At 68.7% G+C, this 56,202-nt stretch carries 52 protein-coding genes, 1 tRNA gene, 1 other RNA gene and 3 pseudogenes (1 of these 57 cut by a window edge); 32 read left to right on the plus strand and 25 right to left on the minus strand.

All coding sequences use genetic code 11. The features are described 5' to 3' along the window. The first annotated feature begins 224 nt into the window (after positions 1–224). From EIZ45_RS12645 to EIZ45_RS12675, 7 genes are all read left to right on the plus strand, one after another. Positions 225–298: transfer RNA gene (locus tag EIZ45_RS12645), tRNA-Met, on the plus strand. A 240-nt stretch (positions 299–538) separates the two neighbouring features. Further along, positions 539–1,039 carry a PadR family transcriptional regulator gene (locus EIZ45_RS12650; protein ID WP_043832318.1) on the plus strand — a complete coding sequence of 167 codons (501 nt, stop codon included), beginning with the start codon at positions 539–541 and terminating at the stop codon, positions 1,037–1,039. A gap of 64 nt (positions 1,040–1,103) precedes the next feature. Further along, entirely contained in the window at positions 1,104–2,207 is a 1,104-nt protein-coding gene (prfB, locus tag EIZ45_RS12655; protein ID WP_037818293.1) for a peptide chain release factor 2, read from the plus strand. A 98-nt stretch (positions 2,208–2,305) separates the two neighbouring features. After that, positions 2,306–2,995, plus strand: a complete 690-nt coding sequence (gene ftsE / locus EIZ45_RS12660; protein ID WP_009073292.1) for a cell division ATP-binding protein FtsE — start codon at positions 2,306–2,308, stop codon at positions 2,993–2,995. A 45-nt stretch (positions 2,996–3,040) separates the two neighbouring features. Then, positions 3,041–3,934 (plus strand): permease-like cell division protein FtsX, encoded by an 894-nt coding sequence (gene ftsX, locus EIZ45_RS12665; protein ID WP_037818294.1) that lies wholly within the window; start codon positions 3,041–3,043, stop codon positions 3,932–3,934. 51 nt (positions 3,935–3,985) lie between these two features. Then, positions 3,986–4,468, plus strand: coding sequence for an SsrA-binding protein SmpB (gene smpB, locus EIZ45_RS12670; protein WP_037818295.1), 483 nt, complete (start codon positions 3,986–3,988; stop codon positions 4,466–4,468). After that, complete coding sequence (locus tag EIZ45_RS12675) at positions 4,465–5,361, plus strand: amidohydrolase family protein (RefSeq protein WP_134663401.1); 897 nt, start codon at positions 4,465–4,467, stop codon at positions 5,359–5,361. The genes smpB and EIZ45_RS12675 overlap by 4 nt, the downstream gene beginning before the upstream one ends. On the opposite strand, the gene EIZ45_RS12680 is transcribed toward EIZ45_RS12675, so the two are convergent. The 5 genes from EIZ45_RS12680 to EIZ45_RS12700 form a co-directional block, all read right to left on the minus strand. After that, positions 5,351–6,652: an acyltransferase gene (locus EIZ45_RS12680; protein WP_134663400.1), complete on the minus strand. Its 1,302-nt coding sequence runs from the start codon at positions 6,650–6,652 to the stop codon at positions 5,351–5,353. The genes EIZ45_RS12675 and EIZ45_RS12680 overlap by 11 nt on opposite strands. A 102-nt stretch (positions 6,653–6,754) precedes the next feature. Next, the gene (locus EIZ45_RS12685) at positions 6,755–6,973 is read right to left on the minus strand and encodes a hypothetical protein (protein ID WP_037818298.1); all 219 of its coding nucleotides are present in this window, start codon (positions 6,971–6,973) and stop codon (positions 6,755–6,757) included. A 79-nt stretch (positions 6,974–7,052) separates the two neighbouring features. Continuing rightward, positions 7,053–7,694, minus strand: a complete 642-nt coding sequence (locus EIZ45_RS12690; RefSeq protein WP_037818299.1) for a response regulator transcription factor — start codon at positions 7,692–7,694, stop codon at positions 7,053–7,055. 57 nt (positions 7,695–7,751) lie between these two features. After that, on the minus strand, positions 7,752–8,885 hold the full coding sequence (locus tag EIZ45_RS12695; protein WP_134663399.1) for a sensor histidine kinase: 1,134 nt from the start codon (positions 8,883–8,885) through the stop codon (positions 7,752–7,754). Then, a complete protein-coding gene (locus EIZ45_RS12700) occupies positions 8,882–9,574 on the minus strand; it encodes a sensor domain-containing protein (RefSeq protein ID WP_037818301.1) in 693 nt (230 codons plus the stop codon). Before EIZ45_RS12700 ends, EIZ45_RS12695 begins: the two co-directional genes overlap by 4 nt. Before the next feature lie 165 nt (positions 9,575–9,739). Between EIZ45_RS12700 and ssrA the strand changes: the two genes are divergently transcribed. The 3 genes from ssrA (at position 9,740) to EIZ45_RS12715 (ending at position 12,193) form a co-directional block, all read left to right on the plus strand. Further along, positions 9,740–10,114: a transfer-messenger RNA gene (gene ssrA, locus EIZ45_RS12705) on the plus strand. A gap of 233 nt (positions 10,115–10,347) precedes the next feature. After that, a complete protein-coding gene (locus EIZ45_RS12710) occupies positions 10,348–11,427 on the plus strand; it encodes a type IV toxin-antitoxin system AbiEi family antitoxin (RefSeq protein ID WP_167756428.1) in 1,080 nt (359 codons plus the stop codon). Continuing rightward, positions 11,396–12,193, plus strand: coding sequence for a hypothetical protein (locus EIZ45_RS12715; protein WP_134663397.1), 798 nt, complete (start codon positions 11,396–11,398; stop codon positions 12,191–12,193). The genes EIZ45_RS12710 and EIZ45_RS12715 overlap by 32 nt, the downstream gene beginning before the upstream one ends. 76 nt (positions 12,194–12,269) lie before the next feature. Here EIZ45_RS12715 and EIZ45_RS12720 read toward each other — a convergent pair whose 3' ends face one another. Further along, on the minus strand, positions 12,270–13,055 hold the full coding sequence (locus EIZ45_RS12720; RefSeq protein WP_134663396.1) for an IclR family transcriptional regulator: 786 nt from the start codon (positions 13,053–13,055) through the stop codon (positions 12,270–12,272). Between the two features lie 170 nt (positions 13,056–13,225). Here EIZ45_RS12720 and hutH point away from each other — a divergent pair, with 170 nt between their 5' ends. The 8 genes from hutH (at position 13,226) to EIZ45_RS12760 (ending at position 23,025) form a co-directional block, all read left to right on the plus strand. Further along, complete coding sequence (gene hutH, locus EIZ45_RS12725; protein WP_037818304.1) at positions 13,226–14,752, plus strand: histidine ammonia-lyase; 1,527 nt, start codon at positions 13,226–13,228, stop codon at positions 14,750–14,752. A gap of 2 nt (positions 14,753–14,754) precedes the next feature. Then, entirely contained in the window at positions 14,755–16,416 is a 1,662-nt protein-coding gene (hutU, locus tag EIZ45_RS12730; protein WP_037818305.1) for a urocanate hydratase, read from the plus strand. Then, positions 16,413–17,609 (plus strand): allantoate amidohydrolase, encoded by a 1,197-nt coding sequence (locus EIZ45_RS12735; RefSeq protein ID WP_134663395.1) that lies wholly within the window; start codon positions 16,413–16,415, stop codon positions 17,607–17,609. The genes hutU and EIZ45_RS12735 overlap by 4 nt, the downstream gene beginning before the upstream one ends. After that, positions 17,606–18,910, plus strand: coding sequence for a formimidoylglutamate deiminase (locus EIZ45_RS12740; RefSeq protein ID WP_134663394.1), 1,305 nt, complete (start codon positions 17,606–17,608; stop codon positions 18,908–18,910). Before EIZ45_RS12735 ends, EIZ45_RS12740 begins: the two co-directional genes overlap by 4 nt. Beyond that, a complete protein-coding gene (gene hutI / locus EIZ45_RS12745) occupies positions 18,898–20,043 on the plus strand; it encodes an imidazolonepropionase (protein WP_134663393.1) in 1,146 nt (381 codons plus the stop codon). Before EIZ45_RS12740 ends, hutI begins: the two co-directional genes overlap by 13 nt. Positions 20,044–20,226: 183 nt before the next feature. Further along, positions 20,227–21,432 carry an NAD(P)/FAD-dependent oxidoreductase gene (locus EIZ45_RS12750; RefSeq protein WP_134663392.1) on the plus strand — a complete coding sequence of 402 codons (1,206 nt, stop codon included), beginning with the start codon at positions 20,227–20,229 and terminating at the stop codon, positions 21,430–21,432. Between the two features lie 229 nt (positions 21,433–21,661). After that, positions 21,662–22,792, plus strand: coding sequence for an inorganic phosphate transporter (locus EIZ45_RS12755; protein WP_134663391.1), 1,131 nt, complete (start codon positions 21,662–21,664; stop codon positions 22,790–22,792). An 11-nt stretch (positions 22,793–22,803) separates the two neighbouring features. Further along, the gene (locus EIZ45_RS12760; RefSeq protein ID WP_134663390.1) at positions 22,804–23,025 is read left to right on the plus strand and encodes a hypothetical protein; all 222 of its coding nucleotides are present in this window, start codon (positions 22,804–22,806) and stop codon (positions 23,023–23,025) included. Here the strand turns inward: EIZ45_RS12760 and EIZ45_RS12765 are convergent. Both EIZ45_RS12765 and EIZ45_RS46105 read right to left on the minus strand, forming a co-directional pair. Then, the gene (locus EIZ45_RS12765; protein WP_134663389.1) at positions 23,022–23,750 is read right to left on the minus strand and encodes a hypothetical protein; all 729 of its coding nucleotides are present in this window, start codon (positions 23,748–23,750) and stop codon (positions 23,022–23,024) included. The two genes, EIZ45_RS12760 and EIZ45_RS12765, sit on opposite strands and share 4 nt — an antisense overlap. Beyond that, entirely contained in the window at positions 23,747–23,956 is a 210-nt protein-coding gene (locus tag EIZ45_RS46105; protein ID WP_037818312.1) for a hypothetical protein, read from the minus strand. The genes EIZ45_RS12765 and EIZ45_RS46105 overlap by 4 nt, the downstream gene beginning before the upstream one ends. A gap of 81 nt (positions 23,957–24,037) precedes the next feature. On the opposite strand from EIZ45_RS46105, the gene EIZ45_RS12770 reads away from it, so the two are divergent. Both EIZ45_RS12770 and EIZ45_RS12775 read left to right on the plus strand, forming a co-directional pair. Continuing rightward, positions 24,038–25,585 carry a sensor histidine kinase gene (locus EIZ45_RS12770; RefSeq protein WP_167754334.1) on the plus strand — a complete coding sequence of 516 codons (1,548 nt, stop codon included), beginning with the start codon at positions 24,038–24,040 and terminating at the stop codon, positions 25,583–25,585. Continuing rightward, the gene (locus EIZ45_RS12775; protein ID WP_037818314.1) at positions 25,582–26,229 is read left to right on the plus strand and encodes a response regulator transcription factor; all 648 of its coding nucleotides are present in this window, start codon (positions 25,582–25,584) and stop codon (positions 26,227–26,229) included. The genes EIZ45_RS12770 and EIZ45_RS12775 overlap by 4 nt, the downstream gene beginning before the upstream one ends. Here EIZ45_RS12775 and EIZ45_RS12780 read toward each other — a convergent pair. Beyond that, positions 26,201–27,340 carry an FAD-dependent monooxygenase gene (locus tag EIZ45_RS12780; RefSeq protein WP_134663387.1) on the minus strand — a complete coding sequence of 380 codons (1,140 nt, stop codon included), beginning with the start codon at positions 27,338–27,340 and terminating at the stop codon, positions 26,201–26,203. The genes EIZ45_RS12775 and EIZ45_RS12780 overlap by 29 nt on opposite strands. A gap of 108 nt (positions 27,341–27,448) precedes the next feature. Here EIZ45_RS12780 and EIZ45_RS12785 point away from each other — a divergent pair, with 108 nt between their 5' ends. Beyond that, positions 27,449–27,943, plus strand: a complete 495-nt coding sequence (locus EIZ45_RS12785) for a TetR/AcrR family transcriptional regulator (protein ID WP_167754338.1) — start codon at positions 27,449–27,451, stop codon at positions 27,941–27,943. Here EIZ45_RS12785 and EIZ45_RS12790 read toward each other — a convergent pair whose 3' ends face one another. The 4 genes from EIZ45_RS12790 to EIZ45_RS12805 all read right to left on the minus strand — a co-directional run bounded on the left by EIZ45_RS12790 (position 27,944) and on the right by EIZ45_RS12805 (position 32,939). After that, the gene (locus EIZ45_RS12790) at positions 27,944–28,702 is read right to left on the minus strand and encodes an ABC transporter permease (RefSeq protein WP_037818317.1); all 759 of its coding nucleotides are present in this window, start codon (positions 28,700–28,702) and stop codon (positions 27,944–27,946) included. Then, complete coding sequence (locus tag EIZ45_RS12795) at positions 28,699–29,613, minus strand: ATP-binding cassette domain-containing protein (protein ID WP_134663385.1); 915 nt, start codon at positions 29,611–29,613, stop codon at positions 28,699–28,701. The genes EIZ45_RS12790 and EIZ45_RS12795 overlap by 4 nt, the downstream gene beginning before the upstream one ends. 78 nt (positions 29,614–29,691) lie before the next feature. Beyond that, complete coding sequence (gene hrpB / locus EIZ45_RS12800; RefSeq protein WP_167754333.1) at positions 29,692–32,112, minus strand: ATP-dependent helicase HrpB; 2,421 nt, start codon at positions 32,110–32,112, stop codon at positions 29,692–29,694. Continuing rightward, the gene (locus EIZ45_RS12805; RefSeq protein WP_134663384.1) at positions 32,109–32,939 is read right to left on the minus strand and encodes a glutamate ABC transporter substrate-binding protein; all 831 of its coding nucleotides are present in this window, start codon (positions 32,937–32,939) and stop codon (positions 32,109–32,111) included. Before EIZ45_RS12805 ends, hrpB begins: the two co-directional genes overlap by 4 nt. Before the next feature lie 98 nt (positions 32,940–33,037). On the opposite strand from EIZ45_RS12805, the gene EIZ45_RS12810 reads away from it, so the two are divergent. The 6 genes from EIZ45_RS12810 to EIZ45_RS12835 all read left to right on the plus strand — a co-directional run bounded on the left by EIZ45_RS12810 (position 33,038) and on the right by EIZ45_RS12835 (position 36,736). Continuing rightward, the gene (locus tag EIZ45_RS12810; RefSeq protein WP_167754337.1) at positions 33,038–33,547 is read left to right on the plus strand and encodes a MauE/DoxX family redox-associated membrane protein; all 510 of its coding nucleotides are present in this window, start codon (positions 33,038–33,040) and stop codon (positions 33,545–33,547) included. Between the two features lie 5 nt (positions 33,548–33,552). Further along, positions 33,553–34,353: a thioredoxin domain-containing protein gene (locus EIZ45_RS12815; protein ID WP_037818321.1), complete on the plus strand. Its 801-nt coding sequence runs from the start codon at positions 33,553–33,555 to the stop codon at positions 34,351–34,353. Positions 34,354–34,431: 78 nt separating this feature from the next. Next, positions 34,432–34,746: a hypothetical protein gene (locus EIZ45_RS12820; RefSeq protein WP_134663383.1), complete on the plus strand. Its 315-nt coding sequence runs from the start codon at positions 34,432–34,434 to the stop codon at positions 34,744–34,746. After that, the gene (locus EIZ45_RS12825) at positions 34,743–35,852 is read left to right on the plus strand and encodes a C40 family peptidase (RefSeq protein WP_134663382.1); all 1,110 of its coding nucleotides are present in this window, start codon (positions 34,743–34,745) and stop codon (positions 35,850–35,852) included. Before EIZ45_RS12820 ends, EIZ45_RS12825 begins: the two co-directional genes overlap by 4 nt. Further along, the gene (locus EIZ45_RS12830; protein WP_107051186.1) at positions 35,853–36,233 is read left to right on the plus strand and encodes a hypothetical protein; all 381 of its coding nucleotides are present in this window, start codon (positions 35,853–35,855) and stop codon (positions 36,231–36,233) included. It begins immediately after the preceding gene. After that, positions 36,230–36,736, plus strand: coding sequence for a YbaB/EbfC family nucleoid-associated protein (locus EIZ45_RS12835; RefSeq protein WP_134663381.1), 507 nt, complete (start codon positions 36,230–36,232; stop codon positions 36,734–36,736). Before EIZ45_RS12830 ends, EIZ45_RS12835 begins: the two co-directional genes overlap by 4 nt. Before the next feature lie 451 nt (positions 36,737–37,187). Here the strand turns inward: EIZ45_RS12835 and EIZ45_RS47600 are convergent. The 4 genes and pseudogenes from EIZ45_RS47600 to EIZ45_RS12845 form a co-directional block, all read right to left on the minus strand. Further along, positions 37,188–39,269: pseudogene (locus tag EIZ45_RS47600) on the minus strand (DNA gyrase subunit A); the annotation flags it as partial. A 390-nt stretch (positions 39,270–39,659) separates the two neighbouring features. After that, positions 39,660–40,307 (minus strand): annotated as a pseudogene (locus EIZ45_RS47605) (LAGLIDADG family homing endonuclease); the annotation flags it as partial. A 27-nt stretch (positions 40,308–40,334) separates the two neighbouring features. Next, a pseudogene (locus EIZ45_RS47610) lies at positions 40,335–40,964 on the minus strand (DNA gyrase subunit A); the annotation flags it as partial. A gap of 32 nt (positions 40,965–40,996) precedes the next feature. Then, the gene (locus tag EIZ45_RS12845) at positions 40,997–43,048 is read right to left on the minus strand and encodes a type IIA DNA topoisomerase subunit B (RefSeq protein WP_134663379.1); all 2,052 of its coding nucleotides are present in this window, start codon (positions 43,046–43,048) and stop codon (positions 40,997–40,999) included. Positions 43,049–43,289: 241 nt separating this feature from the next. Here EIZ45_RS12845 and EIZ45_RS12850 point away from each other — a divergent pair, with 241 nt between their 5' ends. Then, positions 43,290–44,375 (plus strand): LLM class flavin-dependent oxidoreductase, encoded by a 1,086-nt coding sequence (locus tag EIZ45_RS12850; RefSeq protein WP_134663378.1) that lies wholly within the window; start codon positions 43,290–43,292, stop codon positions 44,373–44,375. A 30-nt stretch (positions 44,376–44,405) separates the two neighbouring features. Continuing rightward, positions 44,406–45,011, plus strand: coding sequence for an FMN reductase (locus tag EIZ45_RS12855; protein ID WP_134663377.1), 606 nt, complete (start codon positions 44,406–44,408; stop codon positions 45,009–45,011). Here EIZ45_RS12855 and EIZ45_RS12860 read toward each other — a convergent pair. Both EIZ45_RS12860 and EIZ45_RS12865 read right to left on the minus strand, forming a co-directional pair. Next, complete coding sequence (locus EIZ45_RS12860) at positions 45,008–45,628, minus strand: class I SAM-dependent methyltransferase (RefSeq protein WP_134663376.1); 621 nt, start codon at positions 45,626–45,628, stop codon at positions 45,008–45,010. The two genes, EIZ45_RS12855 and EIZ45_RS12860, sit on opposite strands and share 4 nt — an antisense overlap. A gap of 1 nt (position 45,629) precedes the next feature. Beyond that, positions 45,630–46,286, minus strand: a complete 657-nt coding sequence (locus EIZ45_RS12865) for a GNAT family N-acetyltransferase (protein ID WP_240690650.1) — start codon at positions 46,284–46,286, stop codon at positions 45,630–45,632. Between the two features lie 108 nt (positions 46,287–46,394). Between EIZ45_RS12865 and EIZ45_RS12870 the strand changes: the two genes are divergently transcribed. Continuing rightward, positions 46,395–46,802, plus strand: a complete 408-nt coding sequence (locus EIZ45_RS12870; RefSeq protein WP_037818330.1) for a PGPGW domain-containing protein — start codon at positions 46,395–46,397, stop codon at positions 46,800–46,802. Between the two features lie 48 nt (positions 46,803–46,850). Here the strand turns inward: EIZ45_RS12870 and EIZ45_RS12875 are convergent, their stop codons facing one another. Genes EIZ45_RS12875 through EIZ45_RS12895 form a run of 5 tightly spaced genes read right to left on the minus strand, consistent with a single transcriptional unit; the run spans position 46,851 to position 53,957 of the window. Beyond that, positions 46,851–49,340 carry a LamG-like jellyroll fold domain-containing protein gene (locus EIZ45_RS12875; RefSeq protein WP_134663374.1) on the minus strand — a complete coding sequence of 830 codons (2,490 nt, stop codon included), beginning with the start codon at positions 49,338–49,340 and terminating at the stop codon, positions 46,851–46,853. Positions 49,341–49,392: 52 nt separating this feature from the next. Next, complete coding sequence (locus tag EIZ45_RS12880) at positions 49,393–50,376, minus strand: ABC transporter permease (protein WP_134663373.1); 984 nt, start codon at positions 50,374–50,376, stop codon at positions 49,393–49,395. Continuing rightward, positions 50,373–51,332, minus strand: a complete 960-nt coding sequence (locus tag EIZ45_RS12885; RefSeq protein WP_134663372.1) for an ABC transporter permease — start codon at positions 51,330–51,332, stop codon at positions 50,373–50,375. The genes EIZ45_RS12880 and EIZ45_RS12885 overlap by 4 nt, the downstream gene beginning before the upstream one ends. Next, a complete protein-coding gene (locus EIZ45_RS12890) occupies positions 51,304–52,881 on the minus strand; it encodes a sugar ABC transporter ATP-binding protein (protein ID WP_134663371.1) in 1,578 nt (525 codons plus the stop codon). Before EIZ45_RS12890 ends, EIZ45_RS12885 begins: the two co-directional genes overlap by 29 nt. Then, a complete protein-coding gene (locus EIZ45_RS12895) occupies positions 52,881–53,957 on the minus strand; it encodes an ABC transporter substrate-binding protein (protein ID WP_043839564.1) in 1,077 nt (358 codons plus the stop codon). Before EIZ45_RS12895 ends, EIZ45_RS12890 begins: the two co-directional genes overlap by 1 nt. Before the next feature lie 203 nt (positions 53,958–54,160). Between EIZ45_RS12895 and EIZ45_RS12900 the strand changes: the two genes are divergently transcribed. Beyond that, a complete protein-coding gene (locus tag EIZ45_RS12900; protein WP_037818336.1) occupies positions 54,161–55,165 on the plus strand; it encodes a LacI family DNA-binding transcriptional regulator in 1,005 nt (334 codons plus the stop codon). Here the strand turns inward: EIZ45_RS12900 and EIZ45_RS12905 are convergent. Continuing rightward, on the minus strand, positions 55,162–55,758 hold the full coding sequence (locus EIZ45_RS12905) for a LysE family transporter (protein WP_134663370.1): 597 nt from the start codon (positions 55,756–55,758) through the stop codon (positions 55,162–55,164). The genes EIZ45_RS12900 and EIZ45_RS12905 overlap by 4 nt on opposite strands. A gap of 161 nt (positions 55,759–55,919) precedes the next feature. On the opposite strand from EIZ45_RS12905, the gene EIZ45_RS12910 reads away from it, so the two are divergent. After that, positions 55,920–56,202 carry the 5' portion of a ParB N-terminal domain-containing protein gene (locus EIZ45_RS12910; RefSeq protein WP_134663369.1) on the plus strand. 47 nt of this gene lie beyond the right edge of the window, so the window shows 283 of its 330 coding nt (coding positions 1–283); the start codon lies at positions 55,920–55,922; the stop codon falls past the right edge of the window.

Below are 56,202 nucleotides of genomic sequence, written 5' to 3' on the forward strand. Positions count from 1 at the left end.
ATATTCCAATGCTCCCAACGGTTTTTGACTCTCTACACCGGACGCGAGTAGAGGTCTAAACCTGTGGAGTTCTGGGCGGCTGGCTTGCGGGTCTGGGGTTTGGTCTTTGGGCGAGGTTGATCTGCCTGGGGGGGGGTGGGGTGGGGTGTTTTTGCTGGTGAGGGGGTTTTGTGGGGGTGGTGTCGGAGGGGTTTTTCGGGGGTGTAGAGTTGTTTTTACAACGACGCGGGGTGGAGCAGCTCGGTAGCTCGCTGGGCTCATAACCCAGAGGTCGCAGGTTCAAATCCTGTCCCCGCTACGTGGAACGAAAGCCGGGGCTCGTGCGGATGCACGGGCCCCGGCTTTTTTGTGCGCCATTTGGCCGTCGCTCGGGTGGTGGTTGCGGCGCGGTGATCGTTTCGGCGGTGGTTGCTCAGAGTGGCAGAGTCTATTGTGGACATACCTGCGGACTGGGCTGTTAGAGGGGTTGCCGCTGGCCACAATGGACTGATTGGTGACCACTGTGGACACAGCGGCGGATAAGTGGGACCGTAGAGGGGTGTCCGAATTGAATGCAACCGCCGCCGCTCTGCTCGGTCTGCTCCACGACGGTCCCGCCACCGGCGGGCAGCTCGTGTCGGGCGCCGACGAGCGCTTCGGCGCCTTCTTCAGTGTCACCCGCAGCCAGGTCTACCGCGAGCTCCCGGCGCTCTCGAAAGAGGGTCTCGTCCGGCTCGGCAAGCAAGGGCCCCGTTCGAGCCAGCAGTACGTGCTCACCGCGGCGGGCAAGAAGGCCTTCAAGACGTGGCTCACGTCCGAGGCCGGACCCGACCACCTGCGCAGCCCGCTCATCCTGCGGCTCGTGCACGCCGGCTCCCTGACGGCCAAGCAGCGCGGCGCCCTGCTCGACAGCGCCCGCACCACCTACCAGGCCCAGCTCGAAGAGGCCAAGAACGCCGCCAAGACCGCCGACGGCCCCTACGCCAAGGCAGTCGCCGAGTTCGCCCAGGCGCAGGCCAAGGCCGCCCTGAAGCTGCTCGACTCGATCCCGCAGGCCTGAGCGCCGCCCCGGCCCCACGACCGGTTCGCGACCGGTCGTGGGTTTTGCCGTAACCTTGTCCGACGTGAGCGATGAGTTCGATGCGGCACTGAAGGACCTGACCGGCAAGCTGACGCAGATCGAGTCGGTGATGGACCTCGAAGCGCTGCGCGCGCAGGTCGCCGAGCTCGAGGAACAGGCGTCCAGCCCGACCCTCTGGGACAACGTCGAGGAAGCCCAGCAGGTCACCAGCCAGCTGTCCCACCGGCAGGCCGAGCTGCGCCGCGTCTCCGAACTGCGGCAGCGCCTCGACGACCTCGGCGTCCTCTACGAGCTCGCCGCCGACGAAGGCGACACCGGCAGCATGACCGAGGCCGAGGGCGACCTCGCCGACCTCGCCAAGGACATCGACGCGCTCGAGGTCCGCACCCTGCTGTCCGGCGAATACGACGCCCGCAACGCCGTCGTCAACATCCGCTCCGAAGCGGGCGGCGTCGACGCGGCGGACTTCGCCGAGATGCTGCTCCGGATGTACTTGCGCTGGGCCGAGCGGCACGGCTACCCCACGGACGTCTTCGACATCTCCTACGCCGAAGAAGCGGGCATCAAGTCCGCCACCTTCAAGGTGAGCGCCCCGTACGTCTACGGCACCCTCTCGGTCGAACAGGGCACCCACCGCCTCGTGCGGATCTCGCCGTTCGACAACCAGAGCCGCCGGCAGACGTCCTTCGCGCACGTCGAGGTCCTGCCCGAGGTCGAGGAAGTCGACCACGTCGACATCCCGGAAAAGGACATCCGCGTCGACGTGTACCGCTCGTCCGGCCCCGGCGGGCAGAGCGTCAACACGACCGACTCCGCGGTCCGCCTCACCCACATCCCGACCGGCATCGTCGTCTCCTGCCAGAACGAGAAATCGCAGCTGCAGAACAAGGCGGCCGCGATGAAGGTCCTCCAGGCGCGCCTGCTGCAGCGCAAAAAGGAGGAGGAACGGGCCGAAATGGACGCGCTCAAGGACGGCGGCTCCAGCTGGGGCAACCAGATGCGCTCCTACGTGCTGCACCCGTACCAGATGGTGAAGGACCTGCGCACCGAATTCGAGGTCGGCAACCCCACCGCGGTCCTCGACGGCGACATCGACGGCTTCCTCGAGGCCGGGATCCGCTGGCGCAAGCAGGCGAACGCGGCCTGATCCGCGTCGCCGCGGCGACCCGCGCCGGGACGAGGCGCGGGTCACCCAAGGCACCGGCAACCCGGGCTTAACGGGGCCCATGGGTAGGATGCCGAACCGTGATCCGGCTCGAAGAGGTTTCCAAGGTCTATAAGACCTCGACCCGTCCCGCCCTCGAACGGGTGTCGGTCGAGATCGACAAGGGTGAGTTCGTCTTCCTCATCGGCCCGTCCGGTTCCGGGAAGTCGACGTTCCTGCGGCTGCTGCTGCGCGAAGAGGTGCCTTCCAAGGGCCGGGTCATGGTGTCGAACTTCGACGTCGCCAAGCTCGCCCGGCGCAGGGTCCCCCGCCTGCGCCAGACCATCGGCTGCGTGTTCCAGGACTTCCGGCTGCTGGCCAACAAAACCGTCGCGGAAAACGTCGCGTTCGCCCTCGAGGTGATCGGGAAACCGCGGCCCACGATCCGCAAGGTCGTGCCCGAGGTGCTCGAACTCGTCGGCCTCGACGGCAAAGCCGACCGGCTGCCCAACGAGCTCTCCGGCGGCGAGCAGCAGCGCGTCGCGATCGCCCGCGCGTTCGTGAACCGGCCGCTCGTGCTGCTCGCCGACGAGCCCACCGGGAACCTCGACCCGGACACCAGCCAGGACATCATGCTGCTGCTGGAGCGGATCAACCGCACCGGCACCACGGTGCTGATGGCCACGCACGACCATTCCATCGTGGACTCGATGCGGCGGCGGGTCGTCGAGCTGCAGCTCGGTCGCGTGATCCGCGACGACGCCCGCGGCGTCTACGGCATCGGCCGCTGACGCACCCCGCCCTTTTCCGCCCCGACCCAAGGAATTACGAGAGCGATGCGTGCCAGTTTCGTCTTCAGCGAGGTCGTCACCGGTTTGCGCCGGAACGTCACGATGACCATCGCGATGATCCTCACCACCGCGGTCTCGCTCGCCATGCTCGGCGGCGGTCTGCTCGCCGTGCGCACGATCGACAAGATGAAGGCGAACTTCCTCGCCGAAGTCGAAGTTTCGGTCACGCTGGTCGACGACGTGAGCGCGAACGACAAGAACTGCACGCAGGCGCTCTGCACCGGGCTCCGCCAGTCGCTGCAGAACAACCCCGGCGTCGAATCGGTCGTGTACGAGAACCGCGACCAGGCCTACGACCGGTTCAAGAAGATCTTCGCGAGCCAGCCCGAACTGCTCGAGCTGACCGGCCCCGAGGCGCTGCCCGCGTCGCTGCAGGTGAAGCTGAAGGACCCGGACCGGTCCGACGCGATCATCAAGCAGTACACCGGCCAGCCCGGCGTCAAGAAGGTCGACGACCAGAAGAAGTTCCTCGACCGCGTGTTCAACGTCTTCAACGGCGTCCGGAACATCGCGTTCGTGATGGCGCTCATCATGGCCGTCGCCGCCTTGCTGCTGATCGCGAACACTATTCAGGTTTCGGCGTTCACGAGGCGGACGGAAGTCGGCATCATGCGCCTGGTGGGCGCGACGCGGTGGTATACCCAGCTGCCGTTCCTCCTGGAGGCGGTGGTCGCCGGCACGGTCGGCGCCGTGCTCGGGGTGGTGTTCCTGCTTCTGACGAAGCTGTCCTTCCTCGACACGGTCTTCACCGGCGAAGTGTTCCCGCAGATCACCACGCTCGAGGTGCTGTTCCCGGTCGCGCCGATCCTGCTCGCGGTGTCGATCGTGATCTCGGCGATCACCGGGTACGTCACGCTGCGCCTGTACGTGCGGCACTAGCGGAAAGAAATCCGCTGCTCGCCGTCGGACACATCACGTAAAGTGGTCGGTATGCCCAAGGAACGTGGACAGAAGGTCATCGCGTCGAACCGCAAGGCTCGGCACGACTACTCCATCCTGGACACCTATGAGGCCGGGATGGTGCTGCAGGGCACCGAGGTGAAGAGCCTGCGCGCAGGCAAAGCCTCCCTTGTGGACGCGTTCGCGACGGTGGACGACGGCGAGGTGTGGCTGCGCAACGTCCACATCCCGGAGTACACCCAGGGCACCTGGACCAACCACATGCCGCGGCGCACGCGGAAGCTGCTGCTGCACCGGCGCGAGATCGAACGGCTCATCGGCAAGACCAAGGAAAGCGGTCTGTCGCTCGTGCCGCTGTCGATGTACTTCAAGGACGGCAAGGTCAAGGTCGAGATCGCGCTGGCCAAGGGCAAGAAGGCCTACGACAAGCGGCAGTCGCTTGCCAAGCGCGACGCGCAGAAGGACATCAGCCGTGCGATGGGGCGGGCGTTGAAGGGCCGGTTCACGGAGTGACGGCGGGTCCGGCCACCGACGCCGACGTCCCGGGCTGGATCGCCGGGCTCGGCCTCGACGGCATCGTCGACCTGCACGTCCACTTCCTGCCGAAGCCCGTGCTGGACAAGGTGTGGGCGTATTTCGACCGCGCCGAGCAGCACTACGGCACGCCGTGGCCGATCCACTACCGCACGCCGGAAGCGGAGCGGATCGACACGTTGCGCGCGCTGGGCGTGAAAGCCTTCGCGCCGCTGGTGTACCCGCACAAGCCGGGCATGGCGGAGTGGCTCACGTCGTGGGTGCTGGAGTTCGCCGAACAGGTGCCGGAAGCGGTGCCCACCGGCACGTTCTACCCGGAGCCGAGTGCGGCGTCCTATGTGGACAATGCGTTGCGTGCCGGAGCCCGGTGTTTCAAGGCGCACGTGCAGGTCGGGGCGTACGACCCGCGGGACGAGCTGCTCGACCCGGTGTGGGGTTCGCTCACCGAAGCGGGCGTGCCGGTCGTGATCCACTGTGGACACGGGCCGTTGCGCGGCGATTTCACCGGGCTCGAGGTGTTCGAGGAAGTCCTGCGACGGCATCCGCGGCTCACCGCCGTCCTCGCGCACGCGGCGATGCCGCAGTTCGCCACCGCGTTCGAGCTGATGGCGCGCTACCCGCGAGTGCACCTCGACACCACCATGGTCGGCGTGCCGTTCGCGGAGGCGATGTCGCCGCTGCCGCCGGACTGGACGGTCCGGTTGGCGGAGGTGGCCGACCGCGTCGTCCTCGGCACCGACTTCCCGAACATCCCCTACTCCTACGCCACACAGCTGCAGGCGATCGCCGGCTGGGCAGCCGACGATCGCCTTGGCGAGCCGTTCCTGCGGGCGGTGCTGCACGACACGCCCGCGAAGCTCCTCAGCGTTTGACCGCCACGAGAGCCCGGCTGCGCGTCATCGACACCTGACGCCCGGCCAGTGCGTATCCGGCCGCGACCAGCGCCACCCAGGGCAGCGGACCGGTCAGCAGGTTGTCGTTGAGCGGGGCGAACCCGTGCGCGGCCAGTCCCAGTAGACCGCCGGAGGCGAGCAGGCCCGCCAGCACCAGCTGCGGCGTCCGAGCGGTCACGACCAGGCCGTCCGGCTGCGTTTCGAAGCGCTCGAACAGGCGCAGCAGACCCAGCAGCACCGCGCCGCACACGGCGATCCAGGCGGGCACCATCAGGAACCACATCGACGAACCCGGGGTCGGCGTCGAGTAGCCGAGGCCGAGGACGGTCACGCCGGAAACCACGACCAGCGCCGGCATGTGCCAGAGGTAGACCGACATGAACCGCGGGCTGAGCCAGCTGAGCGCCGCGGTGACGCGGGGGAGCGAGACGAGCTTCTCGCGGAACGCCAGCAGGAACCCGATCTGGCCGAGCGCGAGGAACAGCAGCAGGACGGTGGGCGGGCTCATGTTGGACACCGGCGCGCCCGGCATGCCGATCATGCTCGCCGGGTACGGCCCGAAGGCGACGAGCAGCGCCGTCACCCCGAAACCGGCGGCGGAAACGGTCAGCGCGGCACGGCGGCTGAGCGAGCCGAGGCGGCCTTCGACGTAGTGGAAGCCGAGCTGGTGCACGGCGACCCAGACGATGACGGCGTTGGCGTATCCGATCATCCCGAGGTCGGAGAACCGTGCCACGTCAACGAGAACGCCCAGTCCGGCCAGCACCGCCGGAACCGCGAGACCCCAGCGGCGGTGCGCGGCGACCATCAGCGGCGTGAGCAGCACGGTGAGCAGGTAGACCGAGAGGAACCAGAGCAGTTGTGCGGCGATCGCGCTGGCCACCTGGACCGGTTGCGGCGGAACTCCCATGCCGCGCAACAGATCCGGCACGACGAGCCACACCGCCATCAGCGGCAGCACCGGAACGAGCAGCCGGCGAACGCGTCCGGCGAACCAGGCGCGGGTGGATTCCGCGCGGCGCAACGAGATCAGGTTCGCCGCGCCGCCTGCGAAGAAGACGAGGGGCATGACCTGCGAGGCCCAGGTGATGATCCACCAGCCGGGCGTCGCGAGGGCGTTTCCGGTGGCAAGAGTGTTGCCGGAGAAGGAAAGCACCGGCATCGTCCAGTGCTGCGCGACCACCGCGAGGATCGCTCCGGCGCGTACCACGTCGAGAAATTTGTCCCGGGTCGCCCTGGTGCCGCGGGTCTGCAGCTGGCTCGTCGTCATGCTCAAGAGCCTGTCGGTTTCCGGGCTCCGAAACAGCGGTGCAGACCACCGAAAACGGGGTTGGGTCAGCAGTAGGCGAAAGGTGGGGTTTGCCCTACCGGGTTAGGACAGGGTGTCCGGCTCCGGTTCGGATTCGTGCGCCTGCACCCGGTACGCCCAGCCGTCCTCGGTGAGGCCGAGTTCGTACCGCGTCTCGATTTTCGGTCCGCCGTGCAGGTGGATGTGCCGCACGACGGTGCCCGGAACCGGTTCCTCGTCGGCGAGTTCCTGCACCCGGCCGTCGAGCGGGCCGCCGAAGAAGCGGACGCTGCGGTCGGACATCGGGTTCTCCTCGCTCGGCATCAGTCCATGGTAGGCGAGGGACCGCCGTCGGGGCTGCCGTCAGTTCGAGTGAGGGGTTTCAGCGGCCGAGGTAGGTCAGCACGGCGCGAACCCGGCGATGTTCCTCGGAACTGGCCTCGAGACCGAGCTTGGAGAAGATGTTGCCGATGTGCTTTTCGACCGCTCCGTGCGACACGACCAGCGAGTTCGCGATGGCGTTGTTGGACAGGCCCTGTGCCATCAGGCCGAGCACCTCGGACTCACGCGCGGTGAGCGCATCGAGCGGGTTGCGGCGGCCGCGAGCCATCAATTGGGCGATGACGTCGGGGTCGATGGCGGTGCCGCCGTCCGCGACGCGACGGACCGCGTCCAGGAACTCGTCCACGTCGGCGACGCGCTCTTTCAGCAGGTAACCGACGCCTCCGGCACCACCGGACAGCAGCTCGACCGCGTAGCTTTCCTCGACGTACTGGGACAGCACGAGCACCGGCAGACCGGCGATCTCCTTGCGCGCGGCGAGTGCCGCACGCAAGCCCTCGTCGGTGAACGTCGGCGGCATCCGGACGTCGACAATCGCCAGGTCAGGACGGTGTTCGGTGATCGCGCCGAGCAGATCGTCGCCGTTGTCGACCGCGGCGACGGTCTCAATGCCCTCGTCGGCGAGCAACCGGGTGACCCCGGCCCGAAGCAACACGGCGTCTTCCGCGATCACTACTCGCATCAAGGCCCCCAGGTCCGTGAGTGAAAAGCTCCCGGAGGCTATTCACTCACGGACGGGTCACCATTGACACGGCAGGTCCGCCCTGATGACCGTCGGCCCGCCGACTGGGCTCACGACGGTGATCACGCCGTCGATGGTCGCTGCTCGGTCGGCCAGCCCGGCGAGCCCGCCGCCGGGGCGTACCTCGGCGCCGCCGTGGCCGTTGTCGGTGATTTCGGTGATGACGTGCGTGTCCGAGCGCCACACCTTCACCATCGCCTCGGTCGCGCCGGAGTGCTTGGCGATGTTGGTGAGGGTCTCGCCGACGATGAAGTACGCGGTGGTCTCGACCGCGGCCGGCGGGCGGGGCTCGACGTCGACGTGCACGTCCACCGGGATCGGCGACTTCGCGGCCTGTGCGGACAAAGCCGCGTCGAGACCGCGGTCGCCCAGCACGGCGGGGTAGATGCCGCGGGCGAGGTCGCGCAGTTCGGAAACGGCGAGCTTGGCGTCCGAATGGGCCTCGTCGATCAGGTCGCGCACCGCGTTCGGGTCGTTGTCGAACTTCGACTTCGCCCGGCCGAGGCTCATCGCGACCGCCACGAGCCGCTGCTGGGCGCCGTCGTGCAGGTCGCGCTCGATCCGGCGGCGTTCGGCCTCCGCGGCGTCCACGCCCCGCGCTCGCGACGCCTGCAGGTGCTCAGCCTTCTTCTCTAGCTTCTTCGTGCGGTTCGGGCCTAGCAGCGAGAGCGCCAGGTTGCCGTGCAGCCAGCCCAGCCACGGCGTCACCCAGATCGCCATCGGCAGCAGCACGATCGACGCGAGCGCGATCGGCAGCTCGACGATCGACAGCGGGAACGCGGCCAGCAGATAAGCCAGGTCGCGCCAGGTCGTCGGGTCGGACAGCCGGGTCAGCCAGCGGCGGGTCATCGGCTGCCCTTCCAGCGACAGCCGCTCGACCGGGCCCAGCGGGGTGCCGAGCATCCGGCGGGCCCAGCGCCGTTCGAGGTCGCCGGACCAGCGGATGAAGCCGGTGACGGCCAGCAGGATCGGGAAGCCGACCCAGATGATCAGCGTTGCCGTGCCGACGGTCGCGCCGACCACGATCAGGATGAACTGCAGCAGGCGCAGCACGAACGTCGGGATCATGTACCCGATCGTGCGAGCCGGATGCGGACGAGGGTGCTCCGGAGGCGGGTCTTGCGCAGTCATCCGGCCACCGTGATCCCGTCGATCTCGTTCCAGGAGCGCTCCATGCGCCGCCGCTGGGCGACCGTGGGCCGCAGGAACCCGGCCGCGAACGCGGCGTGCAGGGCCGCGAGCCCCTTGGTGAGGGCCACGGCGATCGCGGCGAACAGCACCCCCAGCGCCGCCCAAGGCAGCGCGGCCACCGTCGAGTCGACGACGAACCACTGCACATCGTAGCTCGGGAAGGCGTAGACCCCGTCCGGAAGGAAGCGGTAGTAGATCGGCAGCGCGACCAGGCCGAGACTGACCGCCCACACCGTCACGACCAGCACGAACTCCACCAGGCCGAGCGGGAAGAGCAGGAAGAGGTAGGACAGGTCGCGCCAGGTCGCCGGGTCCTTCAGCCGGGTCAGCCAGCGCTGCTTCTGCCCCGACGGCGGCAACGGCAGATACGGATCGTCGATGTACACGTCGAGCAGCGCGAACACCCGCCCCCGCTCGACCCGCCCCGCGGTCCGCGCGAACAAGACCAGCAGCGCGAGCAGCGGAACGCCGAGCCACACGACGATCGTCCCCAGCCCGGCCGACCCCAGCGTCACGATCAGCGTGAACGAGAGGATCCCGATAGGCAGGTTGAGCAGGAGATACGCCAGCGCCCCGCCCAACGGCGGAGTGCGGCGCCCAAAACTGCGACCGGCGGGCACGGTGACCATGGCGGGGCTCCCTCACTGCGGAAACTGACCTGCTCAGCATGGCCGGGCCGGCACCGGGCAACCAGGGGGCGAGCGGGCATCTTCGAGGTGGGGACAGCCCTACCCCGTGCCGGAATTATCGGGTTGCCGGGCGGGTTATGATGGTGAGGTTACAAGCACCTACAAGGGGGTGAACGGTTTCGACTCTGGACGTTGAATCAAGGGAAGCGTGCCGGTGCAGGCGAGAGACCACCGTAAGCGTCATCGCAACCTAATAAGCGCCAAGGCCAATAGCCAGCGCGACTTCGCTCTCGCTGCCTGATCGCAGTAGAGCAAGTCTGTCGGCCCGGGGTCGCCTCCGACCCGGTCGCCGGCATCAGCTAGGAGGCTTACCGCCGGTCCCGGCCACGGGGCCCGGTAGGGAAGCAAACAGTGGCTGGGCTCGTCACTTCAGCTTGTTCGCGTGACTGAAGGGGCCAAGCAGAGACATAGCGGACTGCGCACGGAGAAGCCTTGAGGAGGCGCTAGAGGACCCGGGTTCAATTCCCGGCACCTCCACTCGATTCGCGGGAGAGCCCTGCCAACGCTTGCGCGTTGGCCAGGGCTCTTCTTCGTCCTTGCCTTTGGGGGTCGGACCCCCAAACCCCCGCCAAGGGGCTGCGCCCCCTGGACCCCCATCGTGGTGGTTGCGTTGCGTGGGCTGGGTGCGTTCCGTGCGTTGCGGGGGCTGGGTGCGTTGGGTGGGTTGGGCGCGTGGGTTGCGGGGGAGGGTTGGTTGTGTTCAAAATATGAGCATGTTCAGTTCAGATGAACATGCGGGTTTGCTGAACGCGATGGGCTGGCCTGCTGAGGTGCGAGCCAGGCTCGAGGAACTTGGCTTGCGGGTCGAGGTGCTCGACGCCGAGGCATCGGCTCCCGATGGCCCGCGCGGACATCAGATGGATGCCGTCGTGCGGCTCACCACGGAATCTGGTGCCGTCCGGACATACGGGGTCGAGATCAAGCGGCGGATGACCGCGGAGCTGGCCACGGCGGTCCATTTCCCGTCGGCGCTTCCGCCGCTGTTGTTCACCGCGCACCTCGGTGATCCGGTCGCCGAGCGGCTGCGTGCCCGGGGGATCGACTACGTGGACACTGCGGGCAATGCCCACCTCGCGTGGGATGACGTTCTGATCGACGTGCGAGGCCGCCGCAAGCCTGCCGCGTCTGCAGGGCGAGCCTCGATGCGAGGCGCGGGAGCCTTTGGCCGAGCTGGCCTTCAGGTTCTGTTCGTCCTGCTCAGCTGGCCGGAGGTGACTGGCTTTTCCTACCGTTTGCTGGCTGCGCTGAGCGGTGTGTCGCTCGGTACGGTCAAGACGGTCATCGACGAACTCACTAATGCCGGTTACTTGTACCAGGCAGGAGGAGAGCGACGGCTTGCCCGCGGAGCCGAACTGCTTGACCGGTGGTCGGAGGCGTACACGATCACTCTGGAACCTGCGCTGGCCCTCGGCGAATTCGAGGCGGCAGACCTTTCGTGGTGGCGGAATTCGCAGGAAGCCCTTTTTTCCCTGCAAGCCCAAGTAGGCGGGGAAGCGGGGGCCAGCCTCCTCGATCCGCATTTGCGGCCCGCCTCACTCACGCTTTACGTCGAAAGCTTGCCTGTCCGGCTCATCGGTCAGCATCGCATGGCCCGGGCGGAAAAAGACGGCAACGTGCACATCCGGACCCGGTTCTGGAAGGAGCCCGCGCCCCAGCCGTGGTCGGAGTCCTGGATCGTGCCCTCTCCCCTGATCTACGCCGACATGCTTGCCTCCGGAGATCCGCGCCAGCGCGAGCACGCAGACCGTATTCGGAGCAGTGATGATCGACTTAAGCGCATCGACCGAACCTGATCTTCATCTCGCCGCGAAAGTACTGACTCGGGTGGACGCCGTCGCCAAGGCGGTGAAAGTCGATTATCTCGTGGTCGGGGCAACAGCACGCACGATCTTGTCGGTCGGACTGGTCGGCAGCCCGCCTGAACGGGCCACCCGGGACATCGACATCGCCGCTGCGATGGGCAACTGGGACGATTTCGAACGATTTGCGGCCAGGCTGAAACGGCGTGGCAGGAGCGTCCATTCTTTTCTGGTAGAGGGCGTCGAAGTCGACGTGGTGCCCTACGGCGGCATCGAGGAGGAAGGCCGGACCATACTCTGGCCCGACGACCATCGGATGAACGTCCGGGGGCTGAGCGAAGCCGTTGCGTCGGCCGAGCAGGTGCTGCTGCCCGGCGGGCTCGTCGTCAAGATTCCCGCAGTGCCCGCGTTGGCCTTGCTCAAGCTCCTGACCTGGTGGGATCGTCGCTTCGAGACCACCCGCGACGCCATCGACCTCGGGACGATGATCGGCTGGTACTCGTCGGGGCCATATCTGGAACGGCTCTATGAAGAGGAAAACAAAGCCCTCGAACGGCAGGACTACGACCCCGCTCTCGCGGGAGCCTGGCTTTTGGGAACGCACTTGCCTGGTCTGCTCGATGTCGAAGGGGTTGAGGTATTGCTCGACATCGTCGGCGATGACGACGTGCTGGGCCGGTTGGCCAACGATGTTCGCCTCGTTCGGGCACCGGACCTTATTTCCGCGTTGGCCGACGGCATCAAGGAAGCAATTGCCTAGGCGGAATGGGTGTTCGGTACTGGCCCCCAGCATCGCGGGAAGCCTTCTGTGGCACCGGCTGCCCTGCGACCGGATCTCATTTTGGGCGGGTGCCGCCGATGTGTGTGGTTAGTGTTGCGGCTGTCGCGGCGACGGCTTCGGCTAGGTCGGGGAAGGTCTCTTCGCAAGGGCCCTCGTCTGGGCAGAGGTGGCGCATTGTCACGCTGATCGCGGCCATCGGCCTGGAACCGTGATCGAACACTGGGGCGGCGACAGAGGCGAAGCCCGCTGTCACGTGACCGTCTTCTACTGACCAGCCGAGGCGGCGTTCGGTCGCCAAGGTGCGGCGTAGTGCGGCCAGCGAATTGGGGCCGCGTGGAGTGCGCAGGACGAACGACGTGGCGGCCGGGAACAAGGCGCGGACGTGGGCGGCTGGCAGGTGTTGCAGCATCGCGCGGCCGGACGCGGTCAGGTGCGCGGGCAGTCGCACGCCGACATCGGTGACGAGGGTTTCCGGGCGGGCTGGGCGTTCCTTGATCAGGTACAGCGATTCGTTGCCGTGCAGGACGCCCAAATGCGCGGTGTGGCCGATGCGGTCGACGAGTTTGCGCAGCAGCGGTCCGGCCAAGCGCTCCAGTGGGTCGTGGCGCAGGTAGGCCGAGCCGAGTTCGAAGGCGGCGATGCCGAGGCCGTAGCGGCGTTCGGCGGGCAGGTGGGTGACGAAACCGGCCGCGGTCAACTCGTTGAGCAGGTGATACGTCGTCGACCGAGGCAACTCCAGGTCGCGCGCGATGGCCGCGGCCGAGACCGGGCCCGCGTGGCCGGCGAGCAGGCGCAGCACGGAGAGGCCGTTGCGCAGGGCGGGAACGTCGGAACTGCTCACTGGGCCTCCTCCGGAAGTGGCGCGAGGGGACCCCTCGCACTGCCCGAACGGAGTATGAGGGGTCCCTTCGCGCCGGTGGTCGAGGCTCTCGCCACGTGTTGTCTTGAATACCAGACACTACCGCGAACTCCGCTCTGTCGCGCGGGCCCGCCGGGAGGTGCAATGGCGGCATGCCGGAACCAGTCCTCCTGAGCTCGAAGCCGATGACCGCGGCGCAGGTTGTCGACATCGTCCGTGGGCACGCGCACGTCGGGCTCGCCGAGACGGTCGAGAAGAACCTCGCCGCCACCCGCCAGCACATCGAAGACCTCGCCGACGCCACGTCGCCGACCTATGGGGTCTCGACCGGGTTCGGCGCGCTCGCCACGCGCCACATTCCCGTCGAGAGCCGGACCGCGCTGCAGCGCAGCCTGATCCGCTCGCACGCCGCGGGCGCCGGGCCCGCGGTGGAGCCGGAGGTGGTGCGCGCCCTGATGCTGCTGCGCCTGCGCACGCTGGCCAGCGGTTACACCGGCGTGCGGCCGCAGACGGCGCAAACGCTTGCGGCGCTGCTCAACGCGGACATCACGCCGGTCGTGCACGAGTACGGTTCGCTCGGCTGCTCCGGCGACCTCGCGCCGCTGGCCGCGGTCGCGCTCGCGTTGATGGGCGAGGGCGAGGTGTTCCACGCAGGCGAGCGGAAGCCCGCCGCGGATGCGTTGCGGGCGGCCGGGATCACGCCGCTCGTGCTGGCCGAGAAAGAGGGCCTCGCGCTCACCAACGGCACCGACGGCATGCTCGGCATGCTGCTGCTCGCCGCCGCCGACCTGCACCGGCTGCTGGACGTCGCCGACCTCACCGCGGCGATGAGCGTCGAGGCGCTGCTGGGCACCGATCGCGCGTTCGCCGCCGATCTGCAGGCGCTGCGTCCGCATCCCGGCCAGGCGACCAGCGCGGCGCGGATGTTCGCGGCGTTGCAGGGGTCGAAGATCGTGGAGAGCCACCGCGGCCCGGACTGCAACCGCGTGCAGGACGCGTACTCGCTGCGGTGCGCCCCGCAGGTGCACGGCGCCGCGCGGGACACGCTGACGCACGCGGAACTGGTCGCGGAGCGGGAACTCTGGTCCGCGGTGGACAACCCGGTGGTGCTGGCCGACGGCCGGGTGGAGTCGAACGGCAACTTCCACGGCGCGCCGGTCGCGTACGTGCTCGACTTCCTCGCGGTGCCGGTGGCGGACGTGGCGAGCATCGCCGAACGCCGCACCGACCGGATGCTCGACCAGGCGCGTTCGCACGGGCTGCCGCCGTTCCTCGCGCACGACCCCGGCGTCGACTCCGGGCACATGATCGCGCAGTACACGCAGGCCGCCGTGGTCAGCGAGCTGAAGCGGCTCGCGGTGCCCGCCTCGGTCGACTCGATCCCGAGCAGCGCGATGCAGGAGGACCACGTGTCCATGGGCTGGTCCGCCGCGCGCAAGCTGCGCAAGGCGGTCGACGGCCTGACCACGGTGCTCGCCGTCGAACTGCTCACCGCTGCCCGCGCGCTCGATTTCCGCGCGCCGCTGCAGCCCTCGCCGGTCACCGGACGCGTCCGGGACCTGCTGCGCACCAAGGTCGAGGGTCCTGGCCCCGACCGTCACCTGGCGCCCGAGATCGCGGCCGCCGAAGAACTCGTGCGGTCGGGCGCTGTCCTGGCCGCGGCCGAACTGGAGGCCTGAGCATGACTAGCACCGCCCGTACCGTCCGCGCCGCCCGCGGCACCTCGCTGACCGCGAAGAACTGGCAGACCGAGGCCGCGCTGCGGATGTTCCACAACAACCTCGACCCCGAGGTCGCCGAACGGCCCGAGGACCTGGTCGTCTACGGCGGCACCGGCCGCGCCGCGCGCAACTGGGCGAGCTTCGACGCGATCACCCGCGAGCTGACCGCGCTGGAGCAGGACGAGACGCTGCTGGTCCAGTCCGGCAAGCCGGTCGGCGTGTTCCGCACGCACGAATGGGCGCCGCGGGTGCTGATCGCGAACTCGAACCTGGTGGGCGACTGGGCGACCTGGCCGGAGTTCCGCAGGCTCGAGCAGCAGGGCCTCACCATGTACGGGCAGATGACCGCCGGTTCGTGGATTTACATTGGCACGCAAGGCATCCTGCAGGGCACCTACGAGACGTTCGCCGCGGTCGCGAAGAAGCGGTTCGGCGGAACGCTGCGCGGCACGCTCACCGTCACCGCCGGGCTCGGCGGCATGGGCGGCGCGCAGCCGCTCGCGGTCACGATGAACGACGGCGTGGCGTTGTGCATCGAGGTCGACGCCCAGCGCGCGCACCGCCGCGTCGAGCACCGCTACCTCGACGAGGTGGCCGACGACCTGGACGACGCGATCCGGCGGGTCACCGCGGCGAAGAAGGAGCGGCGTCCGCTGTCGGTCGGCGTGGTCGGCAACGCCGCCGAGGTGCTGCCGGAGTTGCTGCGCCGCGACGTCGAGGTGGACATCGTCACCGACCAGACGTCGGCACACGACCCGCTGTCCTACCTGCCCAAGGGCATCAGCGTGGACGACTGGCAGGACTACGCGGCCAAGAAGCCGGACGAGTTCACCGACCGGGCGCGCGAGTCGATGGCCGAGCACGTCGACGCGATGCTCGGGTTCCTCGACCGCGGTGCCGAGGTCTTCGACTACGGCAACTCCCTGCGCGGCGAGGCGAAACTCGGCGGCTGCGCGCGCGCGTTCGACTTCCCGGGCTTCGTGCCCGCCTACATCCGGCCGCTGTTCTGCGAGGGCAACGGGCCGTTCCGCTGGGCCGCGCTTTCCGGCGACCCGGAGGACATCGCCGCGACCGACCGCGCGATGCTCGAACTGTTCCCGGAGAACGAATCGCTGGCCCGCTGGATCAAGATGGCCGGCGATCGCGTGGCGTTCCAGGGCCTGCCCGCCCGGATCTGCTGGCTCGGCTACGGCGAACGGCACCTGGCCGGCCTGCGCTTCAACGAGATGGTGGCCAGCGGCGAGCTGAAGGCCCCGGTCGTGATCGGCCGCGACCACCTCGACTCGGGCAGCGTCGCCTCGCCGTACCGCGAGACCGAGGGCATGGCCGACGGCTCCGACGCGATCGCCGACTGGCCGCTGCTCAACGCGCTGGTCAACACCTCGTCCGGGGCGAGCTGGGTGTCCATCCACCACGGCGGCGGGGTCGGCATGGGCCGGTCCATCCACGCCGGGCAGGTGAGCGTCGCGGACGGCACGCCGCTGGCGGCGCAGAAGCTGGAGCGGGTGCTCACGAACGACCCGGGCATGGGCGTCATCCGGCACGTCGACGCCGGATACGACCGCGCGGCCGAGGTCGCCGACGAGCGTGGCGTCCGGGTGCCGATGCGGGAGCAGGCGTGACCGCATCCGGGCTGCTCGGCGAGATCGCCGACGTCGGGCGCGACGCCCGGCGCGGCGGTTACTCGCGGCACGCGTTCGATGCGCCGGAACACGACCTGCGCACGTGGTTCGTCGAACGGGCGCAGCAACTGGGCCTCGACGTCGAGACCGATCGCAACGGCAACCTGTGGGCGTGGTGGGGCGCTCCTGGTGCGGACGCGGTCGTCACCGGCAGCCATCTGGACTCGGTGCCGGGCGGCGGCGCGTTCGACGGTCCGCTCGGCGTCGTGAGTGCGCTGGCGACGGTGGAAGCGTTGCAGGCCAAGGGGTTCCGTCCGGTCAAGCCGTTCGCGGTGGTGGTCTTCGCCGAGGAGGAGGGCGGGCGCTTCGGCGTGCCGTGTCTCGGTTCGCGGCTGCTCACCGGGACGATCGACGCGGACCGGGCGCGGGCGCTGCGGGATCCGTCCGGCGTCACGTTCGCCGAGGCCGCGGCGAAGTCCGGGCTGGACGTGGACCGGGTCGGCGCGGATCCGGACCGGCTCGGGATGATCGGGCAGTTCCTGGAACTGCACGTCGAACAGGGCAGGGGGCTGATCGACCTCGGTTCGCCGGTGGCGGTCGGCAACACGGTGATCGCGCACGGCCGGTGGCGATTCTCCTTTGCCGGGCAGGGAAACCACGCAGGTGCGACGTTGCTCGCGGACCGGGTCGACCCGATGCTTCCCGCCGCCGAGACCGTGGTCGCGGTGCGGCGGCTGGCGCGGAAGACGTCGGACGCGCGGGCGACTGTGGGACGGCTGGTACCCACGCCGGGCGGGACGAACGTGATCGCGTCCACTGTGGACATGTGGTTGGACGCACGCGTTCCGGGCACTGCGACGCCGGTGCTGGTCGAGGAGATCACTCAGGCGGCGCGGGCCGCTGCCGAGGCGGAAGGGTGCGAGCTGGCGGTCACGCGCGAGTCGTACTCCGACGACGTGGTGTTCGACCAGGCGCTGCGGCGGTCGCTGGGGGAGTGGCTGGGCAATCCGCCCGAGCTGCCCACCGGCGCCGGGCACGACGCGGCGATCCTGTCGGGATTCGTGCCGTCCGGGATGCTGTACGTCCGCAATCCGACCGGGATCAGCCACGCGCCCGAGGAATTCGCTGAGGCGGACGACGTCGAGGCCGGTGCGCGGGCGCTCGCCGAGGTGCTGGAGCGGCTCGCGAGATGACCACGTACTGGTGCGAACGGGCCTGGCTGCCCGACGGGGTCGCGGAAGCGGTCCGGATCGAGATCGCCGACGGCCGGATCGTTTCGGTGACCGCCAATGCGGAGAAGACCGGAACCATCCTTAACGGACTGACGCTCCCCGGGTTCGCCAACGGGCATTCGCACGCGTTCCACCGCGCGTTGCGGGGCCGGACGCACCACGAGCGGGGCACGTTCTGGACGTGGCGGGAGCGGATGTACTCGCTCGCCGCCCGGCTCGATCCGGATTCGTACTACCGGCTCGCCCGGGGCGTTTACGCAGAGATGGTGCTGGCGGGGTACACGAGCGTCGCCGAGTTCCACTATCTGCACCACGGTCCGGGCGGCAAGCCGTACGCGTCGCCCAATGCGATGGGTGACGCGTTGCGGCAGGCCGCGCGGGACGCCGGGATCCGGATGACCCTGCTCGACACCTGCTACCTCGCGGGCGGGATCGGTGTGCCACCGGACGAGGTACAGCAGCGGTTTTCGGACGGTTCCGCCGAGAAGTGGGCGGAACGCGTTGCGCTGCTGAAGGAAGACGACCTGTTCCGCGTCGGCGGGGCGATCCACTCGGTGCGTGCGGTGCCGGAGTACGAGCTGCCGAAGGTGGACAACGCGGTGCCGAAGGACCGGCCGTTGCACATCCACCTGTCCGAACAGCGTGCGGAGAACGAGCAGTGCGCGGTCGCGTATCGCTGGACGCCGACCGGGTTGCTCTGGGATTACGGCGTGCTCGGCGAACGGCTCACCGCGGTGCATGCGACGCATCTGACCGAGCAGGACATCAAGTGGCTGGGTGATTCCCGAAGCGGCGCGTGCTTCTGCCCGACCACCGAACGGGACCTCGGCGACGGCATCGGCCCGGCCCGGAGCCTGCTGGACGCGGGCGCGCGGCTCGGCATCGGGAGCGACAGCAACGCGGTGGTCGACGCGTTCGAGGAGACCCGGGCGCTGGAGCTGGACGACCGGCTCGCCAGCGAGGAGCGCGGCCGGTTCACCGCGGAAGAGCTGCTCGCCGCTGGCACCGAGCACATCTCCGCAGGCTGGCCGGAGACCGGCGCTCTCGCGGCTGGTGCTGGGGCAGACCTGGTCACGGTCGCGACGGACACGGTTCGCACGGCCGGGATCGAACCGTCCGGCGTGCTGTTCGCCGCCGCGGCCGCGGACGTCCGTACCGTCGTGGTGGCTGGGCGGGAAGTGGTGCGCGACAGTGCGCACGTGCTGATCGAACGACCGGAAACCTTACTGGCCAAGGAGATCGAGGCGCTGTGGCAGTTCTGATCACCGGAATCGGCGAGCTCACCACGAACGATCCGGAGCTGGGCAAGCTCCGCGACGCCGCGCTGGTGCTCGACGGCGAGACCGTCGCGTGGGCGGGTCCGGCTGCGCAGGCGCCGGACGCCGACGAGCGCGTCGACGTCGAGGGCCGTGCCGTGCTGCCTGGGTGGGTCGACAGCCACACGCATCTCGTGTTCGCGGGCGACCGCACCGCCGAGTTCGAGGCGCGGATGGCCGGACAGGCTTACGCGGCAGGCGGAATCGCGGTCACCGTTGATGCGACGCGGGCGGCTTCGGACGAGCAACTGGAGGCGAATCTGCGTCGACATGTCGAGGAAGCGGCTGCGCAGGGCACGACCTGCCTGGAGACGAAGACGGGATACGGCCTCACCGTCGCCGACGAGGCACGGTCGGCGCGGATCGCGGGCGAGGTCGCGGACGAGGTGACCTTCCTGGGAGCGCATCTCGTGCCGCCGGGCGCCGACGCGGAGTCCTATGTGGACTTGGTCTGCGGCGAGATGCTGGACGCGGTCGCGCCGCACGTGCGGTGGGCCGATGTGTTCTGCGAGACCGGCGCGTTCGACGAGGCGCAGTCGGCGCGCGTGCTCAAAGCGGCGGCGGAGCGCGGGCTTGGGCTGCGGGTGCACGGCAATCAGCTCGGCGAAGGGCCGGGCGTGCGGCTGGCGGTGGAGCTGGACGCGGCGAGTGTCGACCACTGCACGTACCTGAGCGATGCCGATGTCGAGGCGCTCGCGTCGTCCAACACGGTCGCGACGATCCTGCCCGCCTGCGATCTGTCCACCCGGCAAGCGCTGGCACCGGCACGTCGGCTGCTCGACGCCGGCGCGACGGTCGCATTGGCCAGCAACGCCAATCCCGGCAGCTCGTACACCACGTCGGTGGCGTTCTGCGTGACGACGGCCGTGCTTCAGCTGCGGATGACCGTCGACGAGGCGGTGTGGTCGGCGACCGCCGGCGGGGCGCGGGCACTTCGCCGCGACGACGTCGGCTACTTGCGCCCGGGTGCGCGGGCGGATGTGCACGTACTCGACGCGCCGTCGACTACGCATCTCGCTTATCGGCCCGGGGTCCCGTTGACCCACTCGGTGTGGCGGAAAGGGGCAAGGGTGCGTTAATCGGTGGCGACGGCGTCCGCGGCTGCGCTAACGTGAAGGAGAACAGGACGCGCGAAAGACCATTGTCCGGTATGGGTTAGGCCGGACGACTCATTCGCTCTGTTTCCGAGCGCCCGGCTAAGGCGGGCCGAGCCCAGTGCGTCCCTCTCGAACCAGAACGTTGGTACGGAAGGGACTTCGCTGATGGCGAATAACGTGAACAACGCGGACAACACTGTGCTCGTGATCGGGGCCGGGCTCGGCGGGCTGTGTCTCGCGCAGGGCCTGCGCAAAGCCGGGATCCCGTGCGAGGTCTACGAACGCGATTCCGCGCTGGACGCGCGTCGGCAGGGGTATCGGCTGCACATCGATTCCCGCGGCGACCAGGCGTTGCGGGAAGTTCTGCCGGCGCACCTGCACGAGCTGTTCCTCTCCACCTCGGGTCAGCCGCGCAACGTCACCACGATCTACGACAGCCAGCTGACGCCACGCACCGAGTTCGTGCTGGACGACGGCGAGGTCCAGCGCAACGTCAACCGGTTCACCCTGCGGCAGATTCTGTTCGAGGGCCTCGACAACGTCCATTTCGGCAAGGAGTTCGTGCGGTACGAGAAGCACGAGAACGGCGTGATCGCGCACTTCGCCGACGGCACCCAGGCGCGCGGCGCGGTTCTCGTCGGCGCGGACGGGGTGAATTCGCCGGTGCGCCGCCAATATCTCCCGCACGCGCGGGTCGTCGACACCGGATTGCGCCAGCTGTACGCGAAGATCCCGCTCACCGAGGCGACCCGGGAACTGTTCGACCCGGAGATGTTCGCCGTGTTCAGCATCGTTTCCGGGCCGCACAAGCAGATGATCGGGTTCGCGCCGGTCGACTACCCGGAGCCGATCGCCGACGCCTGCGCGCGGCTCGCGCCGCAGGTCCGGCTCAGCCCGGACGAGCCGTACATGACCTGCGCTTTCGGTGCGCGCCAGGAAGTCTTCGGGCGGACGGACGACGAACTCCGCGCGCTGTCCGCGGACGAGATGCAGAAGCTCGTGCTCGACCGGGTCGCGGACTGGAACCCGCGCGTCCGCCGGATGGTCGAAAGCTGGCTTCCGGACTCGCCGTTCCTCGTTTCGATCCGGACCAGCGTGCCGATCGGGCCGTGGGAGCCGTCGCGGGTGTGTCTGGTCGGCGACGCGATCCACGCGATGAGCCCGGCTGCCGGGGCGGGCGCCAACACCGCGATGCGCGACGGTGCTGCGCTCGCTGCCGCGTTGAGCAGCGGTTCGGCGGATGCGATCGGGGAATACGAGGCGGAAATGCGCCGGTATGGCTTCGCCGCGGTCCGGGAATCCGCCGCGAACGGGGCGCAGCACCTGGGGCAGAACCCATTGCCGGAAATGTCTTCGGCGTCCTTTTCCTGACCGGGTGCGGGGGCAGAGCTCCTGCCCCCGGCCCCCATCCTCGCGCGCAGTCCGGAAGCTCAAGGGCGACGATGAAAAAGGACCAGCAGGTAACCGGCGGAAAACCTGCGGCGTCGGCAAGATCTCGTTCATTCAGAGTTCAACTACTGGCCACTCGCTGAGGGATCTGGAGACCCCGCCCGCGTAGGTACCGTCACTCCCGCAGGACACTCCGGACTGGAGAGCGGGCATGGACTTTTCTCTCATCGTCCTGGTGGTGATCGTCGCGGCGCTGGCCTTCGACTTCACCAACGGGTTCCACGACACGGCCAACGCGATGGCCACCTCGATCGCCACCGGTGCGCTGAAGCCCCGGGTCGCGGTCGCGATCTCGGCGGTGCTGAATCTCGTCGGCGCGTTCCTTTCGATCGAGGTCGCGAAAACCATTTCCGGCGGGATCGTCGACGACACCAAAGTCACGCCGGTGGTGATTTTCGCCGGACTGGTCGGGGCCATCGTCTGGAATCTCGTGACGTGGCTGGTCGGGCTGCCGTCGAGTTCGTCGCACGCGTTGTTCGGCGGGCTGATCGGGGCGACCTGGATCGCGTCCGGCGCGGATGCCGTGCACTTCGCGAAGGTCGTCGAAAAGGTGCTGATCCCGGCGATCGCGTCGCCAGTGGTGGCGGGAATCGTCGCGATCGTCGGCACTTTCCTCGTTTACCGCATCACCGCCAAGGCCCGGCAAGACGTGGTCGGCAAGGGGTTTAAGACCGGTCAGGTGCTTTCGGCGAGCTTGGTGTCGCTCGCGCACGGCACCAACGACGCGCAGAAGACGATGGGCGTCATCACGCTCGCGCTGATCGCGGGCGGTTCGCTCGCGCCGGGGTCGAACCCGCCGGTGTGGGTCATCCTCGCCTCCGGCGCGGCGATCGCGCTGGGCACCTACTTCGGCGGTTGGCGGATCATCCAGACGATGGGCAAGAAGCTCACCGAAATCCAGACGCCGCAAGGCTTTGCCGCCGAGACGAGTTCCGCGGCGGTCATCCTGGCCTCGTCGCACCTCGGCTTCGCGCTGTCGACCACGCACGTCACCTCGGGCGGCATCATCGGCTCCGGGCTCGGCCGGAAACTCGCCGAGGTCCGCTGGGGCGTCGCGGGCAAGATGGTGATCGCCTGGGCGCTCACGCTGCCCGCCGCCGCGATCGTCGGGGCCGTCGCCGCCGCGGTTTCCACCCGGGGCAGCTGGGGAACTGTCCTCGTCGGCGGCGTCGGAGTGCTGCTCGCACTGGGCATCTGGCTCGCGTCGCGGCGCAACCCGGTCACGCCGGCCACCGTCAACAACGAGCCGGAGGCCGCCGAGGCCGCCCCGGTCGCGGCCTGAGGGAGCACGACATGGCGATCAACTGGGGTGCCCTGGGCATCGTTTTCGTGGTGGCGCTGGCCGCGGCGGTTGTGCTGACCGGGCTGTTCGCGTACGGCGTACGCGGCCTCTCTGAGCGGGTGACGGCGCGGGCGCACGGCGGCAGTGGCACGGTTCAGCTGACCGGCGCGGTGGTGTGTTTCGCGGTTTGTGCGGCGGTGATCGGGTACGGGATCTATCTGATCGTGGCTTAGGCGAGTGCCGCCTCGGCGCGGGTTCGCAGTTCTTCCGGAAGTTCGTCGAGCAGCGGCCGGACCGTCGCTCGGCGGGCTTCGTTCAGGTGGGCCAGGACGTCCAGCGCCGGGGCCCACAGCGACTCGTCCGCCGCGGCGGTGCGGACCAGTGCGGGCAAGCGGTCCTCGCCGACCAGGCTGAGTACATGGTCGATCCGGCTCCGGTCGTCCAGGACGTACGCGGTGTGCAGGAGACCGGCATCGTCCAGCAGGCCTACGCAGCGGCTGACCGTGTCGTCCGGCAGGTGGCCGACGAACCGGCCCAGCGTGATCCAGTCTTCGCGGCGGGTCAGTTCCTCGGCGACCGCCACGACGGTCGTCACCGGGATCCGGGTGATGATCGAAGTGGCCCGCCGCGGGTCCAGTTCCGCCGCGACCGAGGCGAGGAACTTCGGCGACAGCCGTTTCGCGACGTCGACGCCGCGTGACACGTCGACCAGTCCGGCGATCCGCGCGCACAGCAGCGGGCCGAACACCTTCTCCGCGATCTTCGCGGTCACCCCGGCCGGCAGCAGCTTGCTCGCCAGCGCCATCCGCTCCAGCACGACGAGGTTCGCGTCGAACAGCGTGGTCGTCATCTGCTCGCGCAGCAGCCGCACCTCGCCCTGGTCGACGTCGGCGAGGTAGTCGAGCCGGGCGGGGTCGACGTCGAGGACCCGGGCGAGTTTGAGGATTTCCGGGTTCACAGGCCGACCGCTTTCCGCACCGCGCCGCGCAGCAGCGCGGGCACGTACTTCAGGCTTTCCTCACCCGCGCGGGCGAGCGCCTGCGCCTGCCGGTGCCGGGCGTCCCGCAAGGCCGCCGACAGATCCTGTTTGTGCTGCTCAGGCAGGGATTCGATGCCGTCCGGCAAGGGAGCGCCGAGCTGCTCGGCCAGGGTGCGTTCAGCCATGGTGACCCATCATGCCTCACGATCTCGACCTTGACTTTCGGCAGTGGTGACGAATCGGGCGGCCCTTGTAGCGTCAGCGGAATGAAGGAGGCGACGCGAGTCCGCTGGCGCGTGACGTTCGACGTGCTGCTCTGGGCCGCGTTGTGCGGGTTCGTCGTGCTCGACGGCCCGCTCGACCCGAACGTCTGGGAACTCGTCTACGGCCTGGTGTCGGTCACCCTGGCGATGGCCACCGCCCGCGTCTACCCGGCGTTCGCGCTGGCGGTGGCGATGGCGACGGCGCTCGTCATCGCGTTCGGCTGGGGCGGCCGGGTGGCGGTGTGGGAGTTCTTCCTGATCGTCGTGATCTCGTACCTGGCCGGGCTGCGACTGGCCAGGGCACGCGTGGCGATGATCTGCTTCTTCGCCATCGCGGTGGCCGGGATCCCGCTGGCTTTCTTGCCGACGGCGGGCTTCGACGCGTGGGGCGCGGTGCTCGGCACGCTCGCGTTCGCCGGGGTCGCGCCGTGTCTGCTCGGCCGGCACGTGCGGCTGCGGCGCGAGCTCGCGCAGGACGGGTGGCGGCGCGCGGAGGAGATGGAGAGCAGGCACCGGCTGGTCGCGCAGGAGGCCCGGCTGCGGGAGCGGGCCCGGATCGCGAGCGACATGCACGATTCGCTTGGCCACGAGCTGAGCCTGATCGCGGTGCGCGCGGCGGCTCTGGAGGTCGACAGCGAGCTCGGCGAAGAGCAACGCGAAGCCGCCGGACAGCTTCGGGCGGGCGCGGCGACGGCGACGGAACGGCTGCGCGAGATCATCGGCGTGCTGCGCGAGGACGCCGCGCCGATCGAGCCGGTGCAGGGCGATCTGGGGGAGCTGATCGACCGCGCGCGGGCGTCCGGGATCGAGATCGGCGCGCGGATCGACAAGCTGGACGGCGCACCGCCGATGGTCGCGCGCGCGGTCTACCGCGTGGTGCAGGAAGGGCTCACGAACGCGGCGAAGTACGCGCCCGGCGCGGCTGTCACGGTGGTCGTGACCAGCAACAATGAGTCGACCGACGTCCGGGTCCGGAACGCGCCGCCGCCCGCCGGACCGTTGCCCGGCCGGTCCGGGCAGCGGGGGTTGATCGGCCTGCAAGAGCGGGTGCGGCTGGTCGGCGGGAGCCTGACCGCGGGCCCGGCGGACGGCGGGTTCGAGGTGGCGGCCCGTCTGCCGCACGATTCGGCACCCGCGCCGGAGCAGGACGACGACGGGATCGGACAGGCCGCGCGCGAGCTGGAACGCGCCCGTCGCGCCGTGCGGTCGAGCCTGGTGCAGGCGATCGTGGTGCCGCTGGCGCTGTTCGGAGTGGTCATCGGCGGGGCGGGCGTGACCTTCCTGGTGCAGTGGTCGTCGTCGGAGCTGCCGCCGGACTCGTACGCGCGGATCCAGATCGGCATGCCGCATTCGGCCGTCGAACCGCTGCTGCCCGCCCGCCAGCGCACGACGCTGCCGTCGATCAATGTGCCGCCGCAGCCTTACCGGAGCACCTGCGAGTACTACGGAGCCGGCCGGAGCTGGCTCAACTTCAACTATGCCGTCTATCGACTGTGCTTTGTGGACGATCGAGTGGCGAGCAAGGATCTTTACAGTGAGGACGAACCGTGATTCGCGTACTGCTGGCCGACGACGAAGCGATGATCCGCGCCGGCGTGGCCGCGATTCTCGCCTCGGACAAGGAAATCGAGGTGGTGGCCGAGGCCGCGGACGGACGCGCGGCGGTCGAACTGGCGCGTGCGAACCGGCCGGACGTCGCGCTGCTCGACATTCGCATGCCCGGGCTTGACGGGCTGGCCGCGGCGGAGGAAATCCGCAAACTGCTGCCGGACACCGGCGTTCTCATGCTGACGACGTTCGGGGAGGACGAGTACATCGAACGCGCGCTCGGCCTCGGTGCGAGCGGATTCCTGCTCAAGGCGGGCGATCCGCGCGAACTGCTCGCCGGGGTGCACGCGGTGGCCGACGGCGCGGCGTTCCTTTCGCCGAAGGTCGCGCACCGGGTGATCACGCGCTTGTCCGGCAGCCGGTTCAGCCGGGCCGCGACCGCGCGCGAGCGGGTGAGCGTCTTGACGAACCGCGAGCGGGAGGTGCTGGTGCTGCTCGCCGAAGGACTGTCCAATGCGGACATCGCGGCGCGGATGTTCGTGGTGGAGGGCACGGTGAAGGCGCACGTGAGCACGATCCTGACCCGGTTGGACGTGCGGAACCGGGTGCAGGCCGCGATCACGGCGTTCGAGGCTGGACTGGTGTGAGCCTCGGCGGTTGCCAGCGGCTGATGCTGGCTCCGACCCGGGTGGTGACCGCTGCGGGCAGCAGCCGGGTGAAAGCCGCTCGCAGCGCGACCGCCGCCGGGTTGCGGAGGAGCGGACCGCTGGCACCGGCCTGGATCGACGCCTTCGCGACCTTCTGCGTGCGCGGGCGGCGTTCCGCGTCATAACGGCGGAGCGCTTCGTCCACTGTGGACTTCTGGACGTGCGAGGCCAGCACTACCGCGTCCTCCAACGCCTGGCAGCCGCCCTGCCCGAGGAACGGCGGCATCGCGTGCGCGGCGTCTCCGAGGAGCGCGATACGGCCCCGGGTGTAGCTGGGCAGCGGCGTCGCGAGGTGATGCGTGTCGTGCAGCAGGATTTCCGGCGTGGCGTCGATGAGCTGCGGAATCGGGTCGTGCCAGCGGGCGTACTTCGCGCTCAGGTACGCGCGGATGTCGTCGTGCCGGATCCCGGCCGGGCGAGCTTCGGAAACCCACCAGTAGACCTCGTCGTCCAGCAACGGCAGGACGCCGATTTCGATTCCCGCCGCCCACGTCGTGCTCAAACTGGGTTTCAGCGGCAGCTTGGCGATCCCGCGGAACGCCGCGCCACCGCTGTACTCCACGCGTGCGGCCGGGAAGAGCGCCTGCCGGATCGGGCTGTTGATCCCGTCGGCCGCCACAACCAGGTCCGCCTCGATCGAGCCGGAACCGTGGTGCACCACGCCGTTCTGCTCGACGCTCGTCACCTCGACCCCGGTCTTGAGGCATTCGCCCGGCAACTCCGACCGCAGCGTTTCGATCAGATTCGCCCGGTGGATCGCGCCCAGCGGCAGCCCGTGACTGCGGACGAAGAGGTCCGCGTCCCAACTCGCCAGCCGACGTCCGCGCCAGTCGACTAACCCACCGCCGCGCTGCGCCGAGATCCGCGGCTCGACACCCAGTTCGGCCAGCGCCCGTTGCGCGTTGGGCCACAACGAGATTCCCGCGCCAATGGCGGTCAGCTCCGGTGCCCGTTCGAGCACCGTGACCTCCCAGCCGACCCGGCGCAATCCGATCGCCGCGGCCAGTCCGCCGATGCCGCCCCCGACCACGACCGCGCGTTGCGAAGCCATGCCGACCTCCTCTACGTCTGTAGAGGACTCTACACCTGTAGTGTGCCGAGGGTGGAACGGACAGCTGTGATCGGCGACGCAGCCATCGAGGTCATCGCGGCCGAGGGCATGCGCGGGCTGACGCATCGCGCCGTCGATCGGGCAGCCGGGCTGCCCGCGGGTTCGACGTCGTACTACGCACGCACCCGCGTCGCGTTGCTGGAGCTGGCCGCGGACCGGATGGTCGCGCTGGACCAGGCCGAAATCGTCCCGCCGGAAGGGAAACTCGCGGAGTTCCTGGGCGCGACGGTCCACCGCTCGATCACCGTCGGACGCACGAGAATGCTCGCGCGCTACGAATTCGCGCTCGAATCGACCCGACGACCGGAGCTGCGAGCTCGATACGACGCCGGCGGGCTGGAATTGCGCCGCCGGTGCGCGGAAGTGCTTGCCGCGGCCGGTTCTCCGACTCCCGAGGACCACACTCGCGTGCTCATCGGGTGGCTCGACGGATCGATCTTCGACGCGCTGGCAGGCACCGGCTCCGTCAACCCGCCGACCGAGGCCGAACTGGTTGCCGGAGCCCGTGCCGTGCTCGCCGGATTGGGGCTGCCGCACGCCTGATCAGGCGTCGCGGCGGTTCAGCAGCGCGGTTCCCGCGGCGATCCCGGCGGCCGCCCAGGCGAGGCAGACCAGCACGCCGACCCAAGGCCCGTACGGCGGCAGGCTGCCCAGCAACGGGTTCGGGTCGCCAGGCGGCACCATCGCGTTCATGCCCGCGAAGGCCGGGAAGTAGTTCATCGCCGGAGGGAACACGTACGACGACATCAGCATCGGCAACGGCAGCAGCAGCACGATCACCACCACCAACGTGCCCGCCGCACTGCGCAGCACGAACGAAATCCCCAGGCACAGCACGCCGAGCAGCGCGAAATACGCACCCATGCCCAGCGCGGTGACCGCCCCTTGCGACAGCGACGTGGAACCCCCAGCCCCACGCATCAGCACCGAGGCGACCCCCATGCCCAGCACGGCGACGACCACGCCGTAGACGAACAGCACCGGCACCAGCACCGCGGCCTTGGCGGCGGTGACCCTCGCCCGCACCGGAACCCATTGCAGCGTCGAGCGAATCGACCCGCTGGTGTACTCGCTGGTCACGAACAGCGTCGCGACCGCGAGCACGCAGAACTCGACCAGATAGATCGCACCGCTGTTGACGATGCCGTGCGCGGTCTGCTGCCGTTCGCCGCCCGCGTGCTGGGAGATCCCGGTGACGACGGAATAGAACGCCATCAGCAGCACTCCGCCGATCAGCGACCACCACGTCGCGCGCACCGACCAGAACTTGGTCCACTCCGCCGAAATCGCCAGCTTCGTCATGCCGTAACCCCGTATTCCACCGATCCGGCGGTCAGTTCCATGTACGCCTGCTCGAGCGAAGCGGTCCGCTCGGCAAGTCCGTGCAACCGGACGCCCAGTTCGTAAGCCAGGTCCCCGATCTCGGCCGCGGACGCCTCGTCGACGAGCAGTTCGCTGTCCTCCCCGGGCAGCACCGACCGGCCGTTCCCCCGAAGCCAGTCCGCGAGTTTCGTGCGCTCCGCCGGATCCGGCACGAGGACCGCGACCGACCGGCTCGAGTTGCCCGCGATGAAGTCGCCGATCGCCGCGTCGGCGAGGATCGAGCCCTTGCCGATGACCAGCAGCCGGTCCGCGGTCAGCTGCATTTCGCTCATCAGATGACTGGAGACGAACACGGTGCGTCCTTCGGCGGCGAGCGAACGCATCAGCTGCCGCACCCAGCGGACGCCGTCCGGGTCGAGTCCGTTGACCGGCTCGTCGAACATCAGCACGCCGGGGTCGCCGAGGAGCGCGCCGGCGATGCCGAGCCGCTGGCTCATGCCGAGCGAGAACGTCCCGGAGCGCTTGCCCGCGACGTCGCTCAGCCCGACCGTCGCGAGCACTTCCTCGACGCGGCTCGCGGCGATCCCGTTGCTGCGCGCCATCGCGAGCAGGTGTTTGCCCGCACTGCGGCCGGGATGCATGGCTTTCGCATCCAGCAGCGCACCGACTTCCCGCAGCGGAAACCGTAGCTCTGCATACGGTTTGCCGCGGATCAGCGCGTCGCCGGAGTCCGGCCGGTCGAGCCCGACGGTCATCCGCATGGTGGTGGACTTGCCCGCGCCGTTCGGGCCGAGGAACCCGGTCACCGTGCCCGGCTCGATGACCGAGGTGAGGCCGTTGACCACGGTCTTCTGGCCATAGCGCTTCGTCAATCCGCGAAACGTGATCATAGGGCGAAGTCTGCGCCCGCGCGGGGTGCGCGGACATCAGCCGACCGTCCCGGACCGACCCCGACTTTCGGCAGGGGGTCAGCGCGACCTGCGGGTGGTGTGCCGGGTCGGGGTGGCGGTCGCGGGGTCCTCCGGCCACGGGTGTTTCGGATAGCGGCCGCGAAGGTCCGCGCGGACGGCGGCGTATCCGGTGCGCCAGAAGGATTCGAGATCGGCGGTGACCGCGGCCGGGCGGCCGGCGGGCGAAAGCAGGTGCAGCACCACCGGGACGCGGCCGTCGGCGAGCGACGGCGTCTCGGTCCAGCCGAACGTCTCCTGCAGCTTCACCGCGAGCACCGGCTGGTCTCCGTGGTAGTCCACGCGGTAGTGCGAACCGGACGGGACTTCGAGCCGGTCCGGAGCGAGTTCGTCGAGCCGCGCGGCTTCGGGCCAGGGGAGCAGGCCGCGCAAGGCAGTTCCGGCGTCGACGTTCGCCAGATCGGCTCGGCGGCGGACTCTCGACAGGTCCAGCCAAGTGTCTACTTCGGAAAGCAGCGCCTCGTCGTCCACCGAAGGCCACGGATCGCCGAGTACCCGGTGCAGGAAGGCAAGGCGGTCGCGGAGGCGGGTGCCGTCCTGGCTCCAGCGCAGCAAACCGAGACCTTCGGTGCGGAGTCCGGTGACGATTGCGTCGTGGACTAGCTGCGGATCTGGGTTGCGTAGCGGCTTTTCCGACAGAACGATCGCACCCAGCCGACGGACGTGCCGGGCGACGACATCGCCGTCCCAATGCACTTCGTCCACTTCGGACACCAGGGTCGGCGCGGCTCGGGTCGCCAGTGCTTCGTCGGCGGTCGCGGCGAGGCGGATGGTGCCGTGCACGCGGCCCGGGTCGCGGGTTGCTTCGGCGACGGCCAGCCATTCGGCGTCGCCCAAACCGCTGCCGCTGGGCAGTTCCGCCGCGGTGCCGCTGGCCATCAGATACACCGGGGCCGACCCCGCGCGCCGCCGCGCCAAGCGTTCCGGGTGAGCGAGGGCGACGACCAACGCGGGGTCCGGGTCTGCTTTGGCCGGGGAATTGACCAGTGTGGCCAACCGTTTCGCGTCCCGCTGCCATCGGCGCGCCGCGTCGTCGTGTGCGGAACGAAGCCGGCGCAATTCGGCCTCGACATCGGTCAGCGTCGCTCCGGTATCGAGCAGCGCGACTACTTCCGCGGCGGCCCGGGCTCCGACGGCCTCAGCGCCGTCCAGCAACGCGCGGGCCAGCCGGGGATGCAGGCCGAGGTCGGCCATCTTCTGTCCGCGCGGCGTGACAGCGCCTTCCGAGGTGGTCGCGCCGAGCGTGACGAGCAGGCTTCGCGCGGCGGCGAGGGCACCTTCGCCGGGCGGATCCCACCAAGCGAGGCCGGTTCCGTCCGGAGTGGACCAGCAGGCGAGTTCCAACGCGAACCGCGCCAGTTCGGCGGTACGGATCTCCGGCTCCGGATACGCGGGCAGCGTCGCTTGCTCGTGCTCTGGCCAGCAGCGGTACGCGCGGCCAGGCGCTTCGCGGCCCGCACGACCAGCGCGTTGTTCCGCCACCGCTGCCGAAACCCGCACCGTGGCGAGCCCGGCGAGACCACGTCGATGGTCCACGCGAGGAACGCGTGCGAGACCCGAGTCCACGACCGCGCGGACGCCGGGAACTGTCAGGCTCGACTCGGCGACGGCGGTCGCGAGAACTACCCGGCGGCGGTCGCGTGGCCGCAATGCTTCGTCTTGCCGGGCAGCGGAAAGCCGTCCGTGCAGCGGCAGCACGTCCGCGTCCAGCGAACTCAGCAACGCCGACGTACGCGCGATTTCCCCGGCTCCCGGGAGGAACGCGAGTACATCGCCGTCTCCTTCGGTGAGGGCCTTCCGGACCGCCGAAGCGACTGCGGCTTCCGGGCGTTCCCCGCGCGCCGGAGCGCGGTAGCTCAGCTCGACCGGATACGTGCGCGCGTGCGCGGTGATCACCGGGGCGTCGCCGAGCAGTTCGGCCAGCCGTCCGGACGCGACCGTCGCCGAGGTCGCGAGCAGCCGCAGGTCGTCGCGCAATCCGGCACGGACGTCGAGGAGCAGGGCGAGCAGCAGGTCAGCGTCGAGATGGCGTTCGTGGCATTCGTCCAGCAGGACCGTCGACACCCCGGCCAGCTCGGGGTCGTGCTGCACCCGCCGCACGAGCAGCCCCGACGTGACCACCTCGATCCGCGTGCGCGACGACACCTTCCGGTCGCCGCGCACGGCGTACCCGACCGTCTCGCCGACCGGTTCGCCCAGCAGCGCGGCCATCCGCCCGGCCGCGGCCCGGGCAGCCAGCCGACGCGGCTCGGCGACCACGACGCGTCCTTCGCCCCGGTTCAGCGCGAGCGGCACGAGAGTGGTCTTGCCGGTGCCGGGCGGGGCGACGAGCACCGCGGCGCCGTGGTCGTCGAGCGCGCTCAGCACGGACGGCAGCACCGCGCGGACGGGCAGGTCCGGCAGCGAGGCTAGGTCGGTCACTGCTCGGTGATCTCCGGTGGATTCGGCAACGGGTAGTTCGACGGCCCGATGTTCGTCTCCAGCGACTTCCGCCAGGCCCCGGTCGACACCATCTTCCGGATGGCGTCGTCGACCGCGTGCTGGCCCTCGGTGTCGCCCTTGCGCAGGCCGATGCCGTACCGCTCAGTGGAGAATGGACGGCCGACCACCTTCAGCAGCTCCGGGTTCTGCGCGGCGTACCCGGCGAGGATCACCGCGTCCGTGGTGACCGCGTCGACCTGGTTCGCCAGCAGCGCGGTCACGCAGTCCGGATAGCGCGGGTACTCGACCAGCTTCACCATCTGCGCGAACTTGTCCTTCACCGTCTGCGCGGGAGTCGAGCCGGTGACCGAGCAGAGCCGCTTGCCGTTGAGGCTTTCCGGGCCGGTGATGTCCGGCGAGGTGAGCCGCACCAGCAGGTCCTGGCCGGTGACGAAGTACGGGCCGGCGAAGCCCACCTGCTGTTTCCGATTGTCGGTGATCGAATAGGTGGCCACGACCAGGTCGACCGCGCCCGAGGTGAGGTCCGTTTCGCGGCGCGCCGGGGTGGTCTCGTGCCAGGTGATGTGGTCCGGTTCGACCCCCAGTTCGCGTGCGACGAAAGTAGCGACATCGACGTCGAAACCGGCGAGCCTGCCGTCGACGGTCCGCTGCGAAAGCCCGGGCGCGTCGAACCGGATTCCGATGGTCAGGTGGTTGCCGTCACGCGCCCGGGTGGGAAGCGGATCGTCCTTCGATACCTCCGACGACCCGCACGAGACGCAGCTGACCAGCAGAAACACGGCGGCGAACGCTGCGCGTAACCGCATCGGTGCCTCCGCTTCGCCGGTTGGCTGCTCACATGGTTCTCAGGTCAGACGGCTAGCCTAAGCGCGTGCGCCGACTGCCCCAACCTGTACTCGACACCATCGGCACCCTCGCCCGGCTCGGGCTGGCTGCCGTGTGGCTCGTGTCCGGCGGCCTGAAGATCGCCGATCCGGGACAGACGTACATCGCCGTGCAGGCCTACGACGTGCTCCCGCACGCGCTGGTGCGCCCGGTCGCGACCGGGTTGCCGCTGCTGGAACTGGTGCTCGGGCTGCTGCTGCTCGCCGGGCTGGCCACGCGCTGGGTCGCGGGAGCGTCGCTGCTGCTGCTGGCCGTGCTCGTCGCGGGCATCGCGCAGTCGTGGGCGCGCGGGCTGAGCATCGACTGCGGCTGCTTCGGCGGCGGCGGGCGCGTGGACGCCGGGCAGACCGAATACCCGCAGGAGATCCTGCGCGACACCGGTTTCGCCCTGCTCGCGGTGTGGCTGCTCGCCCGGCCGCGCACGTGGCTTTCGGTCGACGGCTGGCTCGGCTGGGGCAAAGGCAGGAACGCCGGGAACTCGGGCGAGGCCTCGGACGACTACCCCAAGGGCATCGCGGAAGGGAATTAGGAACAGTGGGTGGAGCTGCGCGCAACGCGCGGAAAAGCCGTCAGCAGGCGGCGGCCGCGAGGTCGGTCGCCCAGGCGCGGGGCTCGAAGAGCGACCGGAACAAGATCATCGCGATCGCCGTGGCCGTCGTGGTGGTCGCCGCGCTCGTGATCGGCGGCGTGCTCTGGATCAACTCGAGCAAGAACGCGACGCAGGACAGCGCGATCCAGCCGGGCACGACCTCGGCGCTCGGACCGGGCGTGGTCGAGAAGCGCGACGGGGCCGTGGTGACGGTCGGCAAGCCGGGCGCGCCGAAGACCATGGACCTCTACGCGGACTTCCTGTGCCCGTACTGCGCGAAGCTGCAGCAGGACTTCGGGCCGCGGATGGAGAAGGCGATCAACGACGGCCAGCTCACCGTGCGCTACCACATGGTGATCCTGCTCAACAAGAACTCGGACCCGCCGGGCTACTCGCTCGACTCGGCGAACGCCGCGCTCGCCGCCGCCGACCAGCAGAAGTTCACCGCCTTCCACGACGCGCTGTTCAAGAACCAGCCGCAGGAAGGCGGGCGCGGGTACGACAAGGCCCAGCTGATCAAGCTCGGCCAGGACCTCGGGATCAGCGACCCGAAGTTCGCGCAGGCGGTCAACTCCGGCGCCTACGACCAGCAGCTGCAGGCGGCGTTCCAACAGATCCAGAACGACCCGAAACTGCAGCAGGACTTCGGCAACGGCCAGATCGGCTTCGGCACGCCGACCGTCGCGGTCGACGGCAAGGCCGTTCCGGCTCAGGGCGACTGGCTGACGAAGATTCTCAACGGCTGACCTGATCCGGTCAATTCGCCTGTCCGGGCACAACTCGTCCGCTAACCTGGGCCGCAGGGTTCAGGGGAGGGGCGGGTTGTGTCCGGTTTTCATGTCGACGACTGCGCGTACGAGAACTACGCGAAGCAGGTCGACCCACTCGGCGACGAGGTGCGTTCCGCGGCGAAGGCGCACATCGGTCCGCACGTGACGCTGTCCGGCGACGGATTCTCCGCGATCGGGGACGAATCCGGGTTCGCCGGCGCGTACGGCGCGCGGATGCGGGCATTGCAGGAACGGATGCACGCGCTCGGGGGCGGCTGGCACAACGTCGGCGAGGCCGCTCGGCGCACGCAGGGCAACTACGCCGCGGTCGAGCAGGAACACGGCGACGCGATGCGCAGGCTTTCGTGAACGCTCCCGTCGATCATCTGGTCCGCAACGGGCTGGACACCACGAATCAGTTCGCCGCGAAGCTGAAGCACGACCCGTCGGCGATCCACGGCGCGCGCGACGGGCATGTCGCGCTGCAGACGTCCGTCGGCCAGGCCAATCAGCACGCCGGCGCGCAGCGGGTGAATCTGGCGCACGCCAGTTCCGGGGCGACCTCGGAGCGCGCGGTCCAGACGTCGAAGGACCTGGAGAAGGAAGTCCAGGACCTTCTCGACGAGAGCGCGGAAATCGAGCGGGCGGTCGCGGAGGCGGCGGAGACGCTGCACGTCGGCGAGATCCGCAACGATCAGGTGCGAGACCAGATCCTGCGGGAGATCGCGTCTTCGATGAAGGCGCTGGCGGCGGTCAACGGGATTCAGCCGCCGGAGAGCCGGGCGGCCGCGGCTCGGCAGATTCTCCTGCAGCTGCAGACGAAGATCGGCCAGCTGACCGGGCAGGCGGCCACGTTCACCGAGGAGACGCTCGGAAAGCTGACCGGACTGGGGCAGCAGCTCGGCGGCTCGGAGTCGACGTCCGCGAGCAGCGCGACGACGTCAGTGCCGCAGGCGTTCAACAACAACGGCGCGCACGTCAGCCACGGAGGCGGCGACAGCGGCGGCGGTGGAGGAGGCGGCGGCGGGTATGCCGGGAAGCCGCGGTTGCCGGTGGCCGTTCCGCCGCAGCCGGGCAGCGGGGTCGGGATCAACCTGCCGGGCGGGAAAACCGTGATGGCACCGAACGAAACCGCGGCCAAAGCCGTGCGGGCGGCGTTGTCTCAGCTGGGCGTGCCGTATGTCTGGGGCGGGACCGCGCGCGGGCAAGGGCTCGACTGCAGCGGGTTGACCATGACGTCCTATCAGGACGCTGGGTTGCAGTTGCCGCGGACGGCGAAGCAGCAGACTGTCGGGGCCGAGGTGCCTTCTATTGACCAGTTGCTGCCCGGGGATTTGGTGGTGTGGTCCGGGCACGTCGCGATGGTGATCGGCGACGGGCAGATGGTCGAGGCCGGGGATCCGGTGCAGATCAGCAAGATCCGGACGACTAATGCCGGGCAGCAGTTCATCGGGTTTTACCGGCCGACGGGGTGAGTGGTGGCTGAATTCGACATGGATCGCGCGGTGGCGCGGGTGATGGAGGAGGCTTCCCGGACCGGGGAGGCGGCTGCGGCTCGGTTCGAGCGGGCTGGGCCGGTGGTCGGGAAGGCTGCTGCGGGCGGGGTTTCCGTCGAGGTCGCGCCTGGCGGGTTGCTGACTGGGCTGACGGTTTCCCGGGCTGCGTTGCGGGGCGGGTCGGAGGCTGTTGCCGCGCAGATCCTGGAGTTGTCGCGGCGGGCCGAGCGGCGGGCCGGGGATCGGATGTATCAGGTGCTGTCGCCGGTTTTGGGGGCGGATGCTGTGGCGGCGTTGGGGTACGCGGCGTTGGCTGAGGATGATCCCGATTTTTATGACGAAGAGCCGGTGGTGTTGTGAACACTCGGGAGCTTATCGACCTGGCTCGGTCTCGTGAGGAGGCGTTGGGGCAGGTCGCTTCGTTGATGGGGGAGGCTCGGGGGTCGGCTCATGCGTTGGATGGGTCGGTTGAGGTGACTGTGGATGCGTTGGGGGCGTTGAAGCGGTTGTGGCTTGCGCCTTCCTTGGCGTCGGCGGATCCTTCTCGGGTTTCGGCGTTGGTGCTTGAGGTTGTGCGGGTTGCGATGGCTGAGGCTGAGCAGGATTGCTACAACCGGGTGGGGTTGTTGTTGGGGGAGGAGGCTGGGTTGCTTGTCGAGGCGTTGTCCGGGAGGGCGGCTCCGGCTCGGTCTTCGGATGATGATCCTGGGATGACAGTGGAGGAGTTTCAGCGGTTGAGGGCGGAGAGGGTTGGGGAGAGGCGGTTTCCTGCTCCTGCCGCTGCTTCTGCTTCCGCTGCTGCTGAGTCTGTTGAGGATGGGTGGGAGGACTTTGATCCGGCTTCGTTGCGGTCGGATCGGTGAGTGGTTGCGGCTTCGGTATTTGGTGAGTTGCGAAGCTGTGGGCTTCTGCTTTTGACGGGTAGGTCCGTTTAGTGGCGGGGGCTGACGCCCCCTTCGGGGGTGGTGGTTGCGTGGGGCACCCCGAAGTTTGATTGTCACTACGGCGCGGGGGTGCTTGTCAAGGCGGGAAAGATGCCTTGACAAGCACCCCCGCGCCGTGTTTTTGGCTTCGTATCGGGGTTGGGGGTGGGGTGGGTGCCTCGCTCGTTGGGTGCATCGCTGCCTGTTTAGGGCTTTGCGTTGTTGTGGTGAATGCTGGCGCGGCGGATTCGTTGCTTGTCGAACTGCTGGGAGAAATTAATGCCCCTGCCCCTGCCCCTGCCCCTGCCTCGCCGAGTTGGGGGTGGGCTGGGTGAGTGAGGGGCACCCTGAGGAACTCTGATTCCCTCAGGGTGCCCCTCACGTACTGGTGTTAGCCGCGTTCGATGAGGTGGCCTACTACTTCTGGGCCTGGGTGGGCGTGGCCCGAGCCGTCTCGGCGGAGGTCGATTTCTGGGAGTTCTACTGGGTCTCCGGTGCGGCTCGCGCCTGCTGGGCGGGGGCCTACCCAGGCGACCTGGACTTCGGTTTCTCCCTTGAGGAAACGGTGGGTTCGCACGCCGCCGGTGGCTCGGCCCTTCGCTGGGTATTCGCTGAAGGGTGTCACCTTGACGCTCTGGCCCGTTGCCGTCACGACCATGGGTTCGCCGTGTTCTTCGTCGTCGGTGCGGATGGCGCCGAAGAAGATCGCGGTGGCGTTGGCGGACAGTTTCACGCCTGCCATGCCGCCGCTCTTGGTGCCTTGCGGGCGGATCAGGCTCGCGGCGAAGCGCAGCAGGGAGGAATCCGACGAGATGAACGCCAGGGTTTCGTTTCCGTCGGTCAGCCAGGTCGCGCCTACGATTTCGTCACCATCCTTGAGGCTGATGACTTCGAATTCGTCCGAGCGCACGGGCCAATCCGGGGCGCACACCTTCACTACGCCGCCGCGCGTGCCGATGGCCAGGCCTGGCGAATCGCCTGCTTGTTCGCCCAGCGGGGCGATTCCTACGACGCGTTCGCCCTTTTCCAGCGGTACCAGCTCTTTCGCTGCCATGCCGCCGCGCAACGAGACTGTGCCTGCTTGTTCTGGGAGCACTGGCAGGGGCAGCACGTCCGTCTTGAACGCGCGGCCTCGGCTGGTCACCAGCAGCACCTGGCCGCGTGCGGTGGTGTGCACGACGGCTGACACGGCATCGTGTTTTACGCGGCCGTTTCGGCGGCGGACTTCCGACGCCTCTTCGGATTCCGCTGCGGTGCGGGCGACCAGGCCGGTCGCCGACAGGATCACCTGGCACGGGTCGTCCGCCACCTCGAGCGGGCCGGACGGCTTCGACGCGGCCAGGACTTCCTTCAGGTCGCCGTCGATCAGGCGGGTGCGGCGGTCGGTGGGGAAGTCCTTGGCGATCTTCGCCAGTTCCGTCGACACGAGCTTCTTCAGGACCGACTCGTCCTCGAGGATCGTGGTCAGCTCGGCGATTTCCGCGCGCAGCTTGTCCTGCTCGTTTTCCAGTTCCAGGCGGTCGTACTTCGTGAGGCGGCGCAGCGGGGTGTCCAGGATGTAGGTCGCCTGGATCTCGGACAGCTTGAACTTCGTCATCAAGCCGTCCTTCGCGGCGGCCGCGTTTTCGCTTTCGCGGATCAGCCGGATGACCTTGTCGATGTTCAGCAGCGCGATCAGCAGACCGTCCACCAGGTGCAGGCGCTCTTCGCGCTTGCGGCGGCGGTAACGCGTGCGCCGCGTGACGACCTCGTAGCGGTGCTTCAGGAAGACTTCCAGCAGCGCCTTCAGCCCGAGCGTCTGCGGCTGCCCGTCGACGAGCACCAGGTTGTTGATGCCGAACGACTGCTCCAGCGGCGTGAGGCGGTAGAGATCCGCCAGCAGCGCCTGCGGGTTGACGCCCACCTTGCACTCGATGACGAGCCGCGTGCCGTTCTCGCGGTCGGTGAGGTCCTTGACGTCCGCGATTCCGGTGAGCCGCTTGGACTTGTTGACCTCGTCGGTGATCTTCTCGATCACCTTCTCCGGACCGACGCCGTACGGCAGTTCGGTGACCGTGATCGCCTGCCGGCCGCGGCTGCCTTCCAGCGGGCCGGTCTCGACGTTCGCGCGCATCCGGACCACGCCGCGGCCGGTTTCGTAGGCCTTGCGGACCTCGTCCAGGCCCAGCAGACTGCCGCCGGTGGGCAGGTCGGGGCCGGGGACGTACTCCATCAGCTTGTCGAGCGTGGCGTTCGGATGGTTGATCAGCCACCGCGCGGCGCCGATCACCTCGCCGAGGTTGTGCGGGATCATGTTGGTCGCCATGCCGACCGCGATCCCGGACGTGCCGTTGACCAGCAGGTTCGGATACGCCGCAGGCAACATCGACGGTTCCTCGAGCGAACCGTCGTAGTTCGGCCGGAAGTCGACGGTGTCCTCGCCGAGTTCGCCGACGAGCAGCATCGCTTCGTTCGACATCCGGGCTTCGGTGTTGTGGTTGACGAAACCACCGGCCAGGAACGAGTGGTCCTCGGTGGTCACCCGCACCGAATAGACCTCGGCGGGTTCGGCCGCGGTCGCGTCTACGACCTCTTCGAACCGGTAGCCAGAGTCCATGATCGGCAGGATCGTCGCGAGGACCTCGGTGTCCTTGATGCGATCGATGATCCGGAGCCGCTCGGTTTCCCACCGTTCGATGCGGTCGAAGTTGTGCTGGGTGAGCCATTTCCGGCCGCTGCCACGACGGTCGAAGTCGAGCGCGCCGCGCACGTAATCGGCGACGAAGGGCACCTTGTCCGAACTGAGCCGGTGCGTGCGCAATACGGACCGCTGCAGGAGCTGCCGCAGCCTCGCCTGCTTCGACTTGAGGAAGCCGACACGCTCAGCGAACGCGCGGACGTTGCGCAGGCCGGACACCACAAGGCGGTGCTCGATCGAACCGTTGGGCCGGGTGTACTGCCGGTGCGTGGCGATGACACCGAATTCGGCGAGCATTTCCTGAAGCTGAGCGGCGAGCCGCGGGCTGTAGCTCGAGTACTGGACAGTGAAGCCGTCGGCGGCGACCCGGCAACCGCCGTCTCCCTCGAACGCGGCCATCAGGAACGCGCGTTTCACGCCGGGGCCAGCGTTCCAGACGAATTCGGGGACGACCTTGTCCCGGGCCTGATGACCGATGAACTCGGCCAGCGGGCTGGCCCGGAAGGCGTCCATCGCTCCGGAGTAGTCCTGGATGTCAAGTTCGCGGATCCGCTTGCGGTCTCGTCGCGTCGTGCGTTCCGACACGTAGCGCTTGCCTCCGACCACCTGGTCGTAAGCGTGCAGGACCTCGCCGAAGAAATGTTCGTCGGTGTTGTTGAAGCCGGCGCGGTTCTCGCTCGCGAAACCTTCGGACACCCAAGCCCCGGCGAGGATGCCGAGGTTGTACTCGCGCGAGGTCGGGACCACCTGCGTCCACGCGTTGCGGGCGAGACAAACGACGGTTCCCGGTTTGACCTCGTCGAGCTGCCGCCACTGGAACATCGGCACGCCCATCGGCGCTTCCAAGCACAGCACCGGGTGGTTTTCGCTGCCCCGGAGGGAAAAGCCGGACTTGGTGCGGATCTGGACGGTCGGGTGCACGCCCGAGTTGAAGACCTTGTCGACCTGGACTGCCTTGCCGTCCTTGTCGAGCACCTCGAAGTCGGCGTCGGCTTCGGAATCGGCGGGCAGGTTCACCACGTCGGCGATGCGCGGGCTGGAGCCGTCCGCCAGGCGGATCCGGGTGTCGCCGGTCAGGCAGTACCGGCTCGCGGCCGGTCCGTCGTCTGGGGACCCGAAGTTTCCGTGCCCGTCGATCAGCGGGGCGTTCATCGAGAAGTCCTGCGCCAGCCGGACCATCGCGTCGTAAATCGCCGTGTCGCCGTGTGGATGGTACTTGCCCATGACGTCGCCGACCACGCGTGACGACTTCACGTACGCGTGTGTCGGGCGGTAGCCGTTCTCGTTCATCGAGAACAGGATTCGGCGGTGCACCGGCTTCAGGCCGTCCCGTGCGTCCGGGAGGGCGCGCGAGTGGATCACCGAGTACGCGTACTCCAGGTACGAGTCTTCGATCTCCGTCTTCAGCGGGTTGTCGAAGACCTGTGCGCCCGGCGAGTCGAACGCGCTCGGGTCGACCCGGGTCACCGGGGTCTTGCTACGGCGAGCCATGGCTCACAACTCCTTGGGAACGAACGGAAAACTCAGACGTCGATGGCTTCGCGGTCGACGCGGTCGGACGATTCGACCAGCCAGTTGCGCCGCGGCTCGACCTTCTCGCCCATCAGCAGTTCCAGCGCCAGCTCCGCGGCCTCGACGTCCTGGAGCGTGATCCGCCGGACCGAGCGCGTCGCCGGGTTCATCGTGGTTTCCCACAGCTCGTCGGCGTCCATCTCGCCGAGGCCCTTGAACCGCGGCACCGGGGTGACGACCGTCTTGCCCGCCGCTTCGAGTTCGGCGACCTTCTGCTCCATCTCGCGCTGGGTGAAGGTGAAGACGGTCTCCGAACCGCGGCCCTTGGTGGTGATCTTGTGCAGCGGCGGCATGGCCGCGTACAGCCTGCCGTCCTCGATCACCGGGCGCATGTACTTCGCGAACAGCGTGATCAGCAGCGTGCGGATGTGCGAACCGTCGACGTCCGCGTCCGCCATCAGGATCACGCGGCCGTAGCGCATCGTCGACAGGTCGAACGTGCGGCCGGTGCCCGCGCCGAGCACCTGCACGATCGACGCGATCTCGGCGTTCTTCAGCGTGTCGCCCAGCGACGCCTTCTGCACGTTGAGGATCTTGCCGCGCAACGGCAGCAGCGCCTGGTACTCCGACACCCGCGCCATCCGCGCCGAGCCGAGCGCGCTGTCGCCCTCGACCAGGAACAGTTCGCTGCGCGAGACGCCGGTGGTGCGGCAGTCGACCAGCTTCGGCGGCATCGCCGCGCCCTCGAGCGCGGTTTTGCGCCGGGCGGCGTCCTTCTGCTGTTTCTGGGTGAGCCGCACGCGTGCCGCGTCGACCACCTTCTGCAGCACGATCTTGGCCTCGGACTTGGTTTTCCGGTCCTCGGTCCAGGCGCGCACCTGCTTGTCGACGATGCCCTGGAGGACGCGCGTGATGCCCGCCGTGGACAGTTCGTCCTTGGTCTGCGAGGTGAACTGCGGCTCCGGCAGCCGGACGTGGATCACCGCGGTCATGCCCTCCAGCACGTCCTCGGTGGTCGGCGGGTCCTCCTTCGCCTTGAGCAGCCCGCGCGTCTTGCCGATCACGTCCTGCAGCGCACGGGTGACCGCGCGGTCGAAGCCCCGGCGGTGCGTGCCGCCGTGCACGTTGCGGATCGTATTGGTGAAGCACTCCACGGTGCGCTCGTAGCCGGTGCCCCAGCGCAGCGCGACCTCGACCTCGGCGTGTCGCTCCACATTGGACTGCATGACGCCGTTGGCGTCCGCCGCGTTTTCCTTGTACGTGCCCTCGCCGGTGATCATCAGCGTGCCGCAGACGGGTTTTTCGCTGTCCGGGGCGAGGAAGTCGACCATGTCCGCCAGCCCGTTCGGGAAGTGGAAGGTCTCCTCGTTGATGGTGTCCTCGAACGTGGTGCGCAGCACGTACGTGACGCCCGGCACGAGGAACGCGGTGTTGCGCAGCTTCGTGCGCACGCCCTCGACGTCCAGCGCCGCGCCGGTTTCGAAGTACCGCGCGTCGTACCAGTAGCGGATCGACGTGCCGCTGCGTTCGCCGCGCTTCATCTTGCCGACGAGGTTGAGGCCGGAGCGGCGGGTGAACTTCGCCTTCGGGCCGGGGCCGTCGAACACGCCGGGCACGCCGTGCGCGAACGACATCTGGTGCACCTTGCCGTCCTGCTTCACCGTGACGTCGAAGCGGTGCGACAGCGCGTTGACCGCCGAAGCGCCGACGCCGTGCAGGCCGCCGGACGTCTTGTACCCGGAGCCGCCGAACTTGCCGCCCGCGTGCAGCCGGGTCAGCACCAGTTCGACGCCGGAAAGGCCCGATTTGGCGTGGACGCCGGTGGGGATGCCGCGGCCGTCGTCGTCCACCTGGACGCTGCCGTCGGCGTGCAGCGTGACGACGATGCGCGAGGCGTGGCCGGCCACGCCCTCGTCGGTGGAGTTGTCGACGACCTCGGAGAAGAGGTGGTTGATGCCTCGGCTGTCGGTGGAGCCGATGTACATCCCGGGGCGCTTGCGGACCGCCTCGAGTCCCTCGAGGTGGGTCAGGTCGTCGGCCCCGTACAGAGTCTCAGCGGTCACGAGGTCGTTCTCCCGGATCGAGGCGTGCTGTTCGGTGGGCAAACAGGTGGCCGGAGCAGGGGCCCCGGGCCGTCACCGTACTGCAGGATATCCGCACCCCCTGACAGGAACTGGCCGCTGCGCCTCCGACGGCGTCCGGAAGCGTGTCCCAGGTCACCGGTATAGTCCTGTAGGAATACATCTTCCACGCGAGTAGTTGTGCCGACAAGCAAGGTACGAAGCAACCGGCTAGGGAGCGGTCATGCAGTTCGGAATCTTCTCGGTGGGCGACGTCACGACCGACCCCACCACGGGCGTCACGCCCTCGGAGCACGAGCGCATCAAGGCGATGGTCAAGATCGCGCTCAAGGCCGAAGAAGTCGGTCTCGACGTCTTCGCCGTCGGAGAGCACCACAACCCGCCGTTCGCCGCGCCGGCGAACCCCACGGTGCTGCTTTCGAACATCGCGGCGCAGACGGAGAAGATCGTCCTCTCGACGTCGACCACCCTCATCACCACCAACGACCCGGTGCGGCTGGCCGAGGACTACGCCATGCTGCAGCACCTCGCCGACGGGCGGCTCGACCTCATGATGGGCCGCGGCAACACCGGCCCGGTCTACCCGTGGTTCGGCAAGGACATCCGCGAGGGCATCCCGCTGGCCGTCGAGAACTACGCGCTGCTGCACCAGCTCTGGCGCGAGGAGGTCGTCGACTGGCAGGGCAAGTTCCGCACCCCGCTGCAGGGCTTCACCTCGACGCCGCGCCCGCTCGACGGCGTGCCGCCGTTCGTGTGGCACGGTTCGATCCGCAGCCCGGAGATCGCCGAACAGGCCGCCTACTACGGCGACGGGTTCTTCGCGAACCACATCTTCTGGCCGACCTCGCACTTCCAGCAGCTGATCGCGTTCTACCGGCAGCGCTTCGAGCACTACGGGCACGGCAAGGCCGACCAGGCCATCGTCGGGCTCGGCGGGCAGGCGTTCATCCGGCCGAAGTCGCAGGACGCGTGGAACGAGTTCCGGCCGTACTTCGACAACGCGCCGGTGTACGGGCACGGCCCGTCGCTGGAGGACTTCACCGAGCAGACGCCGCTGACCGTCGGCAGCCCGCAGGAGGTCATCGACAAGACGCTGACCTTCCGCGAGCACTTCGGCGACTACCAGCGCCAGCTGTTCCTGATGGACCACGCCGGCCTGCCGCTGAAGACCGTGCTGGAGCAGCTCGACCTGCTCGGCGAGGAGGTCGTGCCGGTGCTGCGCAAGGAACTGGACGCGAAGCGCCCGGCGCACGTGCCGGACGCGCCCACGCACGAATCGCTCAAGGCAGCCCAGGCTGTCAACGCCTGACCCAGGTACCCCGGATCGAGTGGAGAGGTCATGACTGCACGCACTATCGCCGTGGTCACCGCGGGGTTGAGCCAGCCGTCGTCGACGCGGCTGCTGGCCGACCGGCTGGCCGAGGCCGCCCGCGCCGCCCTCGTCGACGACGACGTGACGGTGAAGGTGTTCGAACTCCGCGACATCGCGGTGGACATCACCAACAACATGCTCACCGGGTTTCCCAGCCCCCAGCTGCGGGAAGTGATCGACACCGTGACTCGCGCGGACGGCTTGATCGCCGTGACGCCGGTGTTCACCGCTTCCTACAGCGGGCTGTTCAAATCGTTCTTCGACGTGCTGGACAAGGAAGCGCTCGACGGCAAGCCGGTGCTGCTCGCCGCGACGGGCGGTACCGAACGGCATTCGCTCGCGCTCGACTTCGCGCTGCGGCCGCTCTTCGCCTACCTTCGCGCGACCGTGGTTGCGACAGGCGTGTACGCCGCGTCGTCGGACTGGGGCAGCGTCGAGGCGACGGGTGCGTTGCAACAGCGCGTGGAGCGGGCTGGCCGCGAGCTGGCGCAGCTGGTGGCAGCGGCGCCTGAGGCGAAGCCGGACGACGAGTACGCGTCGGTGTCGTTCGAGCAATTGCTGGCTGGTCACTAACGGCTCCTGGCGGTCAAAAGTGCCTGCGGCACCGGGGTTTCCGGGTTGAGGACCAGTTCGGCCTCGACGGTGAACCCGGCGTCGCGCAGCCACGTCGTCATGCGTTCTCGTGGGCGGCGGTGCACCTGGACGTTCATCGGGTGGCCGCCGTAGCCCTCGGTTTTCAGCCGCGTCTCGTCGCCGACGTGGAAGAGCAGTTGAAGCAATCCGCCGGGACGCAGCGCTTGCTGGAAGTTCGCGAGGACGGCCGGGAGCAGCTCGTCGGGCAGGTGGATGACCGACTGCCACGCCACGATCCCGGCCAGCGACGCGGCCGGCAGCGGATCGGTCATCGAACCGACCTCGAACGGCAGCTCCGGATAGTCGCGCCGGGCCACCTCGATCATGCCGGGGGAGAGGTCGAAGCCGTAGGCGGCCACGCCGAGCCCGTTGAGGTGGGCGGTGACCTGGCCGGGGCCGCAACCGATGTCGGCGACTGGGCCGTCGTCGACTTGTTCGGCGAATAACCGCAGCGCGGCAAGCAGATACGGCTGTTTGCCCAGTGCGTCGCGGACGAACGTGGCGTAGTCCTCCGCCACGGTGTCGTAGGACGTTCGGGTGTCGGCGAGCCATTCCATGTCAGCCTGCCGGACTCTGGGCGATGAGGACGGTGGCACGCGTGGTCCAGCCCAGCGCCGAGTACAGCTGTTGCCCGTCCGCGGTGGCGACGAGGATTCCGGTGGTCGCGCCGTGTGCCATGGCGTTTTCCGCGAGCGAACTCATCACCACGCTGCCGAGACCGCGGCGGCGATGCTCCGGGACGGTTTCGATCCGGTCCGCGATCGCGTCCGTGCCGACCACGGCCACGGTTCCTCGCGCCGCGACACCCGAATCGGGATGTCGCAGCACGGTTTCGCACACCGGCCCGTGCACGGTGGTCGCACTGGTGTAGGGCGGCGGAGTTGGACGCGCTGGATGTCGGCGCAGGGGAATGGTCATGAGCGCTTCGCGTGCGTCGCGGAGCTTCAGCCCAGCCTCGCGCACGATCGCTCCGACTTCCTCCGGCCGATTTGTCGGCACGGTCAGCCAGGTCGGGCGTTCTGCCGCGGCGACTTCTTCGGCGAGGCCGCGCAGGACGTCGGTTTCGGCGGACAACGCGACGACCTCGCGATGCCGATCCGGTTGTTCGAGCAGGACGTGCAGCCCGCCGCGGCTTTCCTCGGCGGGCCGGAATCCTCGGGACGCACCCCATCCCGCCTGCCAGCGGCGGATGAGGTCAGGTAGTGATTCGACCACGCTGAGCAGCTAACCACCCGGCACCGACAAAAACCGGCCAGCGCGGTGCCGGGTCCAGTATGGACAGTCCGGCTGGCAGTACCGCGAGCTCGGCGGCACACTGGCCCGATGGGATTGGGCAAGCCAGTGCGCCGGGTGCTCCTCTCGGTCGTCGGCGGGGCGCTGGTGATCGTCGGGGTCGTGCTGCTCGTGCTGCCGGGGCCGGGATTGCTGCTGGTGCTCGCCGGACTGCTGGTGCTGGCGTCGGAGTTCCCGGCGCTGCAGCGATTTGTCGACCCGGTGCGGACGCGGGCGATGCAAGCCGCGGAGGAGAGCGTGTCCTCGCCGCTGCGCATCGCCGGCTCGGTGCTGGCCGGTCTGGCGCTGCTGGCCGCGGGAATCGTGTGGGGGACGGTGCGGTCGCTGCCGCTGAGCGGGTGGAGCACGGGGACGAGTTTGATTCTGTCCAGCTTGATCTTGTTCGCGTTGCTGATCTGGAGTTACCGGCGGGTGCGGGCGAAGCGGGGAGAGCCGTGAAGGACTCCTTGAGGGAATCAGATTCCCTCAAGGAGTCCTTCACGGACATCAGGACGCGTACAGCTTCGCCACCTCCGCAGCCGACAACGCCCGGTCGTACAGATGCACCTGGTCCACCGCCCCGTTGAGGAAGTCGACCGGGTTGCCGCCGTACTTGCCGCGGCCGATCACGGTGTGGCCGGTCGACGCCTCGCCTAGGCAGACGCTCTTCGACGCCGCCAGCTGCCCGTCCACGTACAGCGCGAGCTGTCCGGTAGCGGCATCCCGAACCCCGACCAGGTGGTACCAGCGGCCGGCTTCCGGGGTGAGCGGGGCGAGTGCCCGCGTGCCCACGAAGCTGAACGCCAGCTTGTGGTCCGCGCCGGAGTACTGCAGGAAGAACGCACTGTGGTCGTTCCCGTCCTGGCTCACCACGGTCTGGAAACCGTCGCCGACCGCATTGAACTTGACCCACGCGGCGACGCTGTAGCTCAGGTCGGTCTTCACCAGCGGTGCCCCGGTGTCCGCGTACTGGCCGGAGCCGTTCACCGCCAGTGCCGAACCGCTGTGTCCCGCGGTCCAGGAAGCGCCGCCGACGAGCGTGGCGTCGTGCTGGCCCACGGTGTCCGCTGCCGTGGTGCCGCTGTTCTCGTCGAACGGATACGCGGCGATTCCGTCGATGCCTGGGGTGCCTGGCGGGATCACCGGACCTTGTTGCGGTGAGCCGTCGACGCCGTTGATCACCGACAGGTTCGCGGCCCGGACGGCGGCGAAGTCCATCTTCTTCACCTGACGGTCGTAGGTGAAGAAGCCGTTGACCTCCTTCTCCACGTCGGTGGTCTGCGTGTACACGCCTGCCGACACGCCGCATTGCCGTCCGGCGAGCAGCAAGCGTTGCTGGAGTTCGGCGTAGCGGCGCGTGAGCGTGGCGCTGTCCGGTTCCATCTCGTACGCGAAACTGCCGGCCGGGTCGAACTGGTGTCCGTCGACCTTCAGGCCCAGGCCGCCGTATTCGCCGTCGACCGCGGCGCGGGTGGCGTCTGGCACGGGGGTTCCGGGACCGGTGTAGGTGTGGTCGTCGTAGATGTCGCCGCGGCCGCTGTCCGGTTCGGAACGGCAGCAGTTGACGCCGGACTCCGCGTCCACGAGCCGCGTCGGGTCCCAGGCCTTGACCTGGTCGGCGATCCGGCCGACGGCGTAGTCGCCCCAGCCTTCGTTGAACGGGACCCACGTGACGATCGACGGGAAACTGCGGTGCTGGTCGATCATCCGGTGCAGCTCGGATTCGAAGTTCGCCTGCGATGCGGGCGTCGGCTCGATGTCGTCCTTCATCGCGGGCATGTCCTGCCACACGAGGAGCCCGAGCTTGTCCGCGTAGTAGTACCAGCGATCAGGCTCGACCTTGATGTGCTTGCGCACCATGTTGAAGCCGAGCGCCTTTTCCTGCTCCAGGTCGAACTTCAGCGCCGCGTCGGTGGGCGCGGTGTAGATGCCGTCCGGCCAGAAACCCTGGTCCAGCGGGCCGAGTTGCATCACGAACTTGCCGTTGAGCAACATCCGTTGCTTGCCGTCGGCGGTCTTCCCGATGGAAACCGACCGGAGACCGAAGTACGAGCCGACACTGTCCCCGGAGGTCAGCGAGACTCGCAGGTCGTACAGGAACGGGTCGTCCGGCGTCCACAGATGTGGTTTGTTCACCTTGAGCTTCAACGGGGTATTCGCAGGTCCGGACGCGAAGCCGACGACGCGGCCGTGGTCGTAGGCGATGGCTTGCACGCGTTGCTTCGTCGGTCCGCCCACCACGGCGTTGACGGTGACCGAGCCGCTGGCGACGTCCGGCGTGGTGTCCACTCGCGAGATGTAGGCCGGGGTCACCGGTTCCATCCAGACGGTCTGCCAGATGCCGGACGTCGGGGTGTAGAAGATTCCGTCGCCGGGTTTGCGCTGTTTGCCGAGCGGTTGTCCGCCCGCGTCGTTGGGGTCTGTCACGCCGACGACGACTTCCTGGTCTTTCCCGGTGGTCAACGCGTTGGTGACGTCCGCGGAAAACGCGTCGTACCCGCCGGTGTGGCGGGCGACCTGATGGCCGTTGACCCACACTGTGGTGTCGTAGTCGACCGCCTGGAAGTGCAGGATCAGGCGCTCGCCCCGGCCGCCGACGTGCCAGTTCTTCGGCACCTGGAACGTCCGCCGGTACCACATCGACGTTTCGTGCCGCATGATTCCCGACAACGCCGATTCGACCGGATACGGCACGAGGATGCGTTCGTCGAGACTGCGTTTGATCGGCGGGGAATCGCCCGGTTTGGCGGCGGAGAATTCCCAGACGCCGTTGAGGTTTTGCCAGTTGTCGCGGGTCATTTGCGGCCGCGGGTATTCGGGAAGGGCGTTGTCCGGCGAGACCTGGCCGGTCCACGGGGTGGTCAGGGGAGGGGTGAGGCGGTGCCACTGCGGCGGATCGGCCGCGGCGGCGGGGACACTCGACAACCCGGACACGGCCACGGCGAGCGCGGCGGCCGCCGTGGCCAAACGGCCGGGTCTGCGGGCAGGACGGACCATCGTCGAACCTCCTACTAACAGGTGGATCTCCTGCGAAGGGGGACTGCGCGGATCAGGATCGGCGGGAGCGGGCCAGCAGTCGCTGGATCACGACGACGACCAGCAGGAACGCGCCGCTGACCACCGTCTGGTAGTTGGAATCGAGGGTGCCGACCTGGTTGATGACGTTCTGGATCAGCGTCTTCAGCAGCACGCCGACGAGCGTGCCGATGACGGTTCCCGCGCCGCCGGTGAGCAGCGTTCCGCCGATGACCACGACGGAAATCGCGTCCAGTTCCGTGCCGACGCCGAGCACGGTGACGCCTGATTGCAGGTACGCCGCGGTGAGCACGCCGGCGAATCCGGCGAGTGTGCCGCTGAGCGTGTAGAGGGTGATTTTGGTGCGGGCCACCGGAAGACCCATCAGCAGCGCGGACTGTTCCGAGCCGCCGAGTGCGAAAATCGACTGGCCGAACCGGGTCCGGCGCAGCAGCAGGCCGCCGAGTCCGAAAAGGACGAGAGCGAGATACACCGGTACGCCGATGCCGAAGATCTTGCCCTGTCCCAGCCAGAGCAACGCCGAACCTGGCTCTACTTTGTACGTCGTCGCGCCCTCGTTGGTCAATGCCAGCAGGAGTCCGCGAGCGAACAACAGCGAGGCGAGCGTGACGATGAACGGCGCCATCTTCGTGCGAGCGATGAGAAGCCCGTTGACGAACCCGATCAGTCCGCAAACGACTAATGGCAGCAGGATCGCCACGACCAGGCCGTATTGGGAACCGTAGGCGGCCAGCACGCCGCCGAGCGCGTACACCGAGCCGACGGACAGATCGATCCCGCCGGAAATGATCACGAACGTCATGCCCAGCGCGATCACTGCCAGGAAAGAACTTTGCAACGCGAGGTCGCGCAGGTTGTCGGCGGATCCGAAGCGCGGGAAGGCAAACCACGCGGCAGCCACGCCGAGCACCAGCACTACGGCCGCGCCTTGGCGTTGCAGGACTGCCGCGAACGCCGCGCCGCGTTCCGACGGCGGGGCGGCGGTGGTCGCGATCATCGCGTGCTCCGTTCCCGGGCGACGTACACCGCGGCGACGATGATGGCGGCCTGCACCATTTGCGCGGCGGAATCGGGCAGGTTGTGCTTGATCAGCGTCGCGTGCACCAGTTGCATGAGCAGCGCGCCGAACACCGTGCCGAGCACGCGTACGCGGCCGCCGGTGAGCGGAGTTCCGCCGACCACCACCGCGGTGATCGCGGACAGTTCCATCAACAGTCCGAGGTCGTTGGGATCGCTCGCGGCGAGCCGTGCGGTGGACAACACGCCCGCGATCGCCGCCAGTGCGCCGGACATGGCGTACACGCCGATCAGGACGCGTTTCACCGGCAGTCCGGCGAGTGTCGCAGCGGGACGGTTCCCGCCGACCGCGACTAGGTGTCGGCCGAAAGTGGTGCGCCGCAACAGCAATCCGGCCAGTACTGAGAGGACAGCGGCCACCAGGACCATGATCGGCACGCCGAGCACGTCGCCGGTGCCGAGCGCGAGGAAGTCCGGGTTGTGCAGCTGCACCAGCTGTCCGTGCGCGATCACGAGCGCCAGCCCTCGACCGCCGACGAGCAAGGCCAGGGTCGCGATGATCGGCTGAATGCCCAACTGGGCCACCAGGAATCCGCTGAACAGCCCCGAGGCGACCCCGGCGATCAGCGCGACCACGATCACCATCACCGGCCCGGCCCCGAGATACAGCGGGACGAGCGCCGCGGCGACCGACATCACCGAGCCCACCGACAGGTCGATGCCCTCGGTGCCGATCACCAGCGCCATGCCGAGCGCGACGATGCACACCGGCGCGGCCTGCACCAACTGCGTGCGGAAGTTGGCCGCGGAGAGGAAGTTCTGCGTGAACGCGATGTTGAACAGCAGCAGCACGACCACGGCCAGGTACACGCCGTAGTTCTGCAGCCAGCTTGTGACGCGGGCGCGGTCAGGTCTCGTCAGTGTCGCGGTCGACATCGTTGTCACCCCCTGCAGCTATCGCCGCCAGCACGTTGTCTTCGGTGACCGCGTCGCCGGCCAGTTCGGTGGCGACGCTGCCGTCGCGCAGGACGACCACCCGGTCCGCGCCGTCGAGAATCTCTTCCAGTTCGGACGAAATCAGCAGCACACCGAGCCCGTCCTGCGCCAGTTCGTCGATGAGCGCCTGCACCTCGGCCTTCGCTCCGACATCGATGCCGCGCGTGGGCTCGTCCAGCAGCAGCACTTTCGGTCCGGTGGCGAGCCAGCGCGCCAGCAAGACCTTCTGCTGGTTTCCGCCGGACAGCTCGGACACCTTCTGCTCCGGACTGGATGCCTTGATCCGCAACCGTTCCATGAACGTCTTCACCACCCGGTCCTGTTTGGACCGGCTGACAAAGCCGAAAGTGGACAGTCGCGGCAACGCGGCGAGCACGATGTTCTCTCGCACGGACAGGTTCGGAATGATCCCGTCCGCCTTGCGGTCCTCCGCCAGCAGCGCGATCCCGGCCCGCATCGCCGCGGAGATCTTCCCGCGTTTCAACGGTTTCCCGGCCAGCAGCACAGTACCGCCGTCGAGCGGGAACGCCCCGACGACAGCCCGCGCGGTCTCGCTCCGACCGGACCCGAGCAGCCCGGCCAGGCCGACGACCTCGCCCGGCCGCACGCTCACCGAAACGTCGTGCAGTTTGTTGCCGCCGGACAGATTCGAGGCCTGCAGCAACGGTTCCTTCTCCGCATGATGCTCCTCGCCGAACGCGGTGACGCCCTCAGCACGGATCTGCCGGATCTCCCGGCCGAGCATCATCGACACCAGTTCGATGCGCGGCAACGGCTTAAGTGGTCCACTGTGGACAACGCGGCCGTCGCGCAACACCGTGACGCTGTCGCAAACCCGGTACAGCTCGTCCATCCGGTGGCTCACATAAAGCACCGAGATGTCGTCTGCGTGCAACCTCGCCAGCACCTCGAACAGGGTGTCCACTTCGCGCGGTTCGAGCGACGACGTCGGCTCGTCCATTACGATCACACCGGCCTTTGTGGACACCGCACGAGCCAGCGCGACCATCTGCTGCGCTCCGACGGCGAGCGTGTGCAGCGGACGTCGTACGTCGGTGTCGATTCCGTACCCGCTGAGCAGTTCGCGGGCCTGCTCGTTCATCGCGGACCAGTCGATCAATCCGGTGCGGGTGCGCGGTTCCCGGCCGAGGAAGACGTTGCTCGCCACGCTCATCAGCGGGACGAGGTTCACCTCCTGGTAGATGGTGGAGATCCCGGCGCGCTGCGCGTCGATCGGCCTGCGGAACTCGACCGGTTCGCCGAGGTGGCGCACCTGTCCCTCGTCCGGCCGGTACACGCCGGTGAGGACCTTGATCAAAGTGGACTTGCCCGCGCCGTTTTCCCCGACCAGCGCGTGGACTTCGCCGCGGCGCAGGCTGAAGGAGACGTTGTCGAGGGCCACGGTGCCGGGGAACCGTTTGGTCACCCCGGTCACCTCGAGCACCGGTGCGGTCATGGTCGCCACCTGGGTGTCGGCCGTGCTCGTCATCAGTACGCGTTCCCGACCTTCTGGGCCGCGTTCGATTCGTCGTAGGAGTCGTCGGTGATGACGATGCTCGGCGGGATCGGCTTGCCGTCCTCGAACTGCTGCAGCGTCTGGAACGCCAGCTGCCCGAAGCGCGGGTTCGATTCGATGACCGCGTTGTAGCTGCCGTCGACGATCAGCTGCACCGCGTTGCGGGTGCCGTCCACGGACACGACCTTCACGTCCTTGCCGGGGTTCTTGCCCGCGGTCTTGAGCGCGTTGACCGCGCCGATGCCCATCTCGTCGTTCTCCGCGTACACCGCGGTGAGGTCCGGATGGCTCTGGATCAGCTGTTCCATCACCGACTGGCCCTTGGACCGGTCGAACTCGCCGGTCTGCTCCGCGACCACGGTGAGGCCGGGCGTCTTCGCCAGCTCGTCCTTGAAGCCCTTGGTGCGGTCGGTGGTCACGTTGTTGCCCGAGGAGCCGAGCAGGATCGCGACCTTGCCGTTGCCGCCGGTGGACTTCGCCAGCGCGGCGGCCGCGCGGTGGCCCTGTTCGATGAAGTTGGAGCCGATGAAGGTGAGGTAGTCGGTGCACGGCTTCGACGTGACCTGCCGGTCGATGGTGACGACCGGGACCTTCTTCGCCTTCGCCGCGTCGAGCGCGGGCTGCAGGCCGTCGGAGTTCAGCGGGGCCACGATGAGCAGCTGCGCGCCCCGGTCCAGCAGCGATTTGATGTCCGAGATCTGCTTGTTGAGGTCACTCTGCGCGTTCGTGGTGAGCAGGTGGTCGGCCGGGATGCCGAGCTTGCCCGCCTCGGTGCGGATGGACTGCGTCTCGGCGATCCGGAACGGGTTCGCCTCCTTCTCCGACTGGGAGAAGCCGACGATCGCGGTCTTCGGGTCGAGTTTCGGGTAGCCGGTCTTGTCGAGGGTGCAGCCGTCGGCGGTCGGCGCGGCGGACGCGGCCGAGGCGGCGGGGCCGGAGCCATTGCTTTGCGCGGCCGGGGTTTCCTCGCGGCTGGTGCAGCCGGCGAGCACGAGTGCCGTGGCGGCCCCGGCGACGAGGGCGAAGCGGGCAGGGACGGACGGGGACACGGCGGACTCCTCGCAGCCGACGACTGGGGCAACCCGCTCGGCGGAGTGACGACCGTCACCCCGCTGAGCTCCGGCTATTTTTACATCGTTGGAACAACGTTGTAAACAGGCAAAACGTCGCTACACTACGTGGTCGTCGGGGCTGGTGCGGAGAGCTTCGCGGGCTCGTGATGGGCTCTGGGCGAACGAGATGAGGAGTCAGCGTGGCCGTGACCCTGAAGGACGTCGCGACGCTGGCGGGCGTTTCGGTGAAAACCGTGTCGAACGTGGTGAACGGCTACGCGTTCGTGAAGCCCGAGAACCGGCGGCGCGTCGAAGAGGCACTGGCCGCGACCGGGTACCGGCCGAACGTCGGCGCGCGCAACCTGCGCCGCGGGCGGACCGGGTTCCTGGCGTTGATGGTGCCGGAGCTGAGCATCCCGTACTTCGGCGAAATGGCCGGCCTGGTGATCACCGCCGCGCAGCGCCGCGGGTGGAGCGTGCTGATCGAGCAGACGCAAGGGACGCGCGACCGGGAACGGGCCACTGTGGACTCATTGGGCCCGCATCTGGTCGACGGCGCACTGGTGCATCCCGAAGCGCTCGAAGCGGACGATTTCCCTGACTCGGAAGGGAAAATCCCGCTGGTGCTGCTGGGCGAGCACGCGGTGGACGTCGCGCTGGACCGGGTGGCGATCGACAACGTGCGGGCCGCGCACGTCGCGGTGTCGCACCTGGTGTCGCTCGGCCGCCGACGGATCGCGGCGATCGGCGCGAACCCCCAGCGCGGGACGTCGTCGCTGCGGCTCGCCGGCTACCGGGCCGCGTTGGCGGACGCTGGGTTGCGGTCGGCGGATTCCCTGGTGGAACCGGTGGCGAAGTACCACCGCGCCGAGGGAGCGGCGGCGATGAAACGGTTGCTGGCACAGGAAGAACCGCCGGACGCGGTGTTCTGCTTCAACGACCTGCTGGCCGTCGGCGCCTTGCGCTCGGCGGCGGAACACGGGCTTCGGGTCCCCGAGGACATCGCGATCGTCGGCTTCGACAACACCGAGGAGAGCGCGTTCAGTCTGCCCGCGCTCACCACGATCTCGCCGGACAAGGCGGCTATCGCCGAGGCCGCGATCGACCTGATCGACAGCCGCCTCGCCGGTACGGAGAGCGCCGCGCCGCGCTCGGTGCAGCCCCCGTTTTCCCTGGAGGTAAGGGAAAGCACGGTCGTTTCCTAGAGGAGCCGCACCGCCAGCACGAGGATTACCGCGCTGGACAGCAAAGCGGTGCCGAGCCGTCCGCGCGGACCGGTGAGGCCGCGTCCGAGCAACGCTCCGCCGACGGCCAGCACCAGTTGCCAGCTGGCCGAAGCGGCGAACGCGGCGGCCGCGAACACGGTGCCGTTGGCCGGTCGGTCGCCGAGGACGAGCGCGGTGAAGTAGATGATGGTGGACGGGTTCAGCAGGGTCAGGCCGAGCAGCGTCGCGTACGCCCGCAGCGGATGCGGTTCCGGTGCCAGCAAAGGAGTTTCCGGGGATCGATAACGCCGGATCGCCCGGACCGCGGTCCACGCGGCGAGCAGGAACAACGCGACGGCGGAGGTCAGGCGCAGGGGAGTGGTGATCGGGGCGAGCAGCGGGGCCAGCGCGGCTCCGCCGGTGGTGGCGAGAACGGCGTAGACGCCGTCCGCGGTAGCCACGCCCATCGCCGCGGCCGCCCCGACCCGCCACGACGTGCGCGCGGTGAGTTCGACCAGGTAGACGCCGATCGCGCCGACCGGCATGGCGATCCCGTACCCGGCGACGAGCCCCGCGACGAGCGCGGCGCTCATCGCACTGCCTGGCGGGTCCCTTCCTGCGCCGTCTGCTGCTTGCCGCGCGCGGCGAGACAGCGGGACGGGCAACGACGGGCGGGTTCGGTGGTCATGACCGGAATACTCGGCTGTCCGGCCGGGACTGGGCAACTGATTTTCCGCCGTGCCAGGATGGGCGGATGCCGGTTGAACTGCCTGTCCCGCTTGTGGTCCGGTACCGCGCGGTGGATCGCGAAACGGTGGGATCCGCACTGGTGGACACTCCGAGCCACCTCGATGCGCTCGCCGAGGACATCGCGCGGAACGGAATCCGGACGCCGTTGCGGCTCGGATTTTGCGAAGACTTCGGCACGCTCGACGGCAATCACCGGATCGCCGTCGCACTGCGGCTCGGCCTGACCACGGTGCCGGTCACCGTGGTCAGGGAGCCGAGCACTCCGCGTCCCGCGCACGCGCGACCGA

The organism is Amycolatopsis sp. CFH S0740 (assembly GCF_004522315.1).
GTDB lineage: Bacteria > Actinomycetota > Actinomycetes > Mycobacteriales > Pseudonocardiaceae > Amycolatopsis > Amycolatopsis nivea.

Coding starts and splice junctions, on each gene's coding strand:
- ftsX (WP_037818294.1), top strand. CDS start 3,041: ATGCGTGCCAGTTTCGTCTTCAGCGAGGTCGTCACCGGTTTGCGCCGG.
- smpB (WP_037818295.1), top strand. CDS start 3,986: ATGCCCAAGGAACGTGGACAGAAGGTCATCGCGTCGAACCGCAAGGCT.
- EIZ45_RS12680 (WP_134663400.1), bottom strand. CDS start 6,652: ATGACGACGAGCCAGCTGCAGACCCGCGGCACCAGGGCGACCCGGGAC.
- EIZ45_RS12685 (WP_037818298.1), bottom strand. CDS start 6,973: ATGTCCGACCGCAGCGTCCGCTTCTTCGGCGGCCCGCTCGACGGCCGG.
- EIZ45_RS12690 (WP_037818299.1), bottom strand. CDS start 7,694: ATGCGAGTAGTGATCGCGGAAGACGCCGTGTTGCTTCGGGCCGGGGTC.
- EIZ45_RS12695 (WP_134663399.1), bottom strand. CDS start 8,885: ATGACTGCGCAAGACCCGCCTCCGGAGCACCCTCGTCCGCATCCGGCT.
- EIZ45_RS12700 (WP_037818301.1), bottom strand. CDS start 9,574: ATGGTCACCGTGCCCGCCGGTCGCAGTTTTGGGCGCCGCACTCCGCCG.
- EIZ45_RS12710 (WP_167756428.1), top strand. CDS start 10,348: ATGTTCAGTTCAGATGAACATGCGGGTTTGCTGAACGCGATGGGCTGG.
- EIZ45_RS12715 (WP_134663397.1), top strand. CDS start 11,396: ATGATCGACTTAAGCGCATCGACCGAACCTGATCTTCATCTCGCCGCG.
- hutH (WP_037818304.1), top strand. CDS start 13,226: ATGCCGGAACCAGTCCTCCTGAGCTCGAAGCCGATGACCGCGGCGCAG.
- hutU (WP_037818305.1), top strand. CDS start 14,755: ATGACTAGCACCGCCCGTACCGTCCGCGCCGCCCGCGGCACCTCGCTG.
- EIZ45_RS12740 (WP_134663394.1), top strand. CDS start 17,606: ATGACCACGTACTGGTGCGAACGGGCCTGGCTGCCCGACGGGGTCGCG.
- EIZ45_RS12750 (WP_134663392.1), top strand. CDS start 20,227: ATGGCGAATAACGTGAACAACGCGGACAACACTGTGCTCGTGATCGGG.
- EIZ45_RS12755 (WP_134663391.1), top strand. CDS start 21,662: ATGGACTTTTCTCTCATCGTCCTGGTGGTGATCGTCGCGGCGCTGGCC.
- EIZ45_RS12760 (WP_134663390.1), top strand. CDS start 22,804: ATGGCGATCAACTGGGGTGCCCTGGGCATCGTTTTCGTGGTGGCGCTG.
- EIZ45_RS46105 (WP_037818312.1), bottom strand. CDS start 23,956: ATGGCTGAACGCACCCTGGCCGAGCAGCTCGGCGCTCCCTTGCCGGAC.
- EIZ45_RS12770 (WP_167754334.1), top strand. CDS start 24,038: ATGAAGGAGGCGACGCGAGTCCGCTGGCGCGTGACGTTCGACGTGCTG.
- EIZ45_RS12780 (WP_134663387.1), bottom strand. CDS start 27,340: ATGGCTTCGCAACGCGCGGTCGTGGTCGGGGGCGGCATCGGCGGACTG.
- EIZ45_RS12785 (WP_167754338.1), top strand. CDS start 27,449: ATGCGCGGGCTGACGCATCGCGCCGTCGATCGGGCAGCCGGGCTGCCC.
- EIZ45_RS12790 (WP_037818317.1), bottom strand. CDS start 28,702: ATGACGAAGCTGGCGATTTCGGCGGAGTGGACCAAGTTCTGGTCGGTG.
- EIZ45_RS12795 (WP_134663385.1), bottom strand. CDS start 29,613: ATGATCACGTTTCGCGGATTGACGAAGCGCTATGGCCAGAAGACCGTG.
- EIZ45_RS12805 (WP_134663384.1), bottom strand. CDS start 32,939: ATGCGGTTACGCGCAGCGTTCGCCGCCGTGTTTCTGCTGGTCAGCTGC.
- EIZ45_RS12850 (WP_134663378.1), top strand. CDS start 43,290: ATGCAGTTCGGAATCTTCTCGGTGGGCGACGTCACGACCGACCCCACC.
- EIZ45_RS12855 (WP_134663377.1), top strand. CDS start 44,406: ATGACTGCACGCACTATCGCCGTGGTCACCGCGGGGTTGAGCCAGCCG.
- EIZ45_RS12860 (WP_134663376.1), bottom strand. CDS start 45,628: ATGGAATGGCTCGCCGACACCCGAACGTCCTACGACACCGTGGCGGAG.
- EIZ45_RS12870 (WP_037818330.1), top strand. CDS start 46,395: ATGGGATTGGGCAAGCCAGTGCGCCGGGTGCTCCTCTCGGTCGTCGGC.
- EIZ45_RS12875 (WP_134663374.1), bottom strand. CDS start 49,340: ATGGTCCGTCCTGCCCGCAGACCCGGCCGTTTGGCCACGGCGGCCGCC.
- EIZ45_RS12880 (WP_134663373.1), bottom strand. CDS start 50,376: ATGATCGCGACCACCGCCGCCCCGCCGTCGGAACGCGGCGCGGCGTTC.
- EIZ45_RS12885 (WP_134663372.1), bottom strand. CDS start 51,332: ATGTCGACCGCGACACTGACGAGACCTGACCGCGCCCGCGTCACAAGC.
- EIZ45_RS12890 (WP_134663371.1), bottom strand. CDS start 52,881: ATGACGAGCACGGCCGACACCCAGGTGGCGACCATGACCGCACCGGTG.
- EIZ45_RS12905 (WP_134663370.1), bottom strand. CDS start 55,758: ATGAGCGCCGCGCTCGTCGCGGGGCTCGTCGCCGGGTACGGGATCGCC.